The sequence below is a fragment of the Acidobacteriota bacterium genome, assembly GCA_016184105.1.
Taxonomy (GTDB): Bacteria; Acidobacteriota; Vicinamibacteria; order Vicinamibacterales; family 2-12-FULL-66-21; genus JACPDI01.
Genome location: JACPDI010000010.1, coordinates 114012 through 170699, shown reverse-complemented (window position 1 = coordinate 170699; position 56688 = coordinate 114012). Strand labels below are relative to the sequence as shown.

Annotated in this window: 54 protein-coding genes and 1 pseudogene (2 of these 55 running past the window's edge); 24 read left to right on the top strand and 31 right to left on the bottom strand. The window is 67.7% G+C overall.

The genetic code is table 11. From position 1 onward, the window contains the following. Positions 1 to 1275 carry the 3' end of an N-6 DNA methylase gene (locus HYU53_03680; protein MBI2220289.1) on the top strand. The gene continues 1959 nt to the left of window position 1, outside the view, so the window shows 1275 of its 3234 coding nt (coding positions 1960–3234); the start codon falls outside the window, past its left edge; its stop codon occupies positions 1273 to 1275. A 95-nt stretch (positions 1276 to 1370) separates the two neighbouring features. Next, entirely contained in the window at positions 1371 to 2408 is a 1038-nt protein-coding gene (locus HYU53_03675; protein ID MBI2220288.1) for a GAF domain-containing protein, read from the top strand. A 16-nt stretch (positions 2409 to 2424) separates the two neighbouring features. On the opposite strand, the gene HYU53_03670 is transcribed toward HYU53_03675, so the two are convergent. Together HYU53_03670 and HYU53_03665 are read right to left on the bottom strand one after the other, a co-directional pair. Then, positions 2425 to 2718 carry a hypothetical protein gene (locus HYU53_03670; protein ID MBI2220287.1) on the bottom strand — a complete coding sequence of 98 codons (294 nt, stop codon included), beginning with the start codon at positions 2716 to 2718 and terminating at the stop codon, positions 2425 to 2427. A gap of 2 nt (positions 2719 to 2720) precedes the next feature. After that, complete coding sequence (locus HYU53_03665; protein ID MBI2220286.1) at positions 2721 to 3314, bottom strand: hypothetical protein; 594 nt, start codon at positions 3312 to 3314, stop codon at positions 2721 to 2723. A 62-nt stretch (positions 3315 to 3376) separates the two neighbouring features. Between HYU53_03665 and HYU53_03660 the strand changes: the two genes are divergently transcribed. Continuing rightward, entirely contained in the window at positions 3377 to 5011 is a 1635-nt protein-coding gene (locus HYU53_03660; protein MBI2220285.1) for a M20/M25/M40 family metallo-hydrolase, read from the top strand. Positions 5012 to 5021: 10 nt separating this feature from the next. Here the strand turns inward: HYU53_03660 and HYU53_03655 are convergent, their stop codons facing one another. Then, positions 5022 to 5540, bottom strand: coding sequence for an ABC transporter permease (locus tag HYU53_03655; protein MBI2220284.1), 519 nt, complete (start codon positions 5538 to 5540; stop codon positions 5022 to 5024). Between the two features lie 72 nt (positions 5541 to 5612). On the opposite strand from HYU53_03655, the gene HYU53_03650 reads away from it, so the two are divergent. From HYU53_03650 to HYU53_03640, 3 genes are read left to right on the top strand one after another with little or no spacing between them, the layout of a single operon-like run. After that, positions 5613 to 7949, top strand: a complete 2337-nt coding sequence (locus tag HYU53_03650) for a carbohydrate binding family 9 domain-containing protein (GenBank protein MBI2220283.1) — start codon at positions 5613 to 5615, stop codon at positions 7947 to 7949. Between the two features lie 3 nt (positions 7950 to 7952). Further along, a complete protein-coding gene (locus HYU53_03645; GenBank protein MBI2220282.1) occupies positions 7953 to 8444 on the top strand; it encodes a prolyl-tRNA synthetase associated domain-containing protein in 492 nt (163 codons plus the stop codon). Between the two features lie 58 nt (positions 8445 to 8502). After that, positions 8503 to 8904 carry a BrxA/BrxB family bacilliredoxin gene (locus HYU53_03640; protein ID MBI2220281.1) on the top strand — a complete coding sequence of 134 codons (402 nt, stop codon included), beginning with the start codon at positions 8503 to 8505 and terminating at the stop codon, positions 8902 to 8904. Positions 8905 to 8942: 38 nt separating this feature from the next. On the opposite strand, the gene HYU53_03635 is transcribed toward HYU53_03640, so the two are convergent. Both HYU53_03635 and HYU53_03630 read right to left on the bottom strand, forming a co-directional pair. Continuing rightward, positions 8943 to 10445 carry an IMP dehydrogenase gene (locus HYU53_03635; GenBank protein MBI2220280.1) on the bottom strand — a complete coding sequence of 501 codons (1503 nt, stop codon included), beginning with the start codon at positions 10443 to 10445 and terminating at the stop codon, positions 8943 to 8945. A gap of 25 nt (positions 10446 to 10470) precedes the next feature. Beyond that, positions 10471 to 11649: an alpha-hydroxy-acid oxidizing protein gene (locus HYU53_03630; GenBank protein ID MBI2220279.1), complete on the bottom strand. Its 1179-nt coding sequence runs from the start codon at positions 11647 to 11649 to the stop codon at positions 10471 to 10473. A 25-nt stretch (positions 11650 to 11674) separates the two neighbouring features. Here HYU53_03630 and HYU53_03625 point away from each other — a divergent pair, with 25 nt between their 5' ends. Then, positions 11675 to 13408 (top strand): L-lactate permease, encoded by a 1734-nt coding sequence (locus HYU53_03625; protein ID MBI2220278.1) that lies wholly within the window; start codon positions 11675 to 11677, stop codon positions 13406 to 13408. 66 nt (positions 13409 to 13474) lie between these two features. On the opposite strand, the gene HYU53_03620 is transcribed toward HYU53_03625, so the two are convergent. The 5 genes from HYU53_03620 to speA form a co-directional block, all read right to left on the bottom strand. Then, positions 13475 to 14791 (bottom strand): type II toxin-antitoxin system HipA family toxin, encoded by a 1317-nt coding sequence (locus HYU53_03620; protein ID MBI2220277.1) that lies wholly within the window; start codon positions 14789 to 14791, stop codon positions 13475 to 13477. Between the two features lie 8 nt (positions 14792 to 14799). Then, positions 14800 to 15105, bottom strand: a complete 306-nt coding sequence (locus HYU53_03615) for a helix-turn-helix domain-containing protein (GenBank protein ID MBI2220276.1) — start codon at positions 15103 to 15105, stop codon at positions 14800 to 14802. A gap of 154 nt (positions 15106 to 15259) precedes the next feature. After that, positions 15260 to 15670: a hypothetical protein gene (locus HYU53_03610; GenBank protein ID MBI2220275.1), complete on the bottom strand. Its 411-nt coding sequence runs from the start codon at positions 15668 to 15670 to the stop codon at positions 15260 to 15262. Positions 15671 to 15730: 60 nt separating this feature from the next. Next, a complete protein-coding gene (locus HYU53_03605) occupies positions 15731 to 16306 on the bottom strand; it encodes a hypothetical protein (GenBank protein MBI2220274.1) in 576 nt (191 codons plus the stop codon). A 101-nt stretch (positions 16307 to 16407) separates the two neighbouring features. Then, entirely contained in the window at positions 16408 to 18450 is a 2043-nt protein-coding gene (gene speA / locus HYU53_03600) for a biosynthetic arginine decarboxylase (GenBank protein ID MBI2220273.1), read from the bottom strand. Between speA and HYU53_03595 the strand changes: the two genes are divergently transcribed. The 3 genes from HYU53_03595 (at position 18449) to HYU53_03585 (ending at position 20837) form a co-directional block, all read left to right on the top strand. Beyond that, the gene (locus HYU53_03595) at positions 18449 to 19924 is read left to right on the top strand and encodes a sodium:solute symporter (protein ID MBI2220272.1); all 1476 of its coding nucleotides are present in this window, start codon (positions 18449 to 18451) and stop codon (positions 19922 to 19924) included. The two genes, speA and HYU53_03595, sit on opposite strands and share 2 nt — an antisense overlap. Beyond that, positions 19924 to 20364: a tRNA (N6-threonylcarbamoyladenosine(37)-N6)-methyltransferase TrmO gene (gene tsaA, locus HYU53_03590; protein MBI2220271.1), complete on the top strand. Its 441-nt coding sequence runs from the start codon at positions 19924 to 19926 to the stop codon at positions 20362 to 20364. Before HYU53_03595 ends, tsaA begins: the two co-directional genes overlap by 1 nt. 125 nt (positions 20365 to 20489) lie before the next feature. After that, a complete protein-coding gene (locus tag HYU53_03585) occupies positions 20490 to 20837 on the top strand; it encodes a response regulator (protein ID MBI2220270.1) in 348 nt (115 codons plus the stop codon). Between the two features lie 41 nt (positions 20838 to 20878). Here the strand turns inward: HYU53_03585 and HYU53_03580 are convergent, their stop codons facing one another. The 3 genes from HYU53_03580 to HYU53_03570 all read right to left on the bottom strand — a co-directional run bounded on the left by HYU53_03580 (position 20879) and on the right by HYU53_03570 (position 23037). Beyond that, entirely contained in the window at positions 20879 to 21670 is a 792-nt protein-coding gene (locus tag HYU53_03580; GenBank protein ID MBI2220269.1) for a hypothetical protein, read from the bottom strand. Positions 21671 to 21792: 122 nt separating this feature from the next. Then, positions 21793 to 22047 carry a GlsB/YeaQ/YmgE family stress response membrane protein gene (locus HYU53_03575; protein MBI2220268.1) on the bottom strand — a complete coding sequence of 85 codons (255 nt, stop codon included), beginning with the start codon at positions 22045 to 22047 and terminating at the stop codon, positions 21793 to 21795. 78 nt (positions 22048 to 22125) lie between these two features. Next, the gene (locus HYU53_03570; GenBank protein ID MBI2220267.1) at positions 22126 to 23037 is read right to left on the bottom strand and encodes an ROK family protein; all 912 of its coding nucleotides are present in this window, start codon (positions 23035 to 23037) and stop codon (positions 22126 to 22128) included. A gap of 34 nt (positions 23038 to 23071) precedes the next feature. Here HYU53_03570 and HYU53_03565 point away from each other — a divergent pair, with 34 nt between their 5' ends. Next, positions 23072 to 23935 (top strand): sulfurtransferase, encoded by an 864-nt coding sequence (locus tag HYU53_03565; protein MBI2220266.1) that lies wholly within the window; start codon positions 23072 to 23074, stop codon positions 23933 to 23935. A gap of 68 nt (positions 23936 to 24003) precedes the next feature. Here HYU53_03565 and HYU53_03560 read toward each other — a convergent pair whose 3' ends face one another. Beyond that, the gene (locus HYU53_03560) at positions 24004 to 25311 is read right to left on the bottom strand and encodes a 2-isopropylmalate synthase (protein MBI2220265.1); all 1308 of its coding nucleotides are present in this window, start codon (positions 25309 to 25311) and stop codon (positions 24004 to 24006) included. Between the two features lie 45 nt (positions 25312 to 25356). Here HYU53_03560 and HYU53_03555 point away from each other — a divergent pair, with 45 nt between their 5' ends. Continuing rightward, positions 25357 to 26283 (top strand): SDR family oxidoreductase, encoded by a 927-nt coding sequence (locus HYU53_03555; GenBank protein ID MBI2220264.1) that lies wholly within the window; start codon positions 25357 to 25359, stop codon positions 26281 to 26283. On the opposite strand, the gene bcrD is transcribed toward HYU53_03555, so the two are convergent. Genes bcrD through had form a run of 8 tightly spaced genes read right to left on the bottom strand, consistent with a single transcriptional unit; the run spans position 26226 to position 34609 of the window. Next, positions 26226 to 27143 (bottom strand): benzoyl-CoA reductase subunit D, encoded by a 918-nt coding sequence (bcrD, locus tag HYU53_03550; GenBank protein ID MBI2220263.1) that lies wholly within the window; start codon positions 27141 to 27143, stop codon positions 26226 to 26228. The genes HYU53_03555 and bcrD overlap by 58 nt on opposite strands. Then, positions 27128 to 28483, bottom strand: a complete 1356-nt coding sequence (locus HYU53_03545) for a benzoyl-CoA reductase subunit A (GenBank protein MBI2220262.1) — start codon at positions 28481 to 28483, stop codon at positions 27128 to 27130. Before HYU53_03545 ends, bcrD begins: the two co-directional genes overlap by 16 nt. Next, positions 28480 to 29772, bottom strand: a complete 1293-nt coding sequence (gene bcrB / locus HYU53_03540; GenBank protein MBI2220261.1) for a benzoyl-CoA reductase subunit B — start codon at positions 29770 to 29772, stop codon at positions 28480 to 28482. Before bcrB ends, HYU53_03545 begins: the two co-directional genes overlap by 4 nt. Next, the gene (gene bcrC / locus HYU53_03535; protein ID MBI2220260.1) at positions 29769 to 30959 is read right to left on the bottom strand and encodes a benzoyl-CoA reductase subunit C; all 1191 of its coding nucleotides are present in this window, start codon (positions 30957 to 30959) and stop codon (positions 29769 to 29771) included. Before bcrC ends, bcrB begins: the two co-directional genes overlap by 4 nt. Positions 30960 to 30962: 3 nt before the next feature. Continuing rightward, positions 30963 to 31646, bottom strand: a complete 684-nt coding sequence (locus tag HYU53_03530) for a TetR/AcrR family transcriptional regulator (protein ID MBI2220259.1) — start codon at positions 31644 to 31646, stop codon at positions 30963 to 30965. Continuing rightward, positions 31643 to 32428: an enoyl-CoA hydratase/isomerase family protein gene (locus HYU53_03525; protein ID MBI2220258.1), complete on the bottom strand. Its 786-nt coding sequence runs from the start codon at positions 32426 to 32428 to the stop codon at positions 31643 to 31645. The genes HYU53_03530 and HYU53_03525 overlap by 4 nt, the downstream gene beginning before the upstream one ends. 1 nt (position 32429) lies before the next feature. Beyond that, positions 32430 to 33536 (bottom strand): 6-oxocyclohex-1-ene-1-carbonyl-CoA hydratase, encoded by a 1107-nt coding sequence (oah, locus tag HYU53_03520; protein MBI2220257.1) that lies wholly within the window; start codon positions 33534 to 33536, stop codon positions 32430 to 32432. 5 nt (positions 33537 to 33541) lie between these two features. Further along, entirely contained in the window at positions 33542 to 34609 is a 1068-nt protein-coding gene (gene had, locus HYU53_03515) for a 6-hydroxycyclohex-1-ene-1-carbonyl-CoA dehydrogenase (protein ID MBI2220256.1), read from the bottom strand. Between the two features lie 101 nt (positions 34610 to 34710). On the opposite strand from had, the gene HYU53_03510 reads away from it, so the two are divergent. The 4 genes and pseudogenes from HYU53_03510 to HYU53_03495 all read left to right on the top strand — a co-directional run bounded on the left by HYU53_03510 (position 34711) and on the right by HYU53_03495 (position 39255). Further along, entirely contained in the window at positions 34711 to 35148 is a 438-nt protein-coding gene (locus HYU53_03510) for a SufE family protein (protein ID MBI2220255.1), read from the top strand. A gap of 91 nt (positions 35149 to 35239) precedes the next feature. Continuing rightward, the gene (locus tag HYU53_03505; protein MBI2220254.1) at positions 35240 to 36379 is read left to right on the top strand and encodes a PD40 domain-containing protein; all 1140 of its coding nucleotides are present in this window, start codon (positions 35240 to 35242) and stop codon (positions 36377 to 36379) included. After that, a complete protein-coding gene (locus tag HYU53_03500; protein ID MBI2220253.1) occupies positions 36295 to 38688 on the top strand; it encodes an amidohydrolase family protein in 2394 nt (797 codons plus the stop codon). The genes HYU53_03505 and HYU53_03500 overlap by 85 nt, the downstream gene beginning before the upstream one ends. Then, positions 38689 to 39255, top strand: a pseudogene (locus HYU53_03495) (amidase). A gap of 61 nt (positions 39256 to 39316) precedes the next feature. Here the strand turns inward: HYU53_03495 and HYU53_03490 are convergent. Next, positions 39317 to 39751, bottom strand: coding sequence for a hypothetical protein (locus HYU53_03490; protein ID MBI2220252.1), 435 nt, complete (start codon positions 39749 to 39751; stop codon positions 39317 to 39319). A 157-nt stretch (positions 39752 to 39908) separates the two neighbouring features. Further along, on the bottom strand, positions 39909 to 40838 hold the full coding sequence (locus HYU53_03485; GenBank protein MBI2220251.1) for a nucleotidyltransferase: 930 nt from the start codon (positions 40836 to 40838) through the stop codon (positions 39909 to 39911). A gap of 117 nt (positions 40839 to 40955) precedes the next feature. On the opposite strand from HYU53_03485, the gene HYU53_03480 reads away from it, so the two are divergent. After that, the gene (locus HYU53_03480; GenBank protein MBI2220250.1) at positions 40956 to 41222 is read left to right on the top strand and encodes a hypothetical protein; all 267 of its coding nucleotides are present in this window, start codon (positions 40956 to 40958) and stop codon (positions 41220 to 41222) included. Here the strand turns inward: HYU53_03480 and HYU53_03475 are convergent. Then, positions 41185 to 41907 carry a PHP domain-containing protein gene (locus HYU53_03475; protein MBI2220249.1) on the bottom strand — a complete coding sequence of 241 codons (723 nt, stop codon included), beginning with the start codon at positions 41905 to 41907 and terminating at the stop codon, positions 41185 to 41187. The genes HYU53_03480 and HYU53_03475 overlap by 38 nt on opposite strands. Before the next feature lie 397 nt (positions 41908 to 42304). On the opposite strand from HYU53_03475, the gene HYU53_03470 reads away from it, so the two are divergent. The 3 genes from HYU53_03470 to HYU53_03460 all read left to right on the top strand — a co-directional run bounded on the left by HYU53_03470 (position 42305) and on the right by HYU53_03460 (position 43695). After that, complete coding sequence (locus tag HYU53_03470) at positions 42305 to 42550, top strand: type II toxin-antitoxin system HicB family antitoxin (protein ID MBI2220248.1); 246 nt, start codon at positions 42305 to 42307, stop codon at positions 42548 to 42550. A gap of 190 nt (positions 42551 to 42740) precedes the next feature. Further along, positions 42741 to 43250, top strand: a complete 510-nt coding sequence (locus HYU53_03465; protein MBI2220247.1) for a hypothetical protein — start codon at positions 42741 to 42743, stop codon at positions 43248 to 43250. 70 nt (positions 43251 to 43320) lie between these two features. After that, positions 43321 to 43695, top strand: coding sequence for a polymer-forming cytoskeletal protein (locus tag HYU53_03460; protein MBI2220246.1), 375 nt, complete (start codon positions 43321 to 43323; stop codon positions 43693 to 43695). Between the two features lie 128 nt (positions 43696 to 43823). Here HYU53_03460 and HYU53_03455 read toward each other — a convergent pair whose 3' ends face one another. Together HYU53_03455 and HYU53_03450 are read right to left on the bottom strand one after the other, a co-directional pair. Continuing rightward, entirely contained in the window at positions 43824 to 46838 is a 3015-nt protein-coding gene (locus HYU53_03455) for a glycoside hydrolase (GenBank protein ID MBI2220245.1), read from the bottom strand. A 227-nt stretch (positions 46839 to 47065) separates the two neighbouring features. After that, entirely contained in the window at positions 47066 to 47380 is a 315-nt protein-coding gene (locus HYU53_03450; GenBank protein MBI2220244.1) for a hypothetical protein, read from the bottom strand. 58 nt (positions 47381 to 47438) lie between these two features. On the opposite strand from HYU53_03450, the gene HYU53_03445 reads away from it, so the two are divergent. From HYU53_03445 to HYU53_03435, 3 genes are all read left to right on the top strand, one after another. After that, positions 47439 to 49307 (top strand): DNA mismatch repair protein MutS, encoded by a 1869-nt coding sequence (locus HYU53_03445; protein MBI2220243.1) that lies wholly within the window; start codon positions 47439 to 47441, stop codon positions 49305 to 49307. A 2-nt stretch (positions 49308 to 49309) separates the two neighbouring features. Then, complete coding sequence (locus HYU53_03440) at positions 49310 to 49957, top strand: HAD-IA family hydrolase (protein MBI2220242.1); 648 nt, start codon at positions 49310 to 49312, stop codon at positions 49955 to 49957. A gap of 327 nt (positions 49958 to 50284) precedes the next feature. Beyond that, entirely contained in the window at positions 50285 to 51349 is a 1065-nt protein-coding gene (locus HYU53_03435; GenBank protein ID MBI2220241.1) for a HipA domain-containing protein, read from the top strand. Positions 51350 to 51380: 31 nt separating this feature from the next. Here HYU53_03435 and HYU53_03430 read toward each other — a convergent pair whose 3' ends face one another. The 4 genes from HYU53_03430 to pepT all read right to left on the bottom strand — a co-directional run bounded on the left by HYU53_03430 (position 51381) and on the right by pepT (position 56120). Further along, entirely contained in the window at positions 51381 to 52175 is a 795-nt protein-coding gene (locus HYU53_03430; GenBank protein MBI2220240.1) for an RNA methyltransferase, read from the bottom strand. Beyond that, positions 52153 to 54210 (bottom strand): S9 family peptidase, encoded by a 2058-nt coding sequence (locus tag HYU53_03425; GenBank protein ID MBI2220239.1) that lies wholly within the window; start codon positions 54208 to 54210, stop codon positions 52153 to 52155. The genes HYU53_03430 and HYU53_03425 overlap by 23 nt, the downstream gene beginning before the upstream one ends. 66 nt (positions 54211 to 54276) lie before the next feature. Next, positions 54277 to 54879 carry a M48 family metallopeptidase gene (locus tag HYU53_03420; GenBank protein MBI2220238.1) on the bottom strand — a complete coding sequence of 201 codons (603 nt, stop codon included), beginning with the start codon at positions 54877 to 54879 and terminating at the stop codon, positions 54277 to 54279. Beyond that, a complete protein-coding gene (gene pepT / locus HYU53_03415; GenBank protein ID MBI2220237.1) occupies positions 54879 to 56120 on the bottom strand; it encodes a peptidase T in 1242 nt (413 codons plus the stop codon). The genes HYU53_03420 and pepT overlap by 1 nt, the downstream gene beginning before the upstream one ends. 101 nt (positions 56121 to 56221) lie before the next feature. Here pepT and xth point away from each other — a divergent pair, with 101 nt between their 5' ends. Next, on the top strand, positions 56222 to 56688 hold the 5' portion of the coding sequence (xth, locus tag HYU53_03410) for an exodeoxyribonuclease III (protein MBI2220236.1). The gene runs 295 nt beyond the window's last position; the window shows 467 of its 762 coding nt (coding positions 1–467); it begins with the start codon at positions 56222 to 56224; the stop codon falls past the right edge of the window.

Here is a 56688-nt window from a genome sequence, read left to right as displayed (position 1 = left end):
CACTGGGACCTGGAGTTCCCCGAAGTGCTCCGCCCTGATGGCGGCGGGTTCGACGCGGTGATCGGCAACCCGCCGTGGGAAATGCTCCGGGGCGAAGCAGACGCGAAGGCGCTCCTGCGCTTCTCGCGCGACTCGGGAACGTTCCGCCTCCAGTCCAAGGGGCACGGCAATGCGTACCAGCTGTTCCTGGAGCGGTCTCTGGAACTGGTGCGAAGCGGCGGCCGGTTCGGTCTCGTCCTGCCCTGGGGAATCGCGGCGGATGAAGGCAGCGCAGGGTTGCGCCGCGCGCTGTTCGACAAGGCCTCGCTCGACGAGGTTGTCGTCATCGACAACCGCGACGCGATCTTTCCCATCCATCGCGCGTTGAAGTTCGTCGCGCTGTCCGGCACGAACGCGGGGCACACGCCGTCGCTGCGGCTCCGGCCGCCCATTCGCGACCTGGCCGATCTCGATCGGCTCTCGAGCGGTGCGGCAGCCGGCAGTGAACCGGCCGAGATCAGCCGCGAGCTGCTCGGCCGCCTGTCGGGCGAGGTGCTGGCCATCCCCGGTGTCTCCGGAGCGGCGGAAGTGCACGCGCTCGACTTCCTCACGAGAAGCGCTCCGGCCGCTTCCAGCGCATCGGGCTGGGGGCTTCGGTTCGGCCGCGGGCTGAACGCGACCGACGATCGGGCCCTGTTCCGCGAATCCGGCGACGGTTTCCCCGTGATTGCAGGGCGTCATATCAGCCCGTTCCACGTCGAGACTGCCGGATTGCCGGCCCGCATCCCGGCGGACGTCGCGCGAGGCCGGCTCGGCGACGCGGTCCTGCGCCATCGCCTGTCGTACCGCGACGTTTCCGGCGCCGGCAACCGGACCACGCTCGTCGCCGCCATCGTTCCGCCGCGCGTCGTGACGACGCACACGGTGTTCTGCCTGAGGACGAGGCTGCCGCTCGACGAGCAGCTGTTTGTGTGCGCGCTGCTCAACAGCTACGTGCTGAACTTCGTGGCACGCACGCGCGTCGGCACGCACGTGACCACGGCAATCGCGCACGCGCTGCCGCTGCCGCGCCCCTCCCGGTCCTCACCGGTGTTCTCGCGGATCGCGGGCCTTGCACGGGCGCTGGCGTCCGGCCCTGCCGACCCGCAGCTCGCCTGCCGATTGCAGGCAGAAGTGGCCATGCTGTTCAATCTCGACGCCGGCACGCTCGAGACCATTCTCGCGACGTTCCCGCTCGTGCCTCGCGATGAGCGTGACATGGTGCTCGCCGCTGTGCGCGCGCGGTGTGCGATATAGTGTGCCCACGTGAACGTGGCGCCGGGCGCGGCCCAGTCGAAAAAGGGCACACCGCCGGCCGATACGTATAGAATGCCGGAGCGTTCTACTTAGACATGAGACCCCGCCGCTGGATCTGGCTGCTCGTGGCGGCCGGCGCCCTGCTACAGGCTGGCGCGTGGGCACTGATACGCCTCGATCTCCTCGGGCACACCGTCGGCTACATCGCCCAGGCCTCTGTTCTCTGGATTCTGGTCATCCTCTTCGCCGTGTTCGCGACCCGGCGCATGGAGCTGCTGAACACGCGCTTCGAGGAGCACCGGCAGGAGCACCAGCTGACGCTCGGCCAGATGGAGCAGATGGAGGCGCAGAACGCGGTGCTGCAGGTCATCACCCGTACGCCGGACGTGGCGCTCGCCTTCCAGGCGCTCGCGCGGCGGCTGGCCAACGTGGTCCCGTGCGATCGCGTGGGACTGGCGCTGCTCAAGGAGGGAGGGCAGCGGTTCCAGACCTTCACGGCGCGCGTCGGCGAAGACGAGCGGCGCAACCGGCCGCGGCCCGAGCTTGAATTCAGCATGGATCGGAGTCTGGTCGGGCAGGCCGTCCGCGAGCGCGAGCCGGTCATCGTGGACGACCTGTCGGTGGCGGCGCCGGACTATTTCGACGCGAACGTGCTGCACTCGGCCGGCTTCAGGTCCGGGATGATGGTGCCGCTCATGTCGAAGGGGCGCGCGGTCGGCACGATCACGCTCGTCTCGCGCAGCCCGCACGCGTTTCGGGTCGAGCACGCGCGCGCGCTCGAGCAGATTGCCGAGATCCTCGCCGTCGCGTACGTCGCGCAGCAGGCGCAGATGGCGCTCGCGCGCTTCCGCACGGTGGAGGCGATGTCCGAGCTGACGCTCTCGATCGCCAACGAGATCAACAGCGCCCTCCAGATCATCATCGGGCACTGCGACCTGCTGGAGCGCAGCTATCCCGATCCGTCGCTGCAGCGTGACCTGGCCACGGTCATCCGCCAGGCGCAGCGCATCTCCGAGCTGCTCGAGAAGATGCGCGGCTCGGCCACCGAGCGCCTGCGCGAGGTGGCGGCCTCGGTCAACCAGGCAGGCATCCCATCGAGCCCGGAAGGGCTGATCCGCGAAGAGCCGCTGTAGAGGAAAAGGGGGACAGTCACACTTTCCGAAACGACGCCCGGGAAAGTGTGACTGTCCCCCTTTTCCGAGACGACGTGAACAGGATCGCGCTCCCTCCCGGGACGAACGACGGCTGGTTGTCATAGCCCGGGCTCTTCGAGATGTTCTCCGGCGTGCCGATCCGGATGCTGCTGTCGGTGTCAGGCGAGAGCGCCGCCAGGAACACCTCCGACGCCGGTGCCACAGGCGCCGGACCGGTGGCAGGCGCGGGCTGCGCGGCCGCCGCGGGGGTCGCGGCCTGCAGTGCCAGCGCCAGGACGGCCCCCAGCATCGCTACTCCTCGACCTTGACCACGGACCGGCGGCTCTGGTGCGTGTCGACGATATCCGCGTGCAGCTTCTTGCTCATATAAACCTTCGACTCGCGGTTGTCGAAGTGCGCCTCGTAGTGGACGATGTCGAAGCGGAGCGCGTCCAGGGCGCTGCGCATCTCGTAAAACTTGTTCTTGGTCTTCGCGATGATCTCGTCGAAGCCGCACGCCACCGCCCAGACCTCCTGCTCTTCGGTGAGCGCGCGGAAATGTCCCTGGCCCCGCCAGTCGCGGCGCGTGCCGCCGATCCACTGGTACAGCAGCCTGCGCCCGTCGAGCTGCACGGCGCCGCCGATGCGCTGCACCAGGTCGCGCAGCTTCGGGTCCGTTTCTTCAGCCCTCAACTCGTGCGCGACCTTGTAGGACACCGGCACTACGCTGCCGGGATCGTCCGGGAGAGGCGCAATGGCCATGAGTATGAGGTGCTGGCGGTCGGACAGGCGGCGGATGATCTCGTTCGCGCCCTTGCGGCGCGGGAACTCACCGAACAACTCTTCGATGTACTGGATTTCGAGCGCCCCCTGCTGCAGGGGGTACTGCTTGATCACGTATTCCACTGCCGCTCCGGGGTATCAGGAATGACCGTTAAGTTTACTGTATCCTCCTACGTATGAAGCGGATGATTCTTATCGTGCTCGCCGCGTGCGCCGCCGTCCGGCTGGTCGCGGCCGACGCGCCCGCGATCGATGCGGCGCGCGTCCTCAATCACATCAAGGTGCTCGCGTCCGATGACTTCCAGGGCCGGAAACCCGGCACCGCAGGCGAAGACAAGACGGTTGCCTACCTCGAGGCCGAGTTCGCCAAGCTCGGCCTCAAGCCGGGCAACACCAACGGCACCTACCTTCAGAACGTGCCGATGGTCGGCATCACGCCGGAGGCCACGTCCCTCGTTCTCGAAAAAGGGGGACGGAAGCTCGAGCTCAAGTACCGCGACGACTACGTCGCGTGGACGAAGCGGGTCACCGGCAGCGTCGCGCTCGGGGCGTCCGAACTGGTCTTCGCCGGCTACGGCGTCGAGGCGCCGGAGTTCAACTGGGACGACTTCAAGGGAGTCGACGTCAAGGGCAAGACGATCGTCGTGTTGATTAACGACCCGGCCGTCACGGGCCCGGATGGCAGGCTCGATCCCAAGGTCTTCGGCGGCGAGGCGATGACGTATTACGGCCGATGGACGTACAAGTTCGAAAGAGGCGCGGAAAAAGGGGCGGCCGGCGTGCTGATCGTCCACGAAACAGGGCCGGCCGGCTACGGGTTCAACGTCGTGCAGGGCAACACGGGGGAGAAGCTCGATCTGGTCACGCCAGACAAGAACATGGGACGCGCGGCGATCGAAGGCTGGCTCGCGCTCGACACGGCACGCGCGCTGTTCGCGCTCGCCGGACACGATTTCGACGCGCTGAAGAAAGCCGCCACGTCGCGTGATTTCAAGCCGGTCCCGCTCGGTGTCACCGCGACGATGAGCCTCAAGAACACGCTCCGGACGATGGATTCGAGGAACGTCGTCGCGAAGCTCGAGGGCGCGGACCCGGTGTTGAAGGACGAGTACGTCATCTACACGTCACACTGGGATCATTTCGGGGTCGGCGAGCCGGTCAAGGGAGACAACATCTACAACGGCGCCGCCGACAATGCGTCCGGCGTGGCCGTCACGCTCGAAATCGCGCGCGCCTTTGCCCAGGCGACGCCCGCGCCGAAGCGATCGATCCTGTTTCTCTTCGTCACCGCGGAGGAGCAGGGCCTGCTCGGATCCCAGTACTACTCCGTGATGCCGATTTACCCGCTCGAGAAGACGCTGGCGGTGATCAACATCGACGTCGCGAACACGTGGGGGCGGACGAAGGACATGACCGTGATCGGCATGGGCGCGTCGGATCTCGACGACTACCTGCGCGACGCCGCCAGGGAACAGGGGCGAGTGCTCCGCCCGGATCCGGAGCCGGAGAAAGGGTTCTACTACCGCTCGGATCACTTCAATTTTGCGAAGCAGGGGGTGCCGGCGCTCGATCCCAGCGAGGGGATTGAGTTCGTCGGCAAGCCTGCGGGCTACGGCATGAAGATGCGCGAGCGGTTCACGAAAGAGGACTACCACACGCCGTCAGACGAGGTGAAGCCGGACTGGGATCTGAGCGGCGCGGCGGAAGACGCGAAGCTGTTCTACCAGGCGGGCTACCGCGTGGCGAACGCGGCGAAGTTCCCGGAGTGGAAGCCGGGCAACGAGTTCCGGGCAATCAGAGAGAAATCGCTCAAGAAGTGAGGTCGGTGAATTACTTCAACCGGCGCGCGACGAGCGCCTGCCTCGGGCCGCCGCGTTCCACGTACCGCCGCGCGCGAGCGTCGAACAGCGCGTTCGCGCTCGCGTCCTTCTCAATCGCCTTCAGTTCGTAGAGCGCCAGGACGAGCAGAAACGGCGTTTCGTGATCGTCGGGGTCCGACGTGATCAGCCCTCCGGCGACGCGCTCGGGCTCGGCGCGGCCGTCGCTCACCGCGAGGCTGCGGAACGTCACCCGCGCCACCGCGTCGAGGGTACGCGCGCGCCGGCGCAGATCGAGGAGGTCGGGATAGGAAAGAGTCGAGCGGTTGACGCCGGCGTCGCGGCTCCGCGACCGAACACCCGCGATGCGTTCGGGATCGGCAAACGGAAACGGCTGGAGGAGCACGCCGTCCACCGTGCTGAAGGTCATGGCGTTCACGCCGATGCCGAGCGCCATGCAGATGACCGCGATGGCCGTGACGCCCCTGTGGCGCCGGAGCGAGCGCGGCGCGTAGCGGAGGTCCTGGAGCATATAGGCTCAAACGATCCCGGGACGGCCGCTGTTCGTCGCGTGGCGTGTGCCGGCGTGTTATTCTCCCCACCCATGTTTTTCGCGGGAGTTCTCGCGGGACTTCTCGCCTCCGCCGCCCCCGTGCACAGCGGGCGGGAGGGCAAACTCGACGTCGTCATTCCGCGCTTCGAGGCCGGCGTGGAGGTCGACGGCCGTCTCGACGAGCCGGTCTGGAACGACGCCGCCTCGCTCACCGACTTTTCCCAATACGCGCCGGTGGACAACCTGCCCGCCGAGCAGCCCACCATCGTGCTGGCGTGGTATTCGCCGACGGCGATCCACTTCGGGATTCGCGCGTCGGCGCCGCCCGGAACGGTGCGCGCGACGCTCGCCGATCGCGACCGGCTCGACACCGAGGATCAGATCCAGATCTTCCTGGGCACGTTCAACGACGGCCGCCAGGCGTTCATGTTCGCCGTGAATCCGCTCGGCGTGCAGGCGGACGGCGCGCTCACCGAGGGCACGCGCGGCGTGTCGCGCGGGTTCGATGGCCTGAGCACCGGGCGCGAGGCGGTGGACCTCAGCCCCGACTTCGTGTACCAGTCGAAGGGACGGCTCACGGATGCAGGCTACGAGGTCGAGGTGCGGATTCCCTTCAAGAGCCTGCGCTACCAGTCGTCGCTGACACAGGACTGGGGCATCCACGTCGTCCGGAAGATCCAGAGCAACGGCCGCGAGGACAGTTGGGCGCCGGCGCGCCGCGCGTCCGCGTCTTTCCTGGCGCAGTCAGGGCGATTGCGCGGTCTCACCGAATTGAGGCGCGGCCTGGTCCTGGATCTCAATCCCGCGGTGACGTCGCGGATCGACGGCGCGCCGGACGCCGGGCGCTGGGCGTACGACGGCGGCGCGCCGGAGTTCGGCGGCAACGTCCGCTGGGGGCTCACGAGCAACCTCACGCTCAACGGCACGATCAACCCGGACTTCTCACAGGTCGAGGCGGACGCGGGACAGTTCGTCTTCGATCCGCGATCGGCGCTCTTCTTCGCCGAAAAGCGGCCGTTCTTTCTCGACGGCATCGAACAGTTCACGACGCCGAACAACCTGATCTACACGCGGCGCATTGTCTCGCCGCTCGCCTCTGCGAAGATCACCGGCCATACCTCCGGCGCTGGCGTCGCGCTGCTGACCGCCGTCGATGACCGCAGCACGTCCGCGCACGGCAGCCATCCCGTCTTCACCATCGCGCGGATCCAGCGGGACCTGAACGCCAGCACGCGCGCGGCGATCGTCTACACCGATCGCATCGACGGGCCGGACTCGAACCGCGTGCTCGCCGCGGATTCGCGCATGACGTTCCGCAAGCTGTACCGCCTGCAGGTCCAGGCCGCCGTGAGCCGCACGGCCCGCAAGGGCGTCGCGACGTCCGCTCCGCTCTGGGACGTGTCGCTCAACCGCGACGGCCGGCGCTTCGGATTCCTGTACTCGCTGCGCGGCATCGACCGCAATTTCCGCGCCGACAGCGGGTTTTTGTCCCGCACGGGGGTCGCGCTCGCCACGATCGATCACCGGCTCACGTTCTACGGCCGCCGCGGCGCTCCCCTCGAGAGCTGGACGACCGACTTCGTGCTCGACGGCACGTGGCAGTATGACGACTTCGTGAACGGCCGCGGAGCGCAGGACCGCAAGTTCCACTGGAACAACAACGTCGTGCTGCGCGGCGGCTGGCGCGCCACCGGCTCGGTCCTCGTCGAGACCTTTGGGTACGACGAGGAGTTCTACGCCGACTACGGATTGCAGCGCGCGCGGGCGGACGGATCGACGGAGATCCTGCCGTTCACCGGCACGCCCGACCTGGGCAACCTTGACTACGTCGTGCAGCTCACCACGCCACGCTTCTCCACGGTGTCGGGCAACGTCTTCCTCATCTGGGGGCGCGACGAGAACTTCTTCGAGTGGGCCAGCGCCGACATCGTCTTTGCGCGCTACGGGGTGGACTGGCGGCCGACACAGCAGCTCCGCGTCAACCCGCAGTATCAGCTCCAGCAGTACCGGCGGCGCAGCGACAACAGCCTCGTCGGCCGCCGTCGCATCCCGCGGCTGAAGGTGGAGTACCAGCTCACGCGCGCGATCTTCCTGCGCTGGATTGGCGAGTACGATGCGAACGAACAGGACGATTTGCGTGACGACACCCGCACGAACCTCCCAATCGTGATTCGCGACCGGTCCACCGGCACGTACCGTCCCGCGCGCGGGTTCTCGCGCAACCAATTCCGAAACGACTGGCTGTTCTCGTACCAGCCCACGCCCGGCACGGTCGTGTTCGCGGGTTATGGCAGCACGCTGACCGAGCCCCAGCCGCTGCGGTTCAACGAACTTGAACGGTTGCGGGATGGGTTCTTCGTGAAGATCGGTTACTTGTTCAGGATTTAGGCAATGCATCCGAATGAAGAACCTGTCTACCGCGTGCTCGATGAACTGCACATCCCCTATACCCGCTACGAGCACCCGCCGGTGTTCACCGTCGAGGAGGCGCAGCAGCACTGGGCGTCGATCCCGGCGACGCACTGCAAGAACCTGTTCCTGCGGAACAAGAAGGGGGTCACGCACTACCTCCTGATCGCGGAAAGCACCCAGCCGGTGGACATCGCGTCGGTCACCGCAAGCCTGAACGAAGACCGATTGAGCTTCGCCTCTCCGGAGCGGCTCGCGACCTATCTCGGGTTGACGCCGGGATCGGTTTCGCCGTTCGGCCTGATACACCCGGCCGCGAACGACGTCCGCGTCGTCATCGACGCGACGCTGCGTCAATCGGGCGCCGTCGCATTCCATCCCAACATCAACACGGCCACGATCGTGCTCTCGTGGGCGGATTTCGACCGCTTCCTCCAGCACCGCGGGAACGTGGTGAGATTTGTGCAGCTCTGAATACTTATAATGGTCGCTGGAGGAGACAGTGGGCTATCCCGACTTTCTGACCCAGCCGATGCGTGAAGAGCTCACGCGGCTGGGGTTCCGCGAGCTGAAGACCGCCGCGGATGTCGATCGCGTCGTCAAGCAGAACGGTGTGGTGATGGTGGTGGTGAACTCGGTGTGCGGCTGCGCCGCCGGGCGGGCGCGCCCAGGGATCGCCGATGCCCTGACGCACGCCGCGAAGCCGGACGTGCTCGCGACGGTGTTCGCCGGCGCGGACACCGAAGCCACCGCGCGTGCACGCGAGTACTTCGCCGGCTATCCGTCCTCGTCGCCGTCGGTGGCGCTGCTGAAGGACGGCGAGCTGTTGTACATGATGGAGCGCAAGAACATCGAGATCCGCAGCGCGCAGGAAATTGCGGACGAACTGCGCGCCGCATTCGACAGGTTCTGCGCCAGTCCGGTCAGCCAGTAACAGACGCACCGCGGAGCGCGCGGAACGCGCAGAAGCAGTTACCGCTCGTACGATTCGCGTCGCGCCGCGGCGCTTTGTTTGACGACGAAGCGCCGCGGATCCTTCCAGAACATCCCCCGGAACTCCTGCAGCGACGAAGCGCCCCCGTAGCTGACCGACGAGCACAGGTGTTTCAGCATGTCGTAGATGACCGGCCGCGCCGATCCGCGCACCGGCACGCTGATCTCCATGCCTTCCGCGCCGAGCGCCTCCACGTCCACCTGGTCGGCGTCTTCGACGTCCAGGCGATCCTTGATGGCGCCGATTGACGCCATGCCCCGCAGCACCTTGAACGGGACCTTCACCGTCTTCTGTGACTCGGGCAGCAGCACCGACTTCTGCACGACGTCCCCCGGTGTCTCGAGGGTGCCCGCGAACGCGCTGCCCAGCATCACCGTGTCGCCGCCGAACAGGAGCGCAAGGGCGATGGAGCCGTCACGCTTCACGCCGCCGTCGGCGACGATCGGCAGTGCATCGGGACCGAGCCCCGCCGCCGCGCGACACTCGACGAGCGCCTGCAGCTGCGGCACGCCGAACGACGTCGTGAGCCGCGTGGTGCACCCGCCCCCGGGCCCGATGCCGACCTTGATGCCGTCGACGCCGCGCTCCCTGAGGAACGTCGCGCCGTCCGCCGTCGCCACGTTCCCGGCAATCAGCTCGAAGCCGCCAAAGCGCTTCCGGAACTGCTCGATCGCCCGCTCCATCACGGCCGAGTGCCCGTGAGCGATGTCGATCACGATGACGTCCACGCCGGCCTTGATCAGCTCTGCGGCGCGCTCGAGATAATCCCCCTTGGCGCCGATCGCGGCGCCCACGCGCAGCCGCCCCTGGCTGTCGCGCGTGGAGAAGGGCGCCCGCTGGTGCTTGATGATGTCCTTGGCGGTGATCAGCCCGAGCAGGCGGCCGCCGGCGTCAACGAGCGGAAGCTTCTTGATCTTCCGCTCGATCATGACGCGCTCGGCGGCGGCAATCGAGATTTCCCCTTCGTGCGTGACCAGCTTGGCCGTGGGGGTCATCCGCTCGGCTACGTGTCCCGCCCCCGGAACGAAGCGGACGTCGCGCTGTGTCAGCAGCCCCTGCAGCTTCCGGCCGGCGTCCACGACCACGAGCGTGCCGACATGCGACGCCTCCATGATGGCGCGCGCCTCGGCCAGCGTGGCGCCGGGCGTGATCGTGTACGGATCGAAAATGATGCCGTGCTGGGTGCGCTTGACCTTTTCGACCTCCCGGACCTGCGGCTCGATGTCGCCGCTCCGGAACCCGCGGTCGATGATGCCGATGCCCCCTTCCTCCGCCTGCACGACCGCCATCGGCGCCCGCGTGACCGTGTCCATGTTGGCCGACACGATCGGCCGCTTCAGCGTGATGTGCCGCGACAGCCGGGCGCTGAGGTCGAGCCGCGCCGGATCGCGCCGCTCGACCACGCTGAACTGCGGCTTGAGGATGAAGTCGTCAAACGTGCAGCCCTGGACCGAATCCAGGAGCCAGCGGGAGGAATCCATACGGGGAAGGATACGTCAATCGGGTTCACGTCCAGCTGTGCCTTGCCGGAGCCTCGACGTAGGACGCGTCCAGTTCCGCGAGTGAGCCGCAACCGAGCAGCTTCATCGTGCGGATCAGATCGCTGCGCAGGATCTCGATCGCGCGCGCGACGCCGGGACCGCCGGCCGCGCCCAGGCCGTACGCATAGGCACGCCCGACGAGCACCGCCCGGGCGCCGAGGCACAGCGCCTTGACCACATCGCTGCCGCGACGGATGCCGCCGTCGAGCAGCACTTCGGTGCGGCCGCCGGCCGCCTCCACCGCTTCTGGCAGCACTTCCAGCGTGGGCCTCACTCCGTCCAGCTGCCTGCCACCGTGGTTCGACACGACGATCGCGCTCGCCCCCTCATCCACCGCCCGCCGCGCATCGTCTGCGGTATGCACCCCCTTGACGACGATGGGGCCGCGCCACGCGTCGCGGATCCATTTGAGATCGCGCCAGCTGGTCATCGACTGCTCGAGCGCCACGCCGACGTCCGCGTACGGCATCGGCCCTTCGGGCAGCACGACGTTGGGGAAGTTCATCAGGCCGCCGTCGCGCAGGAACCCCGCCAGCCAGCGAGGCCTTGCGAGGAACTGCGGGAGGAAGGGCAGCTTCGGCCAGAGCCCGGGGCCGGTGAGCTGCTTCATGCCGTTGCGCAGATCGCGCTCGCGCTGGCCCGCCACCGGTGTGTCGATCGTGACGACGAGCGCGGACATGCCCGCCTGTCGCGCTCGTTCGATCGTCGCCAGTGCCACGTCGCGGCCGCCGAGCAGGTAAAGCTGGTAGAAGACCGGCCCTCGAGACGCCGCCTTGACGTCCTCGAGCCGGGAGCCGGAGAGCGTCGAGAGGATGCAGGCGGTGCCGGCCTCCCCTGCCGCGCGCGCCGCCGCCTCTTCGCCGCGCGGATAGAACAGCCGGCAGCTTCCGACCGGCGCCAGCAGGATCGGAAGCGCAAGCGGAAGGCCCAGCACGGTTGTGCGGATGTCGCAGGCGGCGGTCGCGACGGCGGACCGCGGCCGGAACGCCATCTCCTCGAAGACGCGGCAGTTCGCGCGGAGCGTGATCTCGGCGTCGGCGCCGCCGTCGATGTAGTCGAAGACGGCGCGGGGCAGCCGGCGTTGAGCGGCCCGTCTCAGGTCCTCGATGTTGACCGCGCGATGGGATGCGAGCGCGTGAGGCATGCGGGACATAATATGGCGGTTGCTGGTGTCCTGGATCCAGGCCTACGATCCGCTCGGGAACGCGTTCCTCAGCACGCTGGTGGCGGCGCTCCCCATCGTGCTGCTGCTGGTCGCGCTCGGCGTCCTCGAGTGGCGCGCGCACCTGGCCGCCTTTTCCGCGCTGGCCGCCGCGCTTATGACATCGACGGCGGTCTTCGGCATGCCGCCGGGGCCTGCCGCCGCAACGGCCGCCTTCGGCGCGGCCTACGGCTTCCTGCCGATCGGCTGGATCATCCTGAACGCCGTCTTCCTCTACAACCTGACGGTCGAAACCGGCCAGTTCGAGATCGTCAAGCACTCGGTCGGCCGCCTCTCGAACGACCGGCGGATCCAGGTCCTGCTCGTGGCGTTCTCCTTCGGCGCGTTCATCGAGGGGGCGGCGGGATTCGGCACGCCGGTCGCGATCTGCTCGGCCCTCCTCATGGGCCTCGGATTCAGGCCGCTTCACGCGGCCGGACTGTCGCTCATCGCGAACACGGCGCCCGTCGCGTTCGGCGCGATAGGAACGCCGATCCTGACGCTCGCAGCCGTCACCGGGCTGGACGCGAAGACGCTCGGGATGATGGCCGGACGCCAGCTGCCATTCGTCGCGGTGATTGTGCCCGCATGGCTCGTCGTCGCGATGAGCGGATGGCGGGGGCTGCGCGGCGTGTGGCCCGCCGTGCTGATCTGCGGCGGCAGCTTCGCCGCGGTGCAGTTTCTCTGGAGCAACTTCGTCGGCCCGGAGCTGGTGGACATCGCCGGCGGGCTGACGTCCATCGCCGCGCTCGCGCTCTTCTGCCGCGTGTGGCAGCCCGCCACCGCCGACGGGCCCAATGCGGCACACGATGGCCCCGCCCTCGCGATCCGTCCCGACGAGCACGCACCGCGCGCGGCGCTCGTGCGGGCATGGATGCCATGGGTATTCCTCAGCGCCGCCGTGATGCTGTGGGGCCTCGCGCCCGTGAAAGCGCTGCTGAACGGCGGGCCGGATGGACTCGCAGGGTACCGCGCGGGCCGGCCGCCGGCGTCGAGCCCGATCCTCGCGCCGAGCTGGGAAGTGCCGCTCCTGCACCGCACCGTCTTTCGCGAGTATCCGGTGCGGCCGGACCCTGTCGATCGCGCCCGCCTCGACGATCCGGCGTACCGGGCCCGCCGGGCGGAAGCGGCGGTGTTCACGCTGAATTGGGCGTCGGCCACGGGCACCGCGATCCTGCTCGCGGCGCTCGCGACAATCCTCTACCTGCGCATCCCCGCCGCGCTCGCAGTCAGGGTGGCGGGCCGAACGCTGCGGCGCATGCGCACGTCGCTCGCGACGATCATGCTCATGCTCTCCCTGGGGTTCGTCACCAGGTACGGCGGGACGGACGCGACGCTCGGCCTGGCGTTCACGAAGACGGGCGCGCTCTACCCGTTTTTCGCGACGTTCCTCGGATGGCTCGGCGTGGCGCTGACCGGTTCGGACACCAGCTCGAACGTGCTGTTCGGAAGCCTGCAGAAAATCACCGCCGAGCAGCTCGGCTTCAACCCGATCCTCATCACCACCGCCAACAGCACCGGCGGCGTCATGGGCAAGATGATCGACGCCCAGAGCATCGTCGTCGCCACGGCGGCGACCGGGCAGACGGGTCAGGAAGGACGAATTCTGCGCTTCGTCTTCTGGCACAGCCTGGCGCTGGCGACGATCATGGCGGTGATCGTCATGCTGCAGGCGTACGTGTTTCCGTCGATGATCCCGTAGGGGGAGTGGTGTCCATCGGGGAATCGGGGCATCGGGGTATCGGGTAGTTGCGGAGAAGGTCCGCTTCTACGGGATGGAAGCCTTGAACCGCTGTCGAGACAGGTGTTGATGATGTGCCTGAACACGCGCGGTTTCGGCGGGGCTGACGTTTGCTTTTTTCGCAAAGTCCGGCCAGGCAGAGACAGCCTCGTCCACCTGTTCCAACACGGAATCGGCTGTGCCGATTGCGAACTCGTCAGCCACTAACAACAAATCATCTCGGGTTATGCCGGCGAACTTTCCGTTCACCGACATCAAATGTTGATACGTCCACTCCCCTCTTGGATTGTAGGCATGCGTCACGTCATATGCCGGCGCCAGCTCCCAAGCTCCACCCTGCCGCAACAGAAACGAAACGTTTTTCGTGTGATCATCGCAGTTCGCGCCCATGGCGTTGAACGCGACCCGTCGGAATACCTCTTCGAGTGATGCGTACCCGAGATTGAGCCGGTCAACCACCAGCAGCAGCTGACTGACGTCGTGGGTGGCCTTCTGTCGAAAGTCCAAGTGCGCTAGGCCGCAGAGTGTTTGCAGATGGTGTTTCGTATTGACGTCGCGATCAAAGCGTTTGGTCATGAAGTGCGCGCGACCGTTCTCCTCGAGCAACCGACTGGGTGACATGGTGATGCCGGCAGCGCTGGCCATCAAGTAATACGCGTACTCGATACGACCATAGTCCTGGCTGACGCCGAGCCTCTCGTCGACACCTACGCCGTCGAACTTGATCAACCAGTGCTCGAACCCGGGTTGCACATCAAACTGGCCGGCGCGAATCTCGTTTGTGGCGGGATTCCAGGAGACAACAGCCTTGGCGCGAGCGCCACCAGCGGATGTGCCAACCTGGATAATCTGCGCGAGCGCGGCTTCCGCATGTGCGTCGTCGTCAATCTCGCCCTCCACAGCTCGTCTAGCGCTTTCGACGAGGGCCGATAGCTGGATCGCCGTGCTCTTGGCGGACCGGCGCGGCCCTCTCGACGGCCTGAATTCCAAAGCGCCCAAGCCTCTCTTGCCCGTATAGGCGAGCCGGTCAAGCGAGGTTATCTGCGATCTGGGAATTCCTTCGCGTGCCATCCACGCGTCGACGAGAAGGTTTCCGAAGTCATCAGGCAACGCGTCTGCAAGCATTCCCGGCAGTCGGCGGTAGGTCAGCTCAGGCAGATCGGGGAATACGAATGGTTCACGAGCTGCCGAAAGCGGCATTTCCAGCGGCGCGAGTTCAACGCCGGACTTCACGAACGCAGGCTGGTATTCGAAGGCGTAGTAACCCAGTGACGGGTCGAGCGCCACGGCACCGACGCTCTTGTCCCAGATGCGAACTTCAATTGTGGTGACCGGGATGTACACGTTCGTCGCTACGGTTTCTTCTGCTGCTTACGTTTTCGAGAGGCCCGCTGGCGGGGGTGCTTTGTGCTCAGCATCTGCACAGGGCTGATTGAAACGGCTGGAGCAAGTGTCCGAAGCCAATCCGCCCGGCTGAGGACTCGCAATGCCTGGATAAGCGAGCGAAGCGTAGCGCCTTTGCCGTTTTCGAGGTTTTTCACTGCGTTCAACGCGATCCCCGCTCGATCCGCCAGTTCCTCTTGACGGAGGTTCTCCCGAAGCCTGAGGTTACGGATTTGCCGGCCCAGCTCTATTTCCAGGTCGTGACTGCGTTGCAACTTTGTAGAAGCCCTTTTAGAGTATTTTAATACGTGTCTACGATAAATACAGACCTTTTAAAGGACGATAAACTAATCAGTTTAAAAAACTATTAAAGTACTTAAAAAGGTATATTTTATCCTTAAATCTATATAATGGACTAAAAACAGTCTATTAAGTGCGATCCTGGCCTGCCCACCAGGTGGTGCCTGCGACCAGCGCGCCGATCGCGGCGCCGGCGGGGAGCGACATCCGTATCTGAATCAGACTACCCCGCTGATAAGACGCGATGAGCATCGCCACGATCGTCCCGCCGATCGCACCGGCGCCGATGAGCGGCGCTGCTCTCAGCCATCCGAGCGAGCGGAGAGCGAACAGAACCGGCACTCCCCAGGCAAGCGTGACGGCATAGGCAATCGGCAGCGCGAATGCGGCAATCGTCACGAGTTCCTGCAGCGCCCGGAACAGCCCGAGACGGTAGTCCTGCGTCCAGGCGAGGACCACCACGCCCGCCCAGTAGCCAATCGGCGCGGCGAGAGGACCGACCAGGAGCCCGCGTATCGGGTGCCGCATCGCGCCCGTCATGGATGTTCTTACACGCCGCAGGTCACGCGGCGGTATCGCCAGCCCCAGAATGGCCCGTTCCTACTTCCGCTCGGGCAGGCAGGTGCACGCGTATCGCTCCGTGAGTCGACGCAGCACGACGCGCATCTCATTTCCTACGTCGATGGACGAGTCCACCGTCAACCCGAGTTCCGCCTTGGCCACCTCCGCGGGATCCAACCGCGGGTCGTCTTTGGTCGAGACGGGCACCTTGCTCGTCTCTTCCGCCTTCTTCCTGACGGCCTCGAGATCTTTCGCGTACTCCAGCACCTTCATCACACTCTCGAGGTACTGCTCGGACGTCAGTTGTCCGATCGCAAAGGCATGACACAAGTGAGTGAGGATCGCGATCTGCACGGCGGCCTGACTGTTCACCGCCTGGAGGACCTTCGGATCGACGGACAGGCCCAATCCGAGCAGCTTCGTCGCGTCGAACTTGATGCCGCTCTCTACAAACCTGAACCCGATGTCGCAAAACCGTTCGACCTTCTTGACGTCGACGCGCTTCAGATCGACCTGCGCGATGCCTGTCACCGGCAGCGGCCGGGCCGCAATCGGCGCTGACGCGGTCCAGAGCACGACGAGAGCCCCCGCGATTCCTGCCACCGTCACCTTCATCTCTGATCTCCTCCCGGAGGGCGCTTCGCCGCATCGTGGCGAACGGGCCGCGCGATGGTAGCACGCGCCCGGGATGTCTTGCGGAAGGGAGTGTGGCGTGATTACTTTTCCCGCGGCTCCTCGAGGTAGGTATACCCCTGCAGCCCCTCTTCGTAGAACTGCAGGAACCGGCCGGCCTGGGTGTAGTCCAGCAGGCCGTCGCGAACCGCCGACTCGACGTCGGCGCGGAACTTCTGGACCAGATCGTCCGCCTTGAACTCGACGTAGTCGAGCACCTCGCGGACCGTGTCCCCCTTGATGACGGCGTCCAGCACCACGTTCCCCTTGTCGTCCAGGCTCACGTGCACCGCGTGGGTGTCGCCGAAGAGGTTGTGCAGGTCGCCGAGGATTTCCTGGTAGGCGCCGACGAGGAACACGCCGAGGTAATAGGGCTCGCCGTTCACGCCGTGCAGCGGCAGCGTCCGCTTCACGTCGCGGCGATCGACGAACCGGTCGATCTTCCCGTCTGAATCGCACGTGATGTCGCCGATCACCGCGTGCGCCGTGGGCGGCTCGTTCAGCCGGTGAACCGGCATCACCGGGAAGAGCTGCTTGATCGCCCAGGCGTCCGGGCACGACTGGAACAGCGAGAAGTTCCCGAAGTAGGTCGTCGCCAGCGTTTCGTCGAGCGCCTGCAGGTCCTCGGGCACCTCGTCCATCTGCTGGACGATCTTCTGCAGCTTCACGCAGATCGCCCAGAACAGGTTCTCGGCATGGCTCCGCTGCTCGATGGGCAGGTACCCGCCCATGAACAGATTCATGGCCATGTCCAGCGCCTGCTGCGCGTCGTGGAAGCTCTCGAGCGCGTTGCGCGGCGACACGCCCTCGTAGGTTTCGTACAGGTCGACGAGCGGCTGCTCCATCTCTTCCACGGCTGCCGCATCCGGTATGCGTTCCTCGCCGAACCCTGACACGCCGAGCACGTTGAAGATGAGCACGCTGTGGTACGCCACGACGGCGCGCCCGCTCTCCGACACGATCGTCGGGTGCTTCACCTGCGCATCGTCGCAGACGGTCTGCAGGTGATAGACGACGTCGTTGGCGTACTCCTCGAGGGTGTAGTTGACGCTGGACTCGAAGTTGGTCTGCGAGCCGTCGTAGTCCACGCCGAGGCCGCCGCCCACGTCGATGTACTCGAGCCCCGCGCCCGCCTTGACCAGCTCGGTGTAGATCCGCGCGGCTTCGTTCAAGGCCCCCTTGACCACGCGGATGTTCGGGATCTGGCTGCCCAGGTGGAAGTGCAGGAGCTTGAAGCAGTCCTCCATCCCGCGCGTCTTCAGCTCTTCGAGGCCGCGCAGGATCGCCGCCACGGTCAGGCCGAACTTCGAGCGATAGCCGCCGGAGCTCTGCCACCGGCCGCCGCCGCGCGCCGCCAGCTTGACGCGCATCCCGATCTGCGGCCGCACGCCGACGCGCTCGGCGTAGTCGAGGATCAGGCCCAGCTCCGTGTACTTCTCGACGACCGGGATGATCCTGCGGCCCATCTTCTGGGCCAGCATCGCCATCTCGATGAACTCGGCGTCCTTGAACCCGTTGCAGATGATCGGCGTCTCGTTGCTCGCCACGGCTGCCACGGCAAGCAGCTCCGGCTTGGAGCCCGCCTCGAGGCCAAAGCCGTACGGACGGCCGAAGTCCACCACTTCCTCGACCACCTGCCGCTGCTGGTTGACCTTGATGGGGTACACGCACATGTACTTGCCTTCGTACTGGTGCTGCGCGATGGCGCCCTGGAACGACTGGTAGATGTCGCTCAGGCGGTGCCGCAGGATGTCGCGGAACCGCACCAGGATCGGAAGGCCGATCCCGCGGAGTTGAAGATGATCGACCAGCTGCTTCAGGTCGATCGACTGGGCCGGCTCCTTCGTGGGATGGACGAGCACGTGCCCGGACTTGTCGATGGAGAAGTACCCCTTCCCCCACCGGTCGATTTCGTACAACTCACCGGCGTCCGCGACCGTCCACGGCTCGCCGAGCTGCCACGCTCTCGGCAGCCGCGTGATCTGCGTGCTCACGCGGACATGATAAAGGAAATTTCGCGAATGTGAAGATCGATATGCGGCGCGCCGCGCGGTGGACCGGCGGCCATGGCTGTAGCATAGGGACATGACGACAGCGACGCTCGGGTGGGTCGCGGTGGCCCTGTACTTCCTGATCACCATCGCGCTGGCGGTTCGCGGCGCGCGGCGCACGCGGTCGCTGGCGACCTACGCCGTCGGCGACCGCAGCATTCCCGCATGGGTGATCGGGCTGTCGCTGGCGGCGCAGCTGACGAGCGTCGCCACTTTCGTCGTCAACCCGGGCCTCGTCTACGCATTCGGGCTCTCGGCGCTCTTCGGCTACGGCGTCAGCGCCGGGCTCGGGATCATGCTGGGGCTCGTGGCGCTGTCGCGACGCTTCCGCGGCCACGGCGTGCGCGTCCAGGCGCTCACCGTCCCGCAGTGGATCGGCGCGCGATACGAGTCCACGGCGCTCAGGGCGCTCTTCGCGGTCCTCTCCCTCGGGCTGGTCACCTTCGCGACGCTCATCGTCGTCGCCCTGTCGGTCGTCCTCGCCAGGCTGCTGGACCTGCCGCCCGGGTGGGTGGCCGTCGGCCTGACGACGATCGTCGTGACGGGAGTGATGCTGGGCGGCGCCACCGGCCACGCGTGGACCAACGCCGTGCAGGCCTCGATCATGGCGGTGGTCGCGGTGCTGATGATCGCCAACGGGCTGCCGCTGCTCGCGGCCGAGCCGGGGGCCGGCGCGCGGCTGGCGGCGATCGACCCCAACTTTCTCCGGCCGGTGAACCCCGCGTCTCCGTATTTCCGCAACGTCTTCGAGGTGTTCTTCTGCAATTTCCTCGTCGGCGTGGCCATCGTCTGCCAGCCGCACATCATGAGCAAGGCGCTGTACGTCCGCGGCGATCGCGAGGTGCGCACGTACCTCGGCACCGCGATCGCGTGCGGGGCGGTCTTCACCACCGTGCTGGTGACCGGCGTGTGGGCGCGCCTGTCGCTTGCACAACCCGCGGCAATCGATCGCGCCATCCCGGCGTGGATCGCCACGGCGTTCCCGGGGCCGCTGCAGGTATTGATCGCGGTCGGCCTCCTCTGCGCGGGACTCTCGACCCTGGAAGGCATCTTCCTGGCGCTCTCGACAACCTTCTCCGCGGACTTCTACCCGCTTCTCGCGCGAGAACGCCGCGACCGCACGGCGTTCATGGTCGGACGCGCCGGCCTTGCGGCGGTGGGAGTCGTGACGGTGCTGCTCGCCATCTGGCAACTCGAGCACCCGACGGGAGGGAGCGTGGCGATCTTCGCGCAGTACGGTGTGTACCTGCTCTTCTCGGCGTCATTTCTGCCGCTCGCGTGCGGCATGTTCGTCCCGCGCGCGGGACGCGCCCTGGTCACCGCCGGAGTGCTGGCAACGCTGGCGGGCTATGTCGTGGTCGCCGCATTTCGCATTTCACCGTTTCACAACAACCCGGGCTTCCTTGCGACCGTCGGCATGCTGCTCGGGTGGGCGGCCGTCGGTGCGGGATTGATTTTGCGGGGGAGACCGGCCGGCGACGTGGCCGCAGTTGAGGAGGCGCACCGGTGATGACGCACGTCGGATACGTCCGCAGCCCGCACCGGCAGGCGGCCGATGTTCCCAAGGGCCTGGGTGCCGAGCACACGGCGGCAGGTGTTCTGGAGATCCTCCCGGAGTTCGAAACGGGTCTGCAGGACATCGAGGGCTTCTCCCATCTCTACGTGATCTGGGAGTTCGATCGCTCCAGCGGCTACGAGTTGCTCGGCACGCCCCCTTCCGACGATCGACCGCACGGCGTCTTCGCCACGCGCGCTCCACGCCGCCCCAGCCCGATCGGGCTGACCGTCGTGGAGCTGCTCGGGCGGGAAGGACGGCGGCTGCGCGTCCGCGGGGTGGACATGCTGGACGGGACGCCCATCCTGGACATCAAGCCGTACCTCTCGAACGTGCCGCCGGAAAAACTCCGGCGCGGATGGCTCGCCGAGGCCGAGGCGCGGAAGAAAGAATGAAGCGGCTCACAGTTCTGTAATCTCCCTCGGCCTTCGTAATCTCACGCGCGACAAAGACCCGCGGTCTGCAAGGGATTTGCGCCGATTCGCGCTGGCAGCCGGATTGCGATAAGCCGCGCGTTCCCATGCAGTTCACCGTCAGGCTCGCTATCGGAGTGCCGGAGGGCGCGAGACGGCTGCCGACCGTCCTCGTGATGTCAGACGACGAGAACTGGCGGGCGGCAACGGGGCGCGCGCTGGAGCAGGAGGGCTACCAGGTGCTGGCAGCGCGCCACGCCGGCCAGGCGCTCGTGACTGCCGTGCGGCACGCCGCGCCGATCGATCTCCTCGTCTCGGACGGCGCCCGAGGCTGCCGATCGGACTTCTCGCCGCGGCTCTTCGCGGAAAACCCGCGGATGCGGCTCCTTCACCTCGGCGCGCGCCCGCGCACCCGCGAGGATCTGCTCGCCTCCGTCAGCGGCGCCCTCGCCTGAGAAACTATTCTTCTGCGCCTTCCGCGCCTTCGGCGGTGAGCCTACGGCTTGCCCGGCATCCTGAAGAAGGAATCCTCGAGCGGCAGGTTGAACTCGATCTTCTCGACCGTCATCGTCATCATCAGCTGGCCGTTCATCAGGTTGCGCACGGTGTGCGGCACCGTGATCCCCTGTTCGGCTCTGTAGTCGTCCAGCTCGGTGTCGATGTTGAACGCCTGCCCCCCCTGTTCGAGCTGGTTCGACATGCGCAGCTCGATGCCGCTCTCGGCATCGAGATAGTAGTGCTGCACGCGGCCGTTCTTGCGGGTCACCTTCAGCGTGTACACACGCCTGCCGTTCGGAAGCTTGTCCGCCCCGTCCGGCGACTCCCCCTTCACCAGCTCGATCGTGTGTCCCTTGGTCTTGTAGTCGACGAACGGGCCGTCAAAGTCCGCCTGGTCGCGCGTCATCTCCGCCTGCGGCCCGGGCACTTCCTGCGCGGCATCGGCGCCCATCATCGGATTGATCATCCACGCCTTCTGGCCGTCGAAGGCGGTCACCACCTTCTTGTCCTGGATCTGCATTTCCTGCCGCATCATGTTCGGGCGCTTCGCGTTGACGGTCATCGGCAGCTCCATGCCCTGCACGCTGACCTTGCCCGTGATGCGCATCGACTGCAGCGCGCGCAGCTTGTCTTCGCCGCCGCGGGCGTTCAGGTTCTTGGCAATCAGTTCGTCGACCGACGGGGCGGCCGCGGCCTGTCCGGCAGTCGCGGCAACCTGTCCCGCGGCGGCGGTCGTGTACGTGATCAGCGCCACCACGGCGGTCGCGGCGAGCTGGAAAGCCTTGCGCATGAATCCTCCTGGCACACCCGCACGCAGGCGGGCGCGCGGGCGTCGTTGTGGCCAGATTGTACTTCGCCGAAAGGGCTTCCGGCAGGCTCTGCAGGGCAAATCCTGCCGGAATGTCAGGCAGACTACACGCGCCGGGGGCGGGCCACCATGCGATAGAGGAAGAGCAGCAGCATCGCGCCGAGGATGGAGACAATCCATCCGGCCGACTCGTTCTCGCCGTAGAGACCCATCGCCCGGCCGACGAACCCCCCGAGCACCGCGCCGGCGATGCCGAGCAGGATCGTGATAATGAACCCGCCGGGGTCACGGCCCGGCATCAAGAGCTTCGCGACGATCCCCACCACCAGGCCGAACAGGATCCATGCAAGGATGCCCATCAATCCTCCTTCACCTTCGGACCGCCGGGGGTGCAATGCGCTTGCCTGTTCATACGGCTGAGTCCGCCCCCGTGTGCTTCATCGTGTCGGAACACTCCCGTTCCACAACCACGCCGCCCCTCTCACGCCGCTCGAGTCGCCGTGCGCGTGGCGGACGAGCGGCGTGTCGACGCGATCGGAGAACACCCAGCGCTGCCATTGCGCGGGCACGCGGTCGTACAGCCGATCGATGTTCGAGAGTCCGCCGCCGAGCACGATGACATCCGGATCGAGCAGGTTGATGATGCTGGCGAGCGCGCGGGCCATCCGCCCTTCGTACCGATCGAGCGCCGCGCACGCGTCGGCATCGCCGGCGGCCGCGCGCGCCACCACCTCCTCGCTCGCGATGCGCTCCCCCGTCGCGGCCTCGAAGTCGAGCGCGAGCCCCGGGCCGGAGAGATATGTCTCGACGCAGCCGCGGCGCCCGCAGTAGCACGGCGGCCCGGGCAGCTCGGCTGTCCCGGGCCACGGCAGCGCGTTGTGGCCCCACTCGCCGGCGACGCCGTTCGGCCCCTCGATCACACGCCCGTCAACGACGATGCCGCCGCCGGTGCCGGTGCCGATGATGACGCCGAACACCACGCGGAAGCCGCGCCCGGCGCCGTCGATCGCCTCCGACAGGGCGAAGCAGTTCGCGTCGTTGGTGCAGCGCACCTCCCGCCCGAGCCGTGCCGCCAGGTCGCGATCGAACGGCCGGCCGTTGAGCCAGACGGAGTTGGCGTTCTTCACGAGCGAGGTCGCGCGCGAGATGGTGCCAGGCATGCCAACGCCGACCGTGCACCGTTCGCCCGCGGCCGCCTCGAGGTCGGCCACGAGCCGCGCAATCGCGGCAAGCGTCGCGTCATAGTCCCCCCGCGGCGTCGGGACCCGGCGCCGTTCCACGATATGTCCGCCGCCGTCGAGGGTTGCGCCTTCGATCTTGGTGCCGCCGAGATCGATCCCGATGCGCATCACGGAGTCATAATACAGGCGGGGAGACGGAGACATGTCCGAGATTCAGAACCGGGGGTACGCACGTCCGGAAGTCCTGGTGAGCACCGAGTGGGTGTCGCAGCACCTGCACGATCCGGCAATCCGCCTCGTCGAGTCCAACGAAGACACGCTGCTGTATGCGTCCGGCCACATTCCGGGCGCGGTGCACGTGGACTGGACGCAGGATCTCAACGACCAGATTCGCCGCGACTACATCACGCGCGACCGGTTCGAGGCGCTGATGTCGCGCATCGGCGCCACGCGTGACACCACGATCGTCTTCTACGGGGACAAGAACAACTGGTGGGCGTGCTACGCCTTCTGGGTGTTCCAGCTGTTCGGCCACACCAACGCCCGCGTGATGGACGGAGGGCGGCTGAAGTGGGACAAAGAAGGCCGGCCCATGACGCGGGACGTCCCGAAGCCCGCTCCCGCCAGCTACAAGGCGCCGGAGCGCACCGACGCGCCGCACCGCGCCTTCCGTGACGAGGTGCTCGCGCACATGAACGCGCGCGGCCAGCTCGTGGACGTGCGCAGCCCGGACGAATACACCGGCAAGCGCCTCCACATGCCGGAGTACCCGAACGAGGGGGCGCTGCGCGGCGGCCACATCCCGGGCGCGAAGAGCATCCCCTGGGCGCGGGCGATCGACCCGGAGGACGGCTCGTTCAAGACCGCCGGGGAGCTGAAGCAGATCTACGAGGCGGAACAGCAGCTCGACCCGAAGAAGGAAGTGATCGCCTACTGCCGGATCGGCGAGCGCAGCTCGCACACGTGGTTCGTCCTCAAGTACCTCCTCGGGTTCAACAACGTGCGCAACTACGATGGATCGTGGACGGAGTGGGGCAACCTCGTGAACGCGCCGATCGAAAAGTAGCGGAGTGCTGTCGCGCGAACCCTTCGGGTTCGCGGGGGCGAGCCTGAAAGGCTCGCCCCACATCCACGCTACGGCGCCTCCTCGACTTCCCGCTTCCACGTGTCCAGCGTGTCCATCGGCGTGTCGTGACCGCGCGTGGCCGCTTCGTACTTGCAGATCTCCACCAGCTCGTCGTCGCTCAGCACGCGGTTGCGCTCCTTGGCCGCCGTGAAAATGGCTTCGACGAGGCGTTCGTCGGGTGCGATGTCGTGCTCGTGCAGCCAGTACACCACGTTGGACATGCCTGACATGAAGCCGACCTCGATCGATTGCCGCCGCCCCACCATCCCGGCGGGGACGCCGGAGTACACGCGGTCGGCCAGCCAGTCTTCTCCCTTCTTCCGCGCCTTGATGATCGCCGCGGCGTGCACGCCCGTCGCCGTGCGGAACGCATCCCGCCCGAACACCGGGTAGTTGACCGCGATCGGCACCTCGGTCGCCTCGCTCGCGACCCGCACGTACTCGGCCAGTGCCGTCAGGTCGTTCTCGATGTATCCCATCAACCGCAGGTTCACCAGGAGCTGGTCCATCGAACAGTTGCCGACGCGCTCGCCGATGCCGAGCGCCGTGGCGTGCACCCGGTCCACGCCGGAGGTCATCGCCGTGATCGTGTTGATGACCCCCAGCCCGCGGTCGTTGTGGCCGTGCCAGTCGATCTTGATGTCTTCGCCGGTTTCCTTGATCATCTGGCGGACGTACGGCACCAGGTTGCGGACGCCGCGCGGCGTGATGTGCCCCACGGTGTCGCACACGCAGATCCGCCTGGCCCCCGCGCGAATCGCGGTACAGTACAGCCGCTTGATCGTCTCGGGCGTGGCGCGGCAGGTATCCTCGGTGACGTACATGACCGGCAGCCCCTCGGACGTCGCATAGCTGACGGCCTCGTCGGTGAGCCGCAGCATCTCGTCGAGCGTCCAGTCCTCGGCGTACTGCCGGATGGGCGACGAGCCGATGAAGGTCGCGGCCTCGATCGGGAATCCGACCTTCATCGAGATCTCGACGAGCGGCGTGATGTCCGCCTTCACCGTGCGCACCGCGCAGTTCGGCCGGATGGAGAGCTTCGAGTCGGCGATGGCGCGGCAGAGGGCGGTGATGTCGGCGCAGGCGCGCGGGCCGGCGCCGGGCAGGCCCAGGTCGGCGCTGGTGATGCCCAGGCGATCCATCAGGCGCAGCAGCTCGATCTTGGTCTCGATCGCGGGGTCGCGAACCGACGGCGACTGCAGCCCGTCGCGCAGCGTCTCGTCGTTCAGCTCCACCGGCTGGTCGCGGTGCGGGTAGCCGTTCCCCGCCGTATTCCAGTCGTAGATTAGCGTTGCATCCGTCGGCAGACGGGTCATGCCATCGGTCATGGCGTGCTCCCGGTCCCTGCTGAGAGGGGCCTCATGAGACTTGCGGGCAAGGTCGGCATCGTCACGGGCGCGGGGCGCGGCATCGGCCGCGAGCTGGCGCTCGCCATGGCGCGCGAAGGCGCCGCGCTCATCGTCAACGACGCGGGTGTGGCGGTGGACGGCGCGCCGGGCGCCGAGCGCCCGGCCGGCGCAGTCGCCGCGGAGATCGCCGCGAGAGGCGGAACGGCGCTCGCCGACAACGGGTCGGTCGTGTCGCACGCCGACGCGCGCGCGATGGTCGCGCGCGCCGTGCGGGAGCTGGGCCGGCTCGACTTCGTCGTCAACAACGCGGGCATCGTCCGCGACGCCATCTTCCACAAGATGAGCGAAGAGGACTGGGATGGCGTCGTTGCCGTGCACCTCAAAGGCACGTTCAACGTGTCGCGCGCCGCGGCGGAGATCTTCCGCGCGCAGGGGGCCGGCGCCGTCCTCAACATGACCTCCACGTCGGGCCTCATTGGCAGCTACGGCCAGGCGAACTATGCCGCCGCCAAGCTCGGCATCGTCGCGCTGACGCGATCGATCGCGCTCGACATGCGCCGCTTCAACGTCCGCGCCAACGCCATCGCGCCGTTCGCCTCGACGCGGATGACCGAAACGCTTTCGGGCGCGGCGCCGGCTGCGGGCGACAGCGACGCCGCCCGCCGGCGGCTGGAGCGGCTGCGGTCCCTTGACGCGTCGCTCATCGCGCCGCTTGCCGTGCACCTCGTCTCCGATGCCGCCGCCGCGATCACCGGGCAGGTGTTCGCGGTGCGGGGAGCGGAGATCACGCTGTTTTCGTTCCCGCGGCCCGTCGCGACGCTGTATCGCGCCGGGGGCTGGGATGTGTCCTCGCTTGCGGACCAGCTCGGCGCGCTCGCGCCTCAGTTCACGCCCCTCGACGTCACGTCAGACGTGTTTCCCGGCGACCCGCGGCTCTGATCCGCCGCGGGAAAACGGCCCATGCTGGCCAGCTGGGCGTGGCGGCGCGCGGCAAGCAGCGCGGCGCCGAGCGCGCCCGCGAACACCGCGTCCGGCGTCGATCGGATGACCTGCGGCGCCTCGCCTCGCACGGTCGAGCGCGCGATCTGCTCCTCGATCTGCTGGAGGAGCCCGATGTCCTGCGAGAGGCCGCCGGTGACGAACACCACGCCCTGCGCGCCGGCCGATCTCGTCAGGCGCACCAGCCTGCCCGCGATGCTCTCGTGGATGCCCCGCAGGATCTCGGGTGTGGAGATGCCGCGGCTCACCATGTTGATGACGTCGGTTTCGGCGAGCACCGCGCAGATGCTCGACACCGGTTCGGCGCGCGCGGCGGCCTGCGACAGCGACCCGATTTCTTCGAGCGGCACGCCGAGGTACCGCGCGATGTTCTCGAGGAACTGCCCGGTGCCGGACGCGCACTGGCTGGTCATGCGGTGCGCGACGACCTTGCCGCGCTGGTCCATCCGGATCGCGCGTGAGTGCAGCGCGCCCACATCCAGGACCGCGCGCGCCTCCGGATCGAGGAAGAGCCCGCCGCGGGCGTGCGTCGTCATGCTGTAGAAGTGGCCGGTGCGGAACGGGACCGCGTCGCCGTCGCCCGTTGATGCGACGTAGTCGAGCGACTCGAGCGGCACGCCGGCGGCCGAGCAGCAGTCCTCGACGCTCGCGCGCGTGACGTCGTGCACGTTGCGGCGGCGGATGCGCTGCCACACCCTGGCCAGCACGTCGCCGTCCTCCCCCGCGCGGCTCCGCACAATCGCGACCTTGATCGAGCTGGAGCCGACGTCGACGCCCGCCGTTGTCAGTATTCGCGCCATGCCGGTGCTCCGCCGCGGCCTGCGCGGTAGTCATCCAGCGCGAACAGCGCCGCGCCGCGCGCGCCCATGTAGATCGAGTCTGGATGGATGTTGACCCTCGTCCCGGGGCTGTAGTGTTCGGCGACGAGGTCGTGCAGGACCTTCGTGGCCATCTCGTTCTTGCAGACCCCGCCCGTGAAGGTGAACTGGTCGTGGACGCCGCCCGAGCGCGCGAGCAGCGACATGGCGCGCAGCATCATCGCGCGGTGCAGGCCCGCAAGGATGTCTTCGCGACGCTGCCCGAGCGCCAGCCGCTCGCGCAGCTCGGCGCCGGCGAAGACGGTGCACGTCGAGTTCACCCGAATGACCCGGTGCGCGCGCATGGCAAGCGGGCCCAGCTCGTGAAGGCCGAGGCCCAGTTCGTCGGCGATGTATCCGAGATAGCGCCCGCACCCGGCGGCGCAGCGGTCGTTCATCTGGAACGACGTGACCACGCCCGACTCGTCGACCTGGATGGCCTTCGTGTCCTGACCGCCGATGTCCAGCACCGTGCGGGTTCCCGGAAACGCCGCGTGCGCGCCGCGGCCGTGGCACAGAATCTCGCTGCGCACGCACTCCTTCGGGAACGGCAGCGTCTGCCGGCCATAGCCGGTGCCGACGAATGCCACTTCGTCGATCGCCGTTCCCGCCGCGGCCGCGAGCACCAGGTCCACGACGCCAGCCGCATCGGGCGCGGCGACGGCGTCTTGGGAGGTGACGCGCGCGATCGCCCGGCGCAGGACGTGGTCGAACGGCTTCCGCGTCATCGTCGTTTCGACGTCGAGCACGGCGCGATCGAACAGCCCCGCCAGCCGCTCGAACGGCACGGCGCCGCCCGCGCAGACCGCTTCGGCGGCGGCCATGAACGCGGCACCCGCCAGATCGCGAAAGAAGTCGCTCCTGCGAGCGACGCTGCCGTCGAAGAGGGACGCGGCCGTGCGTGACATGCGCTCGATCACCTCGTCGAGCGCCGGTTCGAGCGCGTGGCGCAGCGAGTCGGGCTTCACCTGCCCGACGCACGCGCGCAGCTCCCCTTCGAGGTCTGCGAGCTGATCGAGATACAGCTCGAAGCGGAACGCTTCCGGGAGCGCGGCGGCGAGCGCCGCCGTGCGCGTCCGTTGCTCGCCGGGAAGCTGCTCCAGCGCCCGTGCGAGCAGGCTGAGCCGCGCGGCGGTCAGCGCCTCCTCGCGCGCGACCGCGCAGGCGACCTCGTAGTTGCTCCGGCTGTTCGTGATGCCCTGCCCGACGATCTCGCCGTGCTCGTCGAGCAGCACGGCCTTCGTGGTCGTCGAGCCGAGGTCGATGCCCACGCCGCACTTCATGCGTACCCCCCGTGCCGGCGCGCGTCCACCATCTGCAGGTAGCTCTGGATGCGGTTCTCGATGTTCGCCTTGCCGAAGTAGCGCGGGTCCACCAGGTCCGACTCGATGAAGCCGCCCGGACGGCCGGTCCGCCGCTCCAGCTCGCGCAGCATGAGCAGTTGGCCTGCGCTGAACGAGTTGCACGACTTGACGCTGTTGATGATGAACCCGTCCGCGTGGTACTCGCGGATGTAGCGCTCGAGGAGCGCCACGCGCGCGGGCAGCCCGAGGTTGGTGTAGCACCCGAGGCAGTAATCCGCGAGCGTTTCGAAGGGATGCGACGCGTCGTGGCGGAACCCGGTGTCGTACAGCCCTCCGACGCGCGTGTAGGTGCTCGCGACCGCCACCGCGCCTTCCCTGGTGAACATCCGCCAGAAATCGTTGAAGCTGGTCCAGTTCGGCGGCCCTTCGACGACGAGGCGATACCGTTCCTCGGCGAGCGTCCCGTCGGGGGTGGCGGGCCCTTTCCCGGCGGCCATGCGCGCGTCCACCTCGCGGCGCAGCTCGCGGTAGTACGCCACCGCTTCTTCCGACCCGCGGAACGCCGAGAAGATCGGGCCGACGTAGTACACCCCGCCAAAGTACCCATCGATCGGCGAGGGGCGATGGCGCGCCGACTCCCACACCGCGACCAGGTCGTCTTCAGCCGCCGCCGATCGCGCGAGCTGCGCGGTCAGCTCGTCGAGATCGAGGCGCCGGCCGGACACGCGTTCCATCGCCGGAATGACCTCGTTCTTCAACTGATCGACCACGTAGGCGCGCATCGACGGCGTGATGACACCGTCCGGCTGATACGGCACGTGCAGCATCGCGACCGGGCAGCGGTACTGCTCGCGCAGCAGCTCGAACCACTTCATGAACGTGAAGCAGCCCGTGTAGGACAGCAGCAACAGATCCGGCTCGGGCAGCTTCGTGCCGGTGGGGCCGATGTTGCCGCTGCGCAGCATGCCGATGTCGCATTTCACGTACGTGCAGACATCCTCGGAGTGCCCGGACTTCTCCGCCTCGGCGATGTACGCGGCCGATCGGCCGCGCATGCCGGACTGCAGCGCGTTGATTTCCGGCAGCACCGAGAGCATGCCGAACGAGGCGATCAGCTCGGTGAGGTTGCCGGGCACGAACGTGTACACGACCTTCCTGCCATCGTGGCGGGCGCGCGCGAGCCGCTCGAAGTGCTCGCCGATCATGCGCTTCTGGCGGATCTGGCTTTCGTCCTTGGCCCCGGCGGCGGCCGCGGCAGGTGTGCTCATCTCTCGGCTCCCCACAGCTTCACGGAATCGGAGAAGGCGCCCGCCTGCTCCCGGATGGTCTGGAACTGCGCGTTGTTCTCGGCAAACTTGAAGCTCGTGTGCGGGATCGACGCGCGGTCGAGCGCGGCCTCGAGCATCGGCTGGTCCAGGAGCGCGGGGTCGCAGAACGACGCGGCGGCGAACACGACGCCGTCGGCGCCGCACTCGCGCACGCGCGACACGAGCGCCGCCCCCTTCACGTCGTTCGCGATATAGCGCGACGCGGTGGCCACGCCGCGCTGGAGGTACGTTCGCGCCAGCGCGTCCAGCGGGTCCTCATCCTCGCCGACCGCGATCTCCCCGTCGATCGTCCGCAGTCCGAGCTGGAAGTCGTCGTCCACGATGTCGCACCCGGCTTTTTCGAGCGAGCGAATCAGATCGAGCGGCGGCTGCTCGCAGAACGATCCGCGGAGGACGACGCGCGCGTTGTCGATCAGGCGGGCGGGCCGGCGGGACGCCGCCTCCACCGCTTCGTCGACGAGCGCGCGGTGGGTTGCCGCGGGCAGCCCGGCGCCGGCGCGCGCGATCAGGTACGCCTCGGACGCGCGCAGCCGCCACGGCTCGGCCCGGCGGATCGCGTCCAGCCGCTCGAGCGAGGCGCGCCGCGCGTTCTCGCCGCCGATCGCGCGCCGCAGCGCGGCGGCGTCCAGCCTCTTCGCGCCGCGCGCACCGAGCGCCTCCGCGATCTCGCGCATCGCGTGCGCGAAAAACCGGCCGCCCGTCGCCATATCGAAGTTCTGCGGGATGTCGAGATACGCGACGTACCGGTCCGGGAACAGCATGCGCCACATGCCGCCGAGATTGCGGATGACGTCGCAGATCGACGGGAACACCATGCCGTCGAGCGGGTCGAGGTGCCCGCTCAGCCCCAGCTCCAGCGTGCTGCGCGGGATGTGGCAGATGTACGACTGGAAGTACGAGTCGCCGCGGACGATCTCCAGCTCGTCGCCGCCGCCGAAGAGCGCGACCGGCAGGCAGCCGAGGGCTTCGAAGAGCGGCCGCGGGACGTAGATCGGCAGATACCCGATCGCCAGCGCCCCCGGATTCGCCGTCTTCCACGCGCGCACGTGCGCGAGAGAGCGATCCTCGACGAGCGCGCGCGCCCGCTCGAGAACGGCGCCGCAGGGATCGACGTGGGTCTCCGGCATCCCTTACGCCTCCACGCTCACGATCGGAGAAGGGACGCGGAACTGCGCGACGTGACGTTCCACGCCGCTGAGCATGGCGGACGAGGGACAGCGCGCCACCATGCCGCAGAGCGCGAGGCCGTAGATCGACCGCGCCACGTCCTCGACGGTCCCGTGGCGCGCTTCGTCGTACCACCCGTAGACCCAGTTCAGCATCCCGAAGATGTTGTAGGTGCTCCGCGCCGCCTCCGCGCCGGTCGGGGCACCGGCGGGCAGCGCGCCCGGCTTCCCGCAGCCGGCCCTGTACAAATCAACCACGATCGCGCGCGCGATCTCGAAGTAGCGCTCCTTCAAGGCCCGGACGGCGCGCCGCCGCTTCGGCGGCAGCTCGCCGGCCTCCTCCACCAGGACGCGCGCCACGTCACGGTTGGCCGTCATGAACCGGACGTGGCTGTAGACGAACGCGTAGAAACGCTCGTCCGGTCCCTCGACATCCTTCGTCGCCTGCTCGGCCGACGCGATGAGCGTCTCGAACGCGCGGGTCTGCAGCGCGAACGCGATGTCTTCCTTCGAGGCGAAGTAGTTGTACAGGTTCGCGAGGCTGGTCCCGGTCTCGCGCGCAAGGTCGCGCATCGACAGGCCGTGGTAGCCGTGCGCGGCGAGCAGTCGCGCCGCCGCGGTGAGAATGTCCTGGTTGCGCGGCTTCACGCGTCCTCCCACACGGGGGCGCGGCGGGCGATGAACGCCTCGATCCCCTCGTTGCCGTCGCGGCTCGCGGCGATCTCATCGAGATACCGCCGTTCCACCGCCGGCAGATCGCGGTGGAGCGCGCGCACGAGCGCCGAGTTGTCACGGAAGGCGGCGGTCGCCTGCCGCAGCGCGAACGCCGAAAGCGGCGCGAGCCGCGCGCGGTACCACTCCAGCAGCGCCTGCTCCGGGTCCGCCGCGTCGACGATCGCCGCGACGAGTCCCGCGCGCTCCGCGGCGGCCGCGTCAATTTCGTCGCCCGTCAGCAGCATCCGCTCGGCGAGCGCACCCGGCAGCCGGTGGGCGCCCGCGGCGGCGAGCACCGGCGCAAACACGCCCAGCTTGATCTCCGGGCACGCGAAACGCGCGCCCGGCGTCGCGAACACGAAGTGGCAGCACAGCGCGACCTCGAACGCGCCCCCCAGGCATCGCCCCTCGACGAGCGCCGCGATCGGCACCGGATACGCGGCCAGCTCGCGCACGAAAAGGTGGAAGCCCTGCAGCATGTCGCGGACGCGATCGCGCCGGTGCTCCTCGATCGACGCGCCGAACGAGAAGTTGCCGCCCGCGCCGCGCAGGACCACGAGCCGGAGATGCGTGCGGCCGCGATGCGCGCGCAGGGCGGCGCCCAGCTCACCCAGCATCCCGCTGGTCAGCACGTTCGCCTTCGGCTGGTTCAGAACGAGCCGCAGGACGGTCTCGTGCTCGATCAGGTCGGCGGTGATCGTCGTGTACGCACCCATCTCACGCCCCCGTCTTCGCCGAGGCCGGCAGCACCGCCCGGATCGTCCCCTCGTCGAAGCGCGCACCTTCGGCGTAGAGCTGCCGCAGGCGGACGAAATCAATCTCGCGATCGCCGCGTGCGCCGTGGTGGAACGCGGGGAAGCCCGCCGCGGCTTCCGTGTTCATGTTGAGCGCGAGCCACGAGCGGTTCGTTTCGCTGTTCGCGTACCAGTGCTCCAGCTTCTTCTTGCGGAGACTCTCGAGCGTCTTGCGCGTGCAGTCCGGGAACGTGTGGAGGAGGCGGGTCACGAGTCGATCCACCGCCGTATCGAGCGGCGTGAGGTCGATCGCGCACCGGCCGGCGGCGGCCTTCGCCTCTTCGAGCGCGGCACCCGTCTTCCAGTCGCCAAAGACGATGCGGCCGGTCTCGTCCACATACCGGTCCGTGACGACGAGAGGATTCGGGAGGAAGCGTCCCGACTCGTCGCGGTGCACGGCCACGACATCGTTGATGAGCCCCAGGCGCAGCGCGGCGTGCGCCGACCACGGCTCGCACAGCACGAGGGATTCCGCGGCCCTCGCATAGCCGACATAGAGGTGCAGGAAATCGGTGGACCCGCCGTCGGGCGCCGAGCCGTGGATCGGTCCCGCCTGGCCAAACCGCGCGTGGTCGCCGGCAATCGAGAAGTCGCACGCCATCCCGATCTCCTGCCCGCCGCCGATCCGCATCCCGTTCACGCGGCAGATCACCGGCTTGTCGCAGAGCAGGATCGCCGTGATCATGTCGTTGAACAGGCGCATGTACTGGAGGTATTCGTGCGGCCGGCCCGCGTAGTACGTCGCGTACTCCGCGGTGTTGCCGCCCGTGCAGAACGCGCGCGAGCCGGCGGCGGTGAACACCACCGCGACCGCGCGCCGATCGGCGCTCGCCCGCCGGAACGCCAGGATCACTTCCTTCACCGCGCCGGTCGTGTACGAGTTGAGCTGCTTCTCGTTGTCGAGCGAGATCCACACCTGGTGCAGCCCCTCCGCCGCGCCGCCGCGGCGATCGAGCACCGGGCGTTCCTCGTAGCGGATCTGCCGGAACGTGAAGTCGGGGACGAGCTCGTGGTTGAAGAGGTCAGTCATGATGTTCAGGTGCGCGGATCGAGCACCATCCGCGCGCGCAGGGCGTGGCCGGCCATCGCCCGCAGCAGTTCGTTGATCGACGACATCGGCGCGTGCTCGAGGAAAGGTCGGATCGCGACGCGCCCGTCGGCGATCAGGCGCAGCACCTCCGGGTATGCCTCGGGGGGGCAGCCCCACGTGCCGTGCACGGTGGCGTCGAACGCCATGAGATTCGACAGCCGGACGGAAACCGGCTCGGGGGTGTAGCCCACCTGCACGAGGGTGGCGCCGCGGCCGAGCAGCGAAAACGCGAGCGCCTGCCCCTGGGTCGTGCCGCTGCACTCGAAGATGCGGACGCCTAGCGGCGGCACCCGCCAGTCGCGGGCGGCCTGGCCGAACTCCTTGCGCACGTCCTGCGGGTTGCGAGCGCGCAGATCGACCAGGCGTTCGGCGCCGTGCGTGGCGAGCAGCGACAGCCGGTCCGGCGCGACATCGCCAACGACGACCCGGGCGCCAAGCGCGCGGGCGATCTGCACGACGAAGCCCCCCACGCCGCCTCCGCCGACGACCAACGCCGCGTCTCCCTGCTCGAGTCCGGCGCGGCGCACGGCCTGATACGCGGTCGAGACCGCGTCGGCGACCACCGACAGCTCGCGCGGATCAACGCCGGCCGACAGGTATTCGTCCACCGGCACGAGCGGCGCGGCGGGCACCAGCATGTGGCTGGCAAATCCGCCGTGCACGTCGTTGCCCGGCATCTGCTGATCCGGGCAGGCGTTGCCGCGTCCGGCGCGGCAGTACGCGCACTGCCCGCACGGAAGCACCGCGGGCACGATGACCGTCCGGCGGGTCAGCGACGCCGCGCCCTCTCCCGCCGCGACGACGGTGCCGACGGTCTCGTGGCCGAGCACGAGCGGAAGCGGATGTTTCGTGGGAACCGATCCGCTGGCGAACGCCAGGTCGGTGTGACAGAGGCCGCAGGCCAGGACCTCGACGACCGCCTCGCCCGGAGCGGGCGCGTCGATCGGCAGGGCGCGCGCGGCCAGTGCGGCGCCGGGCGCGTCGAGAAAGTAACCGCGGGCCTCAACGGCCATCGCCGTCTCCTTCGGAGACCGTCCCCTGCGGTTGACTTTAGGTGAACGAACGTTCGTTTGTCAACCGGATTCCCGCGCCTGGCTGCGGTATCCTGACCCCGATGGCGTACCCGGCCGGGCTCCAGGCGGTGCTCGACACGTTCGCCCTGTTCCCCGACATGGCGGACCGCGCGAACCTGCTGCTGTCCTATGCGGACACGTTCCGCGAGGTGCCGCCCGCCATCGCCTCGCGGCCGTTCCCGAACGACCACCTCGTGCCGCACTGCGAGTCGGAGGCGTACGTCTGGGCGGTGCCGCAGCCCGGCGGCACGCTGCGGCTCGCCTTCGCCGTGGAGAACCCTTCCGGCGTGTCGGCCAAGGCGCTCGCCGCGATTCTCGAGTCCACGCTCTCGGGGCTCCCCGCCGCCGACATCGCGCAGATCGACCCCGACATCGTCGAGCAGATTTTCCGGCAGAACATCTCGATGGGCAAAGGCATGGGCCTGATGTCGATGGTGCAGGCCGTGCGCGCGCTCGCGAGGCGCGCGGGAAGTCTCTGACTCTGCCGGGCGGACCTGAAAGGTCCGCCCCACATCACTTCCCAGGTTGTCCGTTAGAATGTCGCCTCCAGTTCAAGGGGGAGCCGTCCGCATGAAATCACGACTGCTTTGGAGCCTGCTCGCCGCATCGCTTGTCGTGCCGGTGCGCGCATCGCTGCAGGAGAAGAAAGACGAACCCGCGAAGGCCGCCGCGGCGAACAAGCCGCTGCCGCTCGAGGGCGCGCGCGACGTCTCGTTCGTCACGGAAGAGGGCTCGTGGATATCGCTCGACGTGTCGCCGGACGGCAAGACGATCCTCTTCGAGCTGCTCGGCGACCTGTACACGCTCCCGATCGACGGCGGCCAGGCGAAGCGGATTGCCGACGGCATGGCATTCGACACCCAGCCGCGCTATTCGCCCGACGGTTCGAAGATCGTCTTCATCTCCGACCGCGATGGCGACGAGAACCTCTGGACAGCCGATGCGAACGGCTCGAATCCCAAAGCGCTGACCAAGGGCAAGTCCAACGTCTTCCGCTCCCCCGAGTACACGCCGGACGGCAAGTACATCGTCGTCTCGAAGTCCACGCCCGGAACGCCGCCAACCATGCACCTCTGGCTGTACCACGTGGACGGCGGCAGCGGCGTGAAGCTGACGGGCAACTCGAACGACAGCAAGAATCTCTTCGCGCTCGGCCCCTCGTTCGGCAAGAACCCCCGGTACGTGTGGTTCACCGAGCGCACCGCGGCGGGCAGCGTCTACAACCAGATGAATTTCCGCTGGCAGCTCGGGATCTACGACCGGCAGACCGGTGAGAACTACCGCCAGAGCGACGAGCTGGGCGCCGGCATGCGCCCGATCGTGTCGCCCGACGGCAAGTGGCTCGTCTACGCCACGCGTTGGGACGCGCAGACCGGCCTGCGCCTTCGGAACCTGGAAAACGGCGACGACAGCTGGCTGGCGTACCCGGTGACGCGCGACGACCAGGAATCGGCGAGCACGCGCGACCTCATGCCGGGCTCCTCGTTCACCCCGGATTCCACGGCGCTCATCACGTCGATGGATGGAAAGATCGTGCGCGTCGCCGTGCCGTCTGGCGCCATCACGCCGATTCCGTTCAAGGCGGACGTCGCTTCGCCTTCGAGTACGCGCTGGCTGAAGGGCCGGTGCGCGCGCAGCAGATCCGGTACGCGCGGCTCTCGCCTGACGGCAGGCGCCTCGCGTTCACCGCCCTCGAGCACGTGTACGTGATGGACTACCCGAAGGGCACGCCTCGGCGCGTCAGCACGCTTGCCGCGGCCGAGCATCATCCCACCTGGTCGCCCGACGGTAAGCACCTCGCGTACGTCACGTGGTCCGATGAGGAGGGCGGGCACGTGTATCGGGTCGCGATCGCGGGCGGCGAACCCGAGCGCCTCACGCGCGTCGCGTCCTTCTATTCCGATCCCGCCTACGCTCCCGACGGCCAGCGCATCGCCGTCGTCCGCGGGCCGAGGATGGAACGCCAGGAGGATTTTTCGCCGATGGGGCGCGGCGGGCAGGCGCTCGAGCTGGTGTGGCTGCCCGCCAGCGGCGGCAACGCGACGCTGATCTCGCCGTATCGCAACGCGGGCCGCCCCCACTTCAGCGCGGACCCGAACCGCATCTATGCCTGGCAGGGCAGCCGCGGCCTCGTGTCGTTCCGCTGGGATGGCACCGACAGGCGCACGCACGTGAAGGTGACTGGTTACAAGAATCCGCTGGCCGCCGAACCGGGCAACGCCGATGACGTGATCATCGGACCCGATGGCGAGCACGCGATCGTCCAGGCCGAGACGAAGGTGTACCTGATCACCGTGCCGATGGTCGGCGGCGAAACGCCTCCGAGCGTCAGCGTCGCAAGCCCGGACGGCGCCATCGTGCCCGTCAGGCGCCTGACCACCGTGGGCGGCGAGTTTATCGACTGGGCCGAGGGAGGCAAGGCGATCACGTGGGCGATGGGGCGCACGTTCTTCCGCTACGACGTGGCGAGGGCGGACGCCGCGGAACGGAAGCGGAAAGACGAAGAGGCCAGGAAGGAAGAGGCGGGCGAGAAAGCCGCGGAGTCCGGCAAGGAATCACCGCAGGCCGCCGGCGAGAAGGAAGAGACAGACAAGAAGGACCCCGCACCCAAAAGGCCGGCGTACGAGGCGATCGAAACGGAAGTGATCGTCGAAGCGCCGCGCCCGAAGCCCTCGGGTGTGATCGCGCTTCGCGGCGCGCGGCTCATCACGATGAGCCGCGGTGAGCTGAAGAATGACGGCATCATCGAGCGCGGCGACATTGTCATCAGGGACAACCGGATCGAAGCGGCTGGCCCGAGCGGGTCGGTGAAGATCCCGTCCGGCGCCCGAGTCATCGACGTGTCCGGGCGCACCATCATGCCGGGGCTGGTGGACGTCCACGCGCACATCTGGCCGGCGTGGGACATCCACAAGACACAGGTCTGGGAGTACCTCGCCAACCTCGCCTACGGCATCACGACGACGCGCGATCCGCAGACGGCCACGACCGACATCCTGAGCTACCGCGATCTGGTGGAGACGGGCCGGATGCTCGGACCGCGCGTGTATGGCACCGGCCCGGGCGTATTTGCCGCCGACAACGTGCAGAGCCTCGAAGAGGCGCGCGAGGTCATGTCGCGGTACAGCAAGTACTGGGACACGAAGACGATCAAGCAGTACATGGCGGGAAACCGCCAGCAGCGGCAGTGGCTCGTCATCGCCGCGCGCGAACAGCAGATCATGCCGACCCTTGAAGGGGGGCTCGATCTGAAACTGAATCTCACGCAGATGATCGATGGCTACGCCGGCCTCGAGCACACGCTGCCCATCATGCCCTTGTACAAGGACGTCGTGCAGCTCGCCGCGCAGTCGGGGATCACCTACACGCCGACGCTGCTCGTGCAGTACGGCGGCCCGTGGGCGGAGAACTACTTCTTCCAGAGCACCGACCTGCACACCGACGCCAAGATGCGGCGGTTCACGCCGCACTCGGACCTGGACCGCACCGTGCTGCGCCGGCCGTGGTTCCACCCGCAGGAGTACGCGTTCCCGATGGCCGCGAAGGTGCTCGCCGATGTCGTGAAGGCGGGCGGGCGCGTCGGCCTCGGCGGCCACGGGCAGCGGCAGGGCATCCAGTGCCACTGGGAGATGTGGGCGATCGCGACGGGCGGTCTGCCTGCCCACGACGTCCTGAAGGTGGCCACAATCAACGGCGCCGAAGCGATCGGCTTGGGCAAGGAACTCGGATCGCTCGAGGCAGGCAAGCTGGCCGATCTCCTCGTTCTCGACCGCAACCCGCTCGAGAACATCCGCAACACGACGGCGATCCGTTATGTCATGAAGAACGGCGAGCTGTACGAAGCGGAGACGCTCGACCAGGTCTGGCCTGCACGAAAGAAGCTGCCGCGCCAGTACTGGTGGGATCTGGAGCCGACGCCGCGCCCCGGCGCTCCCGCGCGGCCGACGGTGGCGGCGCCGCGCCCGACGCTGATAAGGGGGACAGTCACACTTTCCGAGCAGCGGCTTGGGAAAGTGTGACTGTCCCCCTTATTCTCCGACGCGGGCGCGCTGAAAGGGGCGCGCATCGGCGTCGCGCGCGCGAAAGTCACCGGCTACAGCGCCGCCACGGATCGACTGTTTGAACAGGCCCTCGCCGACATGAGGAAAGCCGGCGCCGAGATCGTGGATCCGGCGGACATCGGCGGGGCGGGCGAGATCGACGAGCCGGAGCTCCAGGTCCTGCTCTACGAGTTCAAGGCGGATGTGAACCAGTACCTCGCGACGCGCAGCGGCGTCCCTGTCACTTCGCTGAAGGAGGCGATCGCGTTCAACGAGAAGCACAAGGACCGCGAGATGCCGTTCTTCGGGCAGGAACTGTTCGTGATGGCGGAGTCGAGGGGGCCGCTGTCAGACGAGGACTACAGGAAGGCGCTGGAGAAGTCGGTCAAGCTCTCGCGCGAGGGGATCGACGACACGCTCGAGAAGCACCGGCTGGACGCGATTGTCGCGCCGACCGGGAGCCCCGCGTGGCCGACCGATCTCGTCAACGGCGATCACTTCACCGGCTCGAGCTCCGCACCCGCCGGCACTGCGTCGATCGGTGGACGACTCGAACCGGAAGTAGAGCCGGGCCGCGCGAGGAAGATCCCGAGAACGACCGGATCGATCACTTCTCTTTATCGTACCCCAGGCCGACGTAGTTCCTGGACTGCTCCGGCCGCAGGACCAGCGTCGTGAACATGAAGGTGATGCCGTAACGACTGTCCGGCATCCGCACGACGACGGGCTGCTGGCCAAACCGCACGTGCCAGTCGTAGACGGTGAAGAAGACCGCCGGCCCGACGTCAATCATGTCCGGCCACTTGCTGGTCGACTTCACGAAGTCCAGCATCGTCTCGCGCAGCTGGCCGACGTAGTTGATCTCTCCAGGGACACCGACGCGCCGCGTCTGCTGGATCTCGCCGATCAGCTGCTTCAGCGTCTGCAACACCTGCGCGTCGTCGATAGGCGCCGCGTCGACCGCTGCGGCACCGTCAGCACCTCCCACCAGCGCGCCCCCGATCACGCCGTTCGTCAATACGTCACGCCTGCTGAGCAACATAGGCCCTCCGCTCTAAACGCTGGCACCCCGGTTTTCGTCTAAGCCAATCATGGATCGCCTTGCCCACGACATCCGCGGATCCGCTGGTGGTGCTGAGGGAGTGAGACGCGAGTAAAGGTCGGACCCCGATCGTACGGATCCGCCGCAGATGTCGGTGTCAGGAGTGTAGTTCGATCGCGCGTTCCGGCGCTGCGTCGTCGTCGCCGGGCAGGCGCGACGTCTGCCACACCGGGTCGCTCGCGATCTGCCGTACCGGATCGCTGTTCATCGCGCGGCGGATCCGGTCGGCACGCGTGTCGTGGAAGCCCCATTCCTGGACGTCGATCGCGAAGCTGAAACGCGAGATCAGCGGGCCGTTGGTGAGCGCTTCGTCGTGGTCGTCCAGGCCGATTTCGTTGCGCGCGCGATCGAGGAGCGTCTCGAGCACCGCACGCGGCACGCGGCTGCGGAAGCCGGGGTAGGCGTAGTGAAACAGCTGGAGCTGCGCGAGAAGCAACGGCCAGTGCGGCCCCGCGCGCTTGACGAGCCGATCCCAATCGAGCGTGTCCCCTTGCGTGAGTATCAGGTGAAGGATGTCCGACATGTCCTGCCGGTGGCGCTCGTGAATGAAGAGCCGATGCCAGATGAGCTCTTCGACCGGCGCGATCTTCACCCGCGCGCCCGCGAGCGTGCCCTCGTGCGCCTGCTCGTGCCACCCGCTGTCGATGAACGACACGCCGTTGCCCATGCCGAAGATGAGGTCCACGAGGAACCCCTCTTTGAACGCCTTCCCGAGCCAGTGCGCCTGCTCGAGCTGCAGGCCGAAGCCGGCGTCGCGCAGCGCATATGCCGCCCTCAGCACGTGCTTCGGCTCGAAGAACAAGTCGAGATCCTTCGTCTGCCGGTAGATGCCTGTGTGCTCGTAGATCGCGTACGCCCCGGCGACCACGTAGGGCACGCCGGCGGCGTTCAGTGTTTCGAGCGCCAGGCGATACACTTCGCGCTGCTCGCCGGGAATCCAGAAATGCCCGTGCGTGAGGGAGGTTCGTTCCTCATCGGACAGCCGTTCGAGCGTGGCCCCTACTCGCAGGCGCTTGGGTCGCACCATTCAACTCGGCTCCCGGGCCGCCGCCGTCCGAGCTGGCTTCGGTCGAGGGCCACACGAGAAGCAAGGACGGGGCCGATAACACGACCGGGGAACGGCGCTCCGGAGCGGACCGACCTGGTGATCCGCCTGAGCGCGGGAGATCTGGACGTGCGCCGCGTCGAGGGCAGCAAGGATGTCGACATGTGGGCGGGGGACGTCAGGATCGAGGTCGGCGAGGCGGACGGCTACCGGCGCGTCGAAGCATCGGTCCGCGCCGGCCAAATCACGTCGAGCCCGTTCAGGATCAACAAGGGCGGGCTGTTCCGCTCGTTCGAGTACGACGGCAAGGGCCCGCACAACCTGCGCGTCAAGCTGATGGCTGGAGACCTGAAGCTGGTTCGCTGAGCCGATCGGCGTTTTTCGCGCGCCCGTTCCGGCCGCGCCACAGCATGCCGCCGAGCACGCTGGCCAGTTCGAGCGCAGGGACGGGCTGCGTCCGAAGCGAGACGCGCCCCTCGCGAATCGCCTCGCAGATGGCGTCGGCGCATGGCTCCGCGGCGACCAGTGAGTGCGTCCGTCCGAGCTGCCGCAGGTCGTGAAGGTCCGAGTTGCCCACGAGCGGCTTCCCGCGTTCGCGAGCCCACCGTTCCGCCCTGGCGTTGAAGTTGACGCCAGGACGCCAGAAGTAGGTCCACTCCACCGCGTCGAACAAGTCGGCATGCTCGTCCATCAGGCCCTGCAGGCACGACGCCTCCGGGAAGAACGGGTGCGGCGCGATCACGAGGCCGTTTCCCGCCGCCTTCAGCCGCCGGACATCGTCGAACGTCTGCACGTCCTCCGCATGCTGTGGAAAGTTGATAAGGAGCACGTGCCGTCCCCCGATCGTGCGCTCGACGCCCGGAAGAATGATCACGCCGCGCTCGCGGGCGTAGTCGGCCAGCGAGGGGTCGCGCAACTGCCGATCGTGAAGCGTGATCGCCAGCGCCGAGAAGCGATCGGCCGCGGCGCGATCGACCAGCTCCCCAGCGGAGTGCCGGACGTCATCGATCGGGTCGTCGTTTGTGTGTAGGTGAAGGTCCACTTTGAGCACGGCGAACGCTGATCTACCTCCTAGAACACGTTTTGAGCAATAGGCGTTCCGAGGCGATGTATTTACCCGTGTTTAATTATATATACAAGTGTAATATAGCTTCGTGACGGTCCACCAGACCATACTCTCTGCGGTTGCAACCATTTGCGCCGAGCGCGGATCGTGGGAGTTCCGGCCGGCCGAAGTGGTCCGCGCGCTGCCGTACCTGCGGCCAAGCACCATTCGCACTCACGTCACGAGCCGGCTGTGCGTAAACGCGCCCGCCAACCACTCGCATCGGTGGCCGTACTTCCGCAGGCTCGCGCGCGGAACTTACGAGGTGCTGCCGCCATACAGGTCCGTCGCGCCCCCGTCCGCTCCCGACCCGCGCCCGCGCAAGCACATCGTCGCCGGCGAAATGCCGCGCCCCGTCCGCGATACCGCGCACGCCGTGATCTCGCGCGACATTGGCTGGTATGTCGCCGAATGCCTGGAAATGCCGGTCGTCGCGCAGGGGCGGACGATCGACGAAGTCGTGGCGGGACTGCGGCTCGCTCTGGAGCGCCGGCTTGGCATGGACGACGCCTCGAAGTTCGGCCTCACCCGCTCTCCGCGCGTGATCGTCTCTTTCGAGTTCAGCCTCTCGCGAGGATCTCGTCGCTGAAGGCGATTCGGGTATCACACAAAAACGGTTCTTCAACTGTTCTGAACCGGCACAATTGTTAGCGGTTTCAGCCGTCCAGGAGCTGGATGCCTGTGCCTTGCCGCGTCCAAGTGACAGACAAGCAACGCGTTATGGGCGCGTCGGTCGACCCCGGCGGTTGGGCGCGGCGTTTGCGTCCTCTGTGTGCGCCATGCTGTCAGCCGCGCACGACCGGGACTCCTCCTCCACCAGACGGAACACGCTGCGGCGCGTGTTCGCGTGCGCGGCTGCAGCTTTTCTCTTCTCCATCGCGACCGTGTACGCCGCACCGGCAACCAGCGTCTCGAAGATTTCCCTGGTGACCGACAGCGGTTGCCCTCTCGTCATCCAGACGGCGCGCGCCGAGGAGACGCCCGCCGGCATCGTTGTCGTCTTCACTCTGCGGAACGACGACAACGACCACGCGACGCAGATCGTCGTCACCGCCGCGACGCTGGACTGGCTCGGCGGCGTCATCGACGTCGGCATGGCTCTCGTGGACGAGCGGATCCCGAAGCACTCCTCGGGTGAGTATCGCGCGACGTTCGCTCGGCTCGATCTTGGCGACGCAGACAGAGTGGTCTTTGGCATCCAGGCCGTGCGCTGGGACGGACGACGCGAGGAATGGCGCGCCGCGCTGAAGCTCGCCGGGCCGTTCGCGATCGCGGCCGCCCGCCGCTGATCCCATCGAAATCCTGGAAAAACTGTTCTGCTGAGCTGCAGTGAGGGCGTTGTCGTCCTACACTGCGCGCATGACCAACATTGGAAAAGGGATCGCTATCTCAGGCTCCGTGCGTTCGGACGAGCCGCTCGCGATCGCGGGGACGATCAAAGGCGACGTGTTCGCGGGAGAGTACGAGGTCACGCTCGAGGAAGGGGCGAACGTCGACGGCGCCGTGCTCGCGCGCAGCATCGTCGTCAACGGACGCTCGGTCGGACGCCTGGTGGCGAAAGAGGTCGTGCGGCTGCGCCGCGGCGCGAGCGTGCGGGCGGAAATCGCCGCGCCGCGCTTCGCGCTCGAGGACGGCGCGGTGTTCAACGGCAAGGTGGATCCGGCGCGCACCGACGCGGCGTTCACGGTCGCGGAGCACAGGAGGGAAGAGCGGGAGTTGGAAGTCAAGAGGTAAAAGGTAAGAGGCCACGCGGGCCTTCACCTGTGGCGCGGACCTTCAGGTCCGCGGGCTAGACTGCAGCCGCAGGACGCGATGCGTCACGGCGCGCCAATGCGACCTCTGCGACCGGCGGGCGATCGGACTCAGGCAGGGGGTCGTGACCGAAGCCGCGACAACCGGCCTAGCTGCTGCGATGCAGCAGCGACCACCTGCTCGGTGGGCGCCACATCGACGTCCTGGATCGTGTCGTAGAGGGACAGCATCTGCTGGTGCAGTTGGCGGAGCTGCGTCAGGCGCGTGGCGGCCTGGGGATCGCGCTTCACGATCTCGTCGTACGTCCTGCCGATTGCGTCGTACAGCTGCATGGACAGCGTGAACTGCTGCTGCAGTCCCGCCGCCGGCGTCTTCACGCGCGGGTCCATCTTCACGATCAGCGATCGCGTCGTCGTCACGCCATCAACCGTGAGCCTCACCGTGTAGCTCCCGGGCGGCGCCCACGGGCCCTGCGGCTGCGGCGGGGTGTCGAGATAGGTCGCGGCGATCGGGAACGAGAAGCCGAACACCTTCGGCGGCGCGTAGTGCAGGTCCCACACGAAGCGGTGAAACCCCCGCGTCGCCTTCAGCTCGTGGCCGGGACGAATCCAGTAGCGGGGGAAGTTCCAGGCGCTCTGCCCCTCGGGCGGCGGAGCGGCCTGGCCGAATTTGAAGTAGTCGTTCTCGGGGCGGTGCTGGCTGTTCGCGACGGCAATCTCTTCGCCGTTCTCCGGGTGGGGAATGGCGCCGACCGAGGCAGGATCGAGCGTGGCGGCGCCCTCTCCGGACGGACTGAACGCCGACGCGACGCCGGACGCGGCTGAGTCGTACCTCCGGACCAGCTTCCCTGCGGCGTCGAGGATCTCGAGCGTCGTTGACTTCGCATCGGACGGCAGCCAGTAATTGATGATGGCGCCATCCGGCGGGTTCTGGCCCGCGGGCTCGTCGGGCGGGAGCGGCGTGTCGGTGTTCTTGTTCCAGCGGACCCGCCAGGCGTCTTGCGGGGTGAAGAGAACGGTGGACGTGAAGGTCCGCCCCACACCAGACGCCGCCTGCCGCAGCGGAGTCACGTCATCGAGGATCCAGAAAGACCGCCCGTGCGTCGCGACGACGATGTCGTCGTCTTTGATGACGAGATCGCGGATGGAGGTGGCGGGCATGTTCAGGCGAAGCGACTGCCAGCTCTCGCCAGCGTCGAGCGAGACGTATACCGCCTGCTCGGTGCCCGCGTAGAGCAGCCCGCGCTGCTTCGGGTCCTCCCGCACCACGTTGACGATCCCGCCGTCCGGGATGCCGTTGGTGATGTGCGTCCAGGTCTTCCCGCCGTCCTTTGTGCGGTAGATGTGCGGGCGCAGATCGTCGAGGCGGAACGTGTTGATCGCCGCGTACGCCGTGTTCACGTCGAAGTGCGACGCGTCCATGATGGACACTTTCGCCCACGGCTTGAGGTCGTTCGGCGTCACGTCCGTCCATGTCGCGCCGCCGTCGCGCGTCACGTGAATCAGCCCGTCGTCGGTGCCCGCCCAGAGCGTGCCGATCCGGAGCGGCGAGGGCGCAAGCGCGTAGACCACGCCGCGCTGCGAGGGCTTCGCGGCCTCCGTCCCGCGGTACTTGCCCACGTTCTCCGGCACCTCCCACGTGGGGCGCGAAAGGTCCGGGCTGATTTCGGTCCAGCTCCGGCCGCCGTTCAGCGTCTTCCAGACGGTGTTCGACGCGAAGAACAGCGTCTTGTTGTCCACGGGAGAAAACGCCACCGGCATGGTGCGGACGACGCGATAACGTGCGTCGCGGATCGGCTTCGGCGAGATGTTCTGCACCTGGCCGGTGCGGCGCTCGTAGCGGGTGATCTTCCCGCCGTAGACGATGTCGGGATCGAGCGGGTCCGGAACGGCATAGCCGTATTCCTCGACCCCGACCGGGTGCCACTCGCGGAACGTGATCTGGCCATCCTCGCCCCGCGAAGAGACGCACGCGGACCCGCTCTCCTGCTGGCCGCCGCACACGCGGTAGGGGAACGCGTTGTCCGTGTTCACGTGGTAGAACTGCGCGGTGGGCTGGTTGTACCACGAGCTCCACGTCTGGCCGCCGTTGACCGTGACGATCGCCCCCTGGTCCGCGATCTGGATGATGATCTTCGGGTTCCTGGGGTTGATCCAGATGCGGTGGTAGTCGTCGCCTCCCGGCGCGCCGCGGAAGTCCATGAACGTCTTCCCGCCGTCAACGGATTTCCACGAGGCGACGTTCGCGACGTAGACCGTGTTGCAGTTGGTCGGGTCCGGCTTGATCTCGTGAAAGTCTCCTTCCCGGCTCCAGATGCGCGGATCGCTGTTGACGCGCGCGAAGCTGGCGCCGGCATCGGCCGAGTGGTAGAGCCCGCCCATGCTCGCCGGTGACGCCACGATCGCGTAGATGCGGTTCGGATCCGCGTCGCAAATGCCAAGACCGATTCGCCCGAGCCCTTCCTCTCCGGCCGGCAGCCCCTTGCCGACCTGGCTCCACGTCGTGCCACCGTCGGTGGACTTGAAGAGCCCGCTGCCCGGGCCGGCGAACGCCGCGTTCTCCCACGGCCCCTGCCGTGCTTCCCACAGCGCGGCGTAGACGATCGACGGGTTGCGCGGATCGAGGGCGACGTCGGCAGCGCCGATGTCCGGTCCTTTGTAGAGAACCCTCTCGAAGCTTCTGCCGCCATCGGTGGAACGGAACACGCCGCGCTCGTCGTTCGCGCCGTAGGGGTGGCCGAGCGCGGCAACGTACAGGCGGTCGGGGTTCTGCGGATCGACGGCGATCTGCGGGATCTGCTGCGCGTCGCGGAGGCCGTAGTGCGTCCACGTCTTCCCGCCGTCGTTCGAGCGGTAGATGCCGTCGCCTGTCGCCAGGTCGGGACGCTGCAGCCCTTCGCCGCTGCCGACATAGATGACGTTGGGATCCGAAGGCGCAATTGCGATCGCGCCGATCGATCCGCTGGGCTGGTCGTCGAAGAGCGGAACCCAGGTGCGCCCGTAGTCGGTCGTCTTCCAGACGCCGCCGTTGTGGAAGCCGACATAGAAAACGTTGGGCTGGTCGGGAATGCCCACGGCGGATTTGCCGCGCCCGCCGCGGTGCGGGCCGATGTTGCGCCAGCGCATCTCGCGCCATTCGGAGACCTTTGCGGCAGCGCCTGCCGCCGGCGCCGGCGCCTGCGCGGAGGCCAGGGCGAGCCAGGCAGCAGAGGACAGTAAGCAAAGAAGAAAGGCAGCGGCAAAACGGGCCGGATGACGGAGGTTCATGCTGGCTCCTCGATGCGCGAGAGTGTATCGCAGGAGTTGCGACCGCGTGGGGCGCGGGGCCCCCGGAACAGCGACGGGGGCGATCGTCAGCGGGACGGCCCCGCGCGCGTTTGCGCGATTGTCCGCCGGAGGTCGAACTCCCGCCCCGCGAGCCGTTCGAGGTACTCCCGCAGCTCGCGCGACGCGAGGTAGCGGGAGTTGAGGCCATAGAGACGGGTACGACCGAGCACCCGGCTGGCGACGAGGCCGTCCCGCTCGAGCGAGGCGAGCGCCTTCTGGATCGAGAAGAGCGGCGCGTCGAGCACGCGCGCGAGCTGGCGCGGGTAGGTTTCAGTCATCAGCGAGAGCGCGAGCAGCGCGCGCGTCCGCGCCACGGACCCAAACGGAGAAGAAACGACCATGACATATGGTCACATGACCATGTTTATTGGTCAATATGAAAATGGTAAAGTTCCTCCGATGGCAGTCGAGGCGCTGTACGAGGCGCGCGAAGCGTCGTTCCGGCGGCAGGCCGGCGCCGAACAGCGGCGGTCGCTGGCGCTCTCGCGCGCGCGGCTCGCCGCGTTCGTGGGCGGCGCGGTCGCGCTCGTGGCCGCCCTCAACTCCGGCGATCCCCTGCGCACGACCCTCTTCATTGCCGCCGCCAGCCTCGCGGCGGCCTTTGCCGGCCTCGTGGCCGTCCACAACCGGATCGAAGACCGGCTGCAGCGCGAGGAGGTCCTCGCCTCGATCAACCGGCGGCAGGCCGCACGGGTGCGACGGGTCTGGACCGACTTCCCGCCAGCGGGTGGTCCGGTTTCAGATGCCCACCCTTACGCCCAGGATCTGGATGTCGCCGGGCGCGCGTCGCTCATTAATCTGTGCCTCGCCGCGGGAACGCCGCAGGGCGTGAGGACGCTGGAGGCGTGGCTGCTCGCGCCCGCCGAGCCGGCCGCGATCCTCGATCGACAGCAGGCGGTGGCGGAACTGGCGCCGTTGCTCGACTTTCGCCAGGAACTGCTGGCGCGGGCGACGCTCGCCCGGCGCGGAGCCGCCGCGGACGCGGCGACGCTCGAACGCTTCTTCGCCTGGTCGGAAGGAAGACCCTGGCTGATCTCGCGCCCCTGGCTGGCCTGGCTGACGCGCCTGCTCGGCGCGATTGCCACGGGCCTGGCCCTGGCGCATGCCGCCGGCCTCACGAGCGAGCCTCTTTGGCTTCTGCCGGTCATCCCGAACGTGGTCTTGTGGTTCGTGCTGGCGCGCCGTATCGAACGGACCTTCGACCACGCGTTCGCCCGCAATGCCGCGCCCGGCCAGGAAGCCGTGATGTTCGAGGTGGTCTGCCGACGGGAATTCACCTCACCCCTGCTGCGGGCCCTTCGCGCGCGGACGCTGGGCGCCGACACGGCGATGCGCCGCTTGCAACGTCTGATGGAGCTTGCCGACATCCGGCTGACGACGCTCGTGCACTTTCCCCTGAATGCGCTGACGTTGTGGGATTTCCACGTGCTCTTCGCCGTGGAACGCTGGCAGGCGACCGCCGGCAGCCGGGTCCGCGACTGGTTCGATGCGATTGGCGAGCTCGAGGCGCTGTCAGGCTTCGCCGGACTGCGTCACGACAATCCAGCTTGGGCGATGCCGGAGTTGGCGGACCTGGGCGCCGACGCGCTGCTCGACGCCCGGGCGCTCGGGCACCCGCTGATCGACGAGCGCGTGCGCGTGGCCAACGACGTGCGCGTCGGCCCGCCGGGCACGTTCCTGTTCGTCACCGGCTCCAACATGTCCGGCAAGAGCACACTCCTGCGGGCGATTGGCGTCAACGTCGTCCTCGCACAGGCGGGCGCGCCGGTGTGCGCCGCCGCGATGCGCCTGCCGCGCCTGGCCGTCCAGACCAGCATGCGGGTGCAGGACTCGCTCGAAGAGGGGGTGTCGTATTTCATGGCTGCGCTGAAGCGGCTCAAGATGATCCTCGCAGAGGCCAGGGGCGACGCTGCGCCCCGCGCGCCCTGGAAAATGCAGACGGACGCCCCGCGAGTTCTTTACCTGCTGGATGAAATTCTCCAGGGCACCAACACCGCTGAACGCCAGATCGCGGTGCGAACGATCCTGGTGCAATTGCTGACCTCCGGTGCGATCGGCGCGGTGACCTCGCACGACCTCAGCCTTGCCGACGCGGATGACCTGAGGCGGGCGGCGGTGCCCGTGCACTTCACCGAGCACTTCCACGAAGGGCCGGACGGCATGTCGATGCAGTTCGATTACACGCTGCGTCCCGGCGTGGCGACGTCGCGAAACGCGCTGAAGCTGATGAAGATGGTCGGCATCGACGCCGCGCCGGCGGATTCGTAGCCGTGCGACTGGCCGTTTTCGATCTCGACGGCACGCTGGTCGATTCGCGGAAGGATCTCGCGGATGCGGTGAACGCCCTGCTCGCGGAGCTGGGGCGCCCGTCGCTGAGCGAGGCGGCGGTCGGCGAGATGGTGGGCGAAGGGGCGCGCGTGCTGATCGATCGCGCGCTGGCGGCCAGCCGCGTCGAAGCCGCGCTTGCGCCGGCCGCGCTGCAACGGTTCCTGGCGCTGTACGACGCGCGGCTGCTGAATCACACGGCGCCCTACGATGGGATTCCCGAGCTGCTCCAGGCGCTGCACGGCCGCACGCGCCTGGCCGTCCTCACGAACAAGCCCGGCGCCGCAAGCCTCCGCATCCTCGAGGGACTGAAGCTCGCGCGCTTCTTCGACGAAGTGATTGGAGGCGACAGCGCCCTGCCGCGCAAGCCCGATCCCGCCGCGCTGCTGCACCTGATGGATCGCTTCGGTTCCACGCCGGAGGAAACCGTGCTGGTCGGCGATTCGCGCATCGACCTCGAAACGGCGCGGAACGCGGGCGTGCGCGCGTGCCTGGTCCGCTACGGCTTCGGGTTCAGGTTCGACGACGCCGAGCTGCGAGGCGTGGCGGTCGCGGGCTCGCCGGGGGAGATCGCCGGCAAGGCCATCCGTTAAGGCCGATGCCTGACCTCAGGCATATAATAGTTTCATAAATAATTTCGTATTTGATTTCACAATATCGACATAATACGCATTTTTAGCGGTATTTGTGACAATAGTGTCGCGATATAATCATTTCAAATCATGGGCGTAATTGCGACCGAGCTCAGTCGGGGAGTCGTTCACGCGGCGGAGCTTCGGCAGAGACTCGGCGTTTCTCCGGCCACCCTGATGCGTGGAATACGGGAAGCCGGGCCCGACGTCGTCCCAATCGGCCGGGGCCGTGCCACGCGCTATGGGTTGCGTCAAACATGGCCAGCTCTTGATACGTCGCGTTTTCCCGTGTTCCGGATCTTGGAAGACGGAGCCGCTCGGTCGGCAGGCGAACTCCTCACCCTGGCGGCGCGGCAGACGGTATGGATGCCGATGGGCACGGTGTCGAACGGGCTTCCGATTGAGCTCGCGGACGCACGCCCCTCGGGATTCCTCGGACGACACGTTGCCGCGATTCACGCCGACCTGCGGCTGCCGGCGCGCCTGGTGGATTGGTCCGATCACCACGTACTGCTTGCCATGTCGCGACGTGGTGAGGACTTGCCTGGCAATCTCATCGTTGGTGAAGAATCGTTTGCTCGCTGGCAGGCGCTCGACATTCCCGCCAGGCCGCGCAACGAGTATCCGGATGTGGCCGAGGCGACGATCGCAGGACATCCCCCGGGATCATCTGCGGGCGGCGAGCGTCCCAAGTTCGGGGCGTTCGTTGATGGACGTCACGTACTTGTCAAGTTCGCCGCCCGCGGCGGCGCAGGCGACGGAGTGGCCCGGCGCTGGTGCGATCTCCTTGTGCTCGAGGCGCTCGCGCTGAACGTGGTGTCTTCGCGCGGCGTGCCCGCAGCCCTGACACGCATTGTCGAAACCGATTCGCACTGCTTCCTCGAGAGCGACCGGTTCGATCGCGTCGGAGTCAGGGGCCGTGTGGCTGTATTGAGCTTGGCGGCGGTTCAAGAGGATCCCGCGGACCCATGGGCTCGGGCGGCTGTGCTGCTGAGACACGCTGGGCGCCTGTCCAGCGAAGATGCCCGTCGCCTCCAGTGGCTCGATGCGTTTGGGGCGCTCATCGCGAATACGGATCGGCATCCGTACAACGTCGTCTTTTTTGTGGAGGGTGTCAGTCTGCGGCTTGCGCCGGCGTTCGATCAGGTATCGATGTTGTACGCGCCAACGGCCGATGGCCAGGTGCCGCCTCGCACCTTTGCGCCACCGCACGCCACAGCCGATACGCTGGACGTGTGGGATGACGCCCGCGCGGCGGCGTCCGAGTTCTGGCAGCGGGCAAGTGATGATGCCCGCCTGACGGATGATGTCCGGAGCTTCTCTGCTGCGAACGCGAGTGCGCTCGTCAGCTGAGCGCGTCGCTTGAGGACGATAGCCATCCCGGTCAGATCGTCCGCAGTTCGTAGAGCGCCACGGCGGCCGCCGTTGCCACGTTGAGCGAGTCGGCGCCCGCCGCCATCGGGATCCGCGCGTGGTGCGTGGCGAGGCGCGCCGCATCGACCGACAGCCCTTCCCCTTCGTGGCCGAGGAGCAGCGCGGTGTGAGTGGATCCGACCCCTCGCGCAACGTCCGCCAGCTCGCGGTCCGCGCCGGGCGACAGCGCGATCACCTTCCACCCCGCCAGGCGCAGGCGCTCCACGCTCTCGGGCCACGGCTCCGCAACGACGAACGGCGTCGTCAGGGTTGCCGCCATCGACGTGCGTATCGCCTTTCGGTAGAGCGGATCGCTGCAGCCCGGCGACAGCACGACGCCTGACGCACCGAACGCCGCCGCGTTTCGGAACGTGCCCCCCACGTTGTCCGGGTTTCCCACGTTTTCGAGCACGACGAGCGGTCCTCGCGACGCGAGCAGCGCGTCCAGCGTTGCGGCCGCCGCGCGCTCGGCAATCGCCAGGCAGCCGCGGTGCACGTTGTAGGTGGTGATCAACGCCATCACGTCCAGGGAAACCGTGAAGACGTCGGCGGGCGACGAGGCCAGTGTGGCGGCCAGCGCGGTGAGCGCGGGCGGCGTGACGAGGACGGAGCGGACGCGGAACGGGGACTGCTCGATGAGCCGCTGCACGACCAGCCGCCCTTCGGCGATGAACACGCCGTGGTCGCGCAGCAGCTCGGGGTCGCGCACGCCGCGATAGAGCGCGACGCGCGGGTCTTCGGGATCAGCGACGTGGAGCAGGCGCAAGGTACTTCTGCAGCCAGCCGAACACGGCCTCGTGCCAGACGCGGCTGTTGAGGGCCTTCAGGACCCAGTGCCCTTCATCGGGAAAGATGAGCATCTCGCTCGGCACCCCCTGGCGGCGGAGCGCCGTAAACAACTGGATGCCCTGATCCACCGGGACGCGGTAGTCCAGCTCGTTGGTAATCACCAGCATCGGCGTCTTGATGTTCTGCGCGAACAGGTGCGGCGACCACTTCGCGAAGTTCGCGCGCGCGGCGGCAGAGGTGGCTGGGCCGCCGAACTCCCACTCGGGGAACCACAGCTCCTCGGTGGCGAGCGACATCGACTCGAGGTTGAAGACGCCGTCGTGCGACACGGCGGCCTTGAACCGATCGGTGTGGCCGGCGATCCAGTTCACCGCGTAGCCGCCGTAGCTCGCGCCCGCGATGCCCATCCGCTGCGAATCCGCGTACGGCAGGCGCGCGACCTCGGCAAACACGGCGTCGAGGTCCGTCATGACTTTCCCGCCCCAGTCCTGCGAGATCTCGTCGACGAACTTCTGCCCGAAGCCGGTCGAGCCGCGCGGGTTGGGCGCGGCAATCACGTAGCCCTGGGCCGCCCAGAGCTGCGGGTTCCAGCGGTACGACCACGCGTCTTCCCACGCGCCCTGCGGCCCGCCGTGAATCATGAAGACCACCGGGTACCTGCGCGCGGCGTCGAAGTGCGGCGGCTTGATCAGCCAGTACTGCACCGGCGTGCCGCCCGCGCCCGCCACGGTCTTGCTCTCGGCCGGCGTGAACGCCACATCCTTCAACCAGCCCTGGTTCTCGCTGGTCAGGCGCTTCTCTGCGCCGCTCGCCAGCTCCACGCGGAACACGTCGGGCGGCGAGGCGAGCGAGCTGCGCGCGAACACCACAAACCCCTCCCCGGGCTCGAAGGAACCGACCGCGCCCCCCCTGGCAACCACCCTCGGCGTGCCGGCGGGATACGTAACCGAATAGAGGTTTTCCACGCCGCGATCGGCGGCCGTGAAGAAGATCGATTGGCCGTCGCGGCCGAACGCGAAATCGCCCACCGAGAGATCGGGCGTGTCGAACACGGGGCGGTGCTGGCCGGTGGCACGATCGAACGCGACGAGGTACCAGCGGTCCGCCTCGAACCCGGCGCGCCGCTGCGAGCGGACGACGATGGCCTTGCCGTCCGGCGAGTAGACGGGCTGCACGTCGTAACCCTTGCCGCCAGTCACCCGCTTCGCTTCGCCGCCCGCGACCGGCACGACGAAGATGTCCTGGTTCGTCGTCCAGGCCTCGGCGTCCTTTCCTTCGCGGTTGGACGCGAACGCGATTTCCTTGCCGTCCGGCGAGAAGGCCAGCGCGCCGTCCTCGTAGAAATACGGCGGCGAGTCGAAGTCGCCGGGTGTCAGATCCCGGGTATCTCCGGACGCGATATCGGTGACGAAGATGTGATGGCGCACGTTCTCGCGCCATTCCGCCCAGTGGCGGAACAGGAGGCGCGTGATGCGGTGTACTTTCACGGGGCTCTTCTCGGCCTCTTCCGCGCGCTGCTTGTTGCACGCCTCGTCTGGACACTCGGGATAGACGTCGGATACGAACGCCACTTTGGCGCCGTCCGCCGAGATCGCGTAGGGGCTCTGGGCTCCGGCGGCGAGCTTCGTGATGGCCTTCACGTCGCCGCCGTCCATGTCCGCCGTGTAGATTTGCGGCGCGCCGTCGCGGGTTGAGATGAACGCGATACGCTTTCCGTCCGGCAGGAACCGCGGGGTCGTCTCGCCTTTGTCCCCGCCGATGAGGAGTTTGGGTTCTCCGGCGCCGTCGGCGGGGACAGACCAGATGTCGGCGTTACGGCGGCCAGTCTTGCCGTCGGTGACGGTCCGAACGTAGGCCACCGTCTTGCCGTCCGGCGAGAGCTGCGGCTCGCTCACGCGAACGGCGGTGATCAGCTCCTCGATGGCCATCGGCCGCCCCGCCTGCTGGGCGCCCGCGAGATTGGTGATAGCAACGATGATTGCGGGCGCAAGAACGATTCCTTTGACACGCATGTCCGTACACTACCACCGCTGAAGCCGCAGAACACGCAGAACTCTTGGCTCGTGAAGCGTCCGGGGCTACAGCAGCGAGCCGTGACGGCGCAGCCAGCGGTGCGCGTCGCGATACCACGGGCAGATCGATGCGACCAGCCTCCAGTACTGCCGCGAGTGGCTCGCGTGCCGCAGGTGCGCCAGCTCGTGAAGCAGGATGTAGTCGCGCACCTCGTCCGGCATCCGGATCAGGCGCCAGTTGAGCGAGATCGACGCCTTGCGGCGGCAGCACGATCCCCACAGCGTGCGCTGGTTCCGGACGCTGACGCGTTCCACGGTGAACCCGTGCTCCCGCGCCAGCACCAGCAGCCGGGGAGGCAGCTCGCGCTTTGCGCGACGACGCAGCGCCGCGATCTCGTCGCGCGGCGGCTGCGCGGCGGCGGCGCGCAGCACCCTCGCGCGTTCCCGCTCGATCCATTCCCGCTGCGACTGCACGAACGCCGCCGCGTCCCCCAGGCTTCCGAACGGGGGGACCGCCACGCGCAGCGTGCCGTCCGGCTTCATCCGCATGACGTAGCGGCGCGCGCGACGGACGCGCACGAACCTGACGAGATGCACGCGGCCCCCCACCCGCACGGGGCGCGGCCTGTCGGCCGCCGGTTTCTCCCGAAACGGCAGCGCGAACGGCATCAGGCGGGCTCCGCCAGAATCTGGCACAGGTGGACGATCACCTCCACCGCCGTGTCCATGTCCTGCGCGGACACCCACTCGAGCCGCGAGTGGAAGTTGTGCTCCCCCGCAAAGAGATTCGGCGTCGGCAGTCCCATGAATGAAAGTCGCGATCCATCCGTCCCGCCGCGGATCGGCTTCATCACCGGCTCGAGCCCGGCGCGTCGGATGGCTTCCTTCGCGCTCTCCACCGCGCGCGGGTGATGCTCCAGCACCTCCCGCATGTTGCGGTACGACTCCTCGACGGCGATCTCCACGCGCACGCCGGGAACGCGCGCCGCCGCGGCGTGGGCCGCGCGCTCCACCAGCGCACGGTGCCCGGCGAGGGCGCGCGTGTCGAAGTCCCTCAGCAGCACGCGCACGCGCACGCGCTCGACGCCGCCGTCGATGACGTACGGATGCACGTACCCTTCGTAGCCGCCGGTCGTCTCCGGCGAGAGACGATCCTGCGGAAGTCCGGCCAGGAATGCGCCCGCGGCCCTGAGCGCGTTGACCATCTTCCCCTTCGCGTAGCCCGGATGCGTGTTGAACCCGTGGAACACGACCGTCATGGCGTCGGCGGAAAAGCTCTCGAACTCCAACTCCCCGCGCGCGCCGCCATCCAGCGTATACGCGACTGCCGCGCCAAACGCGGCGACATCGAAGTGCGCGGTGCCGCGTCCGATCTCTTCATCCGGTGTAAAGGCGATCCGCACCCGGCCGTGCGGAATCTCGGGATGGGCGAGCAGGTGCGCCGCGGCAGCCATGATCTCGGCGACGCCTGCTTTGTCATCGGCGCCGAGCAACGTCAGGCCAGACGCGGTGACGATGTCGTGGCCGAGGCAGGTGCTGAGCTCCGGATGATCGGAGCTGCGCAGCACCAGCGCGGGATCGTCAGGAAACAGGAGGTCGCGGCCGTCGTACGCCGCGTGAACGATCGGCTTGACGTCCCTGCCGCTCATCTCCGGCGAAGTGTCCACGTGCGCCAGAAAGCCGACAATCGGCACCTCGTCTCCGCCGGGCGCGGTGGCCGGCAGCCTCGCCATCACGTAGCCGTGCTGGTCCAGCGTGACGTCCGTTGCGCCCATTTCGCGCAGCTCGTCGCGCAGCATCGTGAGCAGCGTGAGCTGTCCGGACGTGCTCGGCGACGTGCCCGAGGCTTCGTGTGATTGTGTGTCCACGCGCACGTAGCGCAGGAAGCGATCGACCGCGCGCGCGCTCATCACGTTCCAGCATAACCTCGTTCGGGTTCCACTTCTTTGACAAGGAGGTTTCTGCGGGTTCTGCGGATTCCGCGGTGACGCGCGGTACAATTCAGCGAGTGCTGAAGATCGCCACCTGGAACGTCAACGGCATCCGCGCCCGCGCGGCGCAGGTCCACGAGTGGATCGCGCGCGAGCAGCCGGACGTCTTCTGCCTGCAGGAGATCAAGGCCGCGCCAGCGCAGCTTGCGCCCGAGCTGTGCGAGCTGGAAGGCTATTGGTGCTACTGGCACGGCGAGAAGGGGTACTCCGGCGTCGGCCTGCACGTGCGCAAGTCCACGTTCCCGGAGCGCCCGGCGTTTTCCCATCCTCCCTTCGATCTCGAGAACCGCGTCGTCACGGCGCAGATGGGGACGCTCACCGTCGCGTCGGTGTACGTCCCCAATGGCGGAAAGGACTTTCCCGGCAAGATGCGGTTCCTGGAGGCGATGGAATCGTACGCGGGATCGTTCCGCGCCACCGGCGCGCCGGTGATCATCTGCGGCGACCTGAACGTCGCACGCGCGGAGATCGACGTCCACCCGAAGGA

Bases quoted from the DNA above. Each gene is read 5' to 3' on its own strand.
- tsaA (MBI2220271.1), top strand. From the start codon at position 19,924: ATGACGCACGTCGGATACGTCCGCAGCCCGCACCGGCAGGCGGCCGAT.
- HYU53_03545 (MBI2220262.1), bottom strand. From the start codon at position 28,483: ATGAAGTGCGGCGTGGGCATCGACCTCGGCTCGACGACCACGAAGGCC.
- HYU53_03610 (MBI2220275.1), bottom strand. From the start codon at position 15,670: ATGACGGGCGCGATGCGGCACCCGATACGCGGGCTCCTGGTCGGTCCT.
- bcrD (MBI2220263.1), bottom strand. From the start codon at position 27,143: ATGGCGCGAATACTGACAACGGCGGGCGTCGACGTCGGCTCCAGCTCG.
- pepT (MBI2220237.1), bottom strand. From the start codon at position 56,120: ATGAGCGCGCGCGCGGTCGATCGCTTCCTGCGCTACGTGCGCGTGGAC.
- HYU53_03445 (MBI2220243.1), top strand. From the start codon at position 47,439: ATGGCAGTCGAGGCGCTGTACGAGGCGCGCGAAGCGTCGTTCCGGCGG.
- HYU53_03640 (MBI2220281.1), top strand. From the start codon at position 8,503: ATGCGTGAAGAGCTCACGCGGCTGGGGTTCCGCGAGCTGAAGACCGCC.
- HYU53_03675 (MBI2220288.1), top strand. From the start codon at position 1,371: ATGAGACCCCGCCGCTGGATCTGGCTGCTCGTGGCGGCCGGCGCCCTG.
- bcrB (MBI2220261.1), bottom strand. From the start codon at position 29,772: ATGAGCACACCTGCCGCGGCCGCCGCCGGGGCCAAGGACGAAAGCCAG.
- HYU53_03650 (MBI2220283.1), top strand. From the start codon at position 5,613: ATGTTTTTCGCGGGAGTTCTCGCGGGACTTCTCGCCTCCGCCGCCCCC.
- HYU53_03670 (MBI2220287.1), bottom strand. From the start codon at position 2,718: ATGCTGGGGGCCGTCCTGGCGCTGGCACTGCAGGCCGCGACCCCCGCG.
- bcrC (MBI2220260.1), bottom strand. From the start codon at position 30,959: ATGCCGGAGACCCACGTCGATCCCTGCGGCGCCGTTCTCGAGCGGGCG.
- HYU53_03580 (MBI2220269.1), bottom strand. From the start codon at position 21,670: ATGCGCAAGGCTTTCCAGCTCGCCGCGACCGCCGTGGTGGCGCTGATC.
- HYU53_03560 (MBI2220265.1), bottom strand. From the start codon at position 25,311: ATGACCCGTCTGCCGACGGATGCAACGCTAATCTACGACTGGAATACG.
- speA (MBI2220273.1), bottom strand. From the start codon at position 18,450: ATGTCCCTATGCTACAGCCATGGCCGCCGGTCCACCGCGCGGCGCGCC.
- HYU53_03510 (MBI2220255.1), top strand. From the start codon at position 34,711: ATGGCGTACCCGGCCGGGCTCCAGGCGGTGCTCGACACGTTCGCCCTG.
- HYU53_03630 (MBI2220279.1), bottom strand. From the start codon at position 11,649: ATGCCTCACGCGCTCGCATCCCATCGCGCGGTCAACATCGAGGACCTG.
- HYU53_03575 (MBI2220268.1), bottom strand. From the start codon at position 22,047: ATGGGCATCCTTGCATGGATCCTGTTCGGCCTGGTGGTGGGGATCGTC.
- HYU53_03490 (MBI2220252.1), bottom strand. From the start codon at position 39,751: ATGTTGCTCAGCAGGCGTGACGTATTGACGAACGGCGTGATCGGGGGC.
- HYU53_03555 (MBI2220264.1), top strand. From the start codon at position 25,357: ATGAGACTTGCGGGCAAGGTCGGCATCGTCACGGGCGCGGGGCGCGGC.
- HYU53_03450 (MBI2220244.1), bottom strand. From the start codon at position 47,380: ATGGTCGTTTCTTCTCCGTTTGGGTCCGTGGCGCGGACGCGCGCGCTG.
- HYU53_03470 (MBI2220248.1), top strand. From the start codon at position 42,305: ATGCCGCGCCCCGTCCGCGATACCGCGCACGCCGTGATCTCGCGCGAC.
- HYU53_03655 (MBI2220284.1), bottom strand. From the start codon at position 5,540: ATGCTCCAGGACCTCCGCTACGCGCCGCGCTCGCTCCGGCGCCACAGG.
- HYU53_03455 (MBI2220245.1), bottom strand. From the start codon at position 46,838: ATGCGCTGGCGCAACATCGGCCCGCACCGCGGCGGGCGCGGCAAATCC.
- HYU53_03460 (MBI2220246.1), top strand. From the start codon at position 43,321: ATGACCAACATTGGAAAAGGGATCGCTATCTCAGGCTCCGTGCGTTCG.
- HYU53_03505 (MBI2220254.1), top strand. From the start codon at position 35,240: ATGAAATCACGACTGCTTTGGAGCCTGCTCGCCGCATCGCTTGTCGTG.
- HYU53_03585 (MBI2220270.1), top strand. From the start codon at position 20,490: ATGCAGTTCACCGTCAGGCTCGCTATCGGAGTGCCGGAGGGCGCGAGA.
- had (MBI2220256.1), bottom strand. From the start codon at position 34,609: ATGGCCGTTGAGGCCCGCGGTTACTTTCTCGACGCGCCCGGCGCCGCA.
- HYU53_03420 (MBI2220238.1), bottom strand. From the start codon at position 54,879: ATGCCGTTCGCGCTGCCGTTTCGGGAGAAACCGGCGGCCGACAGGCCG.
- HYU53_03660 (MBI2220285.1), top strand. From the start codon at position 3,377: ATGATTCTTATCGTGCTCGCCGCGTGCGCCGCCGTCCGGCTGGTCGCG.
- HYU53_03465 (MBI2220247.1), top strand. From the start codon at position 42,741: ATGCTGTCAGCCGCGCACGACCGGGACTCCTCCTCCACCAGACGGAAC.
- HYU53_03635 (MBI2220280.1), bottom strand. From the start codon at position 10,445: ATGGATTCCTCCCGCTGGCTCCTGGATTCGGTCCAGGGCTGCACGTTT.
- HYU53_03565 (MBI2220266.1), top strand. From the start codon at position 23,072: ATGTCCGAGATTCAGAACCGGGGGTACGCACGTCCGGAAGTCCTGGTG.
- HYU53_03570 (MBI2220267.1), bottom strand. From the start codon at position 23,037: ATGCGCATCGGGATCGATCTCGGCGGCACCAAGATCGAAGGCGCAACC.
- HYU53_03425 (MBI2220239.1), bottom strand. From the start codon at position 54,210: ATGCGTGTCAAAGGAATCGTTCTTGCGCCCGCAATCATCGTTGCTATC.
- HYU53_03645 (MBI2220282.1), top strand. From the start codon at position 7,953: ATGCATCCGAATGAAGAACCTGTCTACCGCGTGCTCGATGAACTGCAC.
- oah (MBI2220257.1), bottom strand. From the start codon at position 33,536: ATGACTGACCTCTTCAACCACGAGCTCGTCCCCGACTTCACGTTCCGG.
- HYU53_03485 (MBI2220251.1), bottom strand. From the start codon at position 40,838: ATGGTGCGACCCAAGCGCCTGCGAGTAGGGGCCACGCTCGAACGGCTG.
- HYU53_03605 (MBI2220274.1), bottom strand. From the start codon at position 16,306: ATGAAGGTGACGGTGGCAGGAATCGCGGGGGCTCTCGTCGTGCTCTGG.
- HYU53_03525 (MBI2220258.1), bottom strand. From the start codon at position 32,428: ATGGGTGCGTACACGACGATCACCGCCGACCTGATCGAGCACGAGACC.
- HYU53_03595 (MBI2220272.1), top strand. From the start codon at position 18,449: ATGACGACAGCGACGCTCGGGTGGGTCGCGGTGGCCCTGTACTTCCTG.